The 57,671-nt window shown below is 49.9% G+C and carries 53 protein-coding genes (2 of these 53 running past the window's edge); 20 read left to right on the top strand and 33 right to left on the bottom strand.

The window, feature by feature from the left end; all coding sequences use genetic code 11:
* From LVQ76_RS05350 to LVQ76_RS05335, 4 genes are all read left to right on the top strand, one after another.
* On the top strand, positions 1-3,291 hold part of the coding region annotated (locus tag LVQ76_RS05350; RefSeq protein WP_233337885.1) for an Ig-like domain-containing protein (this coding region is incomplete at its 5' end). The annotated region extends 3,527 nt beyond the left edge of the window; 3,291 of 6,818 annotated nt are visible.
* A gap of 220 nt (positions 3,292-3,511) precedes the next feature.
* Positions 3,512-3,874: a RidA family protein gene (locus LVQ76_RS05345; protein WP_232863742.1), complete on the top strand. Its 363-nt coding sequence runs from the start codon at positions 3,512-3,514 to the stop codon at positions 3,872-3,874.
* Positions 3,875-3,887: 13 nt separating this feature from the next.
* A complete protein-coding gene (locus LVQ76_RS05340; protein WP_232903557.1) occupies positions 3,888-4,544 on the top strand; it encodes a helix-turn-helix transcriptional regulator in 657 nt (218 codons plus the stop codon).
* Complete coding sequence (locus LVQ76_RS05335) at positions 4,531-5,337, top strand: PhzF family phenazine biosynthesis protein (protein ID WP_232863740.1); 807 nt, start codon at positions 4,531-4,533, stop codon at positions 5,335-5,337. Before LVQ76_RS05340 ends, LVQ76_RS05335 begins: the two co-directional genes overlap by 14 nt.
* Before the next feature lie 135 nt (positions 5,338-5,472).
* On the opposite strand, the gene LVQ76_RS05330 is transcribed toward LVQ76_RS05335, so the two are convergent.
* The 4 genes from LVQ76_RS05330 to LVQ76_RS05315 all read right to left on the bottom strand — a co-directional run bounded on the left by LVQ76_RS05330 (position 5,473) and on the right by LVQ76_RS05315 (position 8,609).
* Positions 5,473-5,820, bottom strand: a complete 348-nt coding sequence (locus tag LVQ76_RS05330; protein ID WP_232921161.1) for a hypothetical protein — start codon at positions 5,818-5,820, stop codon at positions 5,473-5,475.
* Positions 5,821-6,227: 407 nt separating this feature from the next.
* Positions 6,228-6,455, bottom strand: a complete 228-nt coding sequence (locus LVQ76_RS05325; protein ID WP_064518918.1) for a hypothetical protein — start codon at positions 6,453-6,455, stop codon at positions 6,228-6,230.
* Positions 6,456-6,558: 103 nt separating this feature from the next.
* Positions 6,559-7,299 carry a MerR family transcriptional regulator gene (locus LVQ76_RS05320; protein WP_232921160.1) on the bottom strand — a complete coding sequence of 247 codons (741 nt, stop codon included), beginning with the start codon at positions 7,297-7,299 and terminating at the stop codon, positions 6,559-6,561.
* An 89-nt stretch (positions 7,300-7,388) separates the two neighbouring features.
* On the bottom strand, positions 7,389-8,609 hold the full coding sequence (locus tag LVQ76_RS05315) for a diguanylate phosphodiesterase (RefSeq protein ID WP_232903556.1): 1,221 nt from the start codon (positions 8,607-8,609) through the stop codon (positions 7,389-7,391).
* A gap of 347 nt (positions 8,610-8,956) precedes the next feature.
* On the opposite strand from LVQ76_RS05315, the gene ycgZ reads away from it, so the two are divergent.
* The 7 genes from ycgZ (at position 8,957) to LVQ76_RS05280 (ending at position 20,888) form a co-directional block, all read left to right on the top strand.
* Positions 8,957-9,196 carry a regulatory protein YcgZ gene (gene ycgZ / locus LVQ76_RS05310; protein WP_064518920.1) on the top strand — a complete coding sequence of 80 codons (240 nt, stop codon included), beginning with the start codon at positions 8,957-8,959 and terminating at the stop codon, positions 9,194-9,196.
* A 167-nt stretch (positions 9,197-9,363) separates the two neighbouring features.
* Positions 9,364-9,687, top strand: coding sequence for a hypothetical protein (locus LVQ76_RS05305; protein ID WP_232863735.1), 324 nt, complete (start codon positions 9,364-9,366; stop codon positions 9,685-9,687).
* 37 nt (positions 9,688-9,724) lie between these two features.
* Positions 9,725-10,003, top strand: a complete 279-nt coding sequence (locus LVQ76_RS05300; protein WP_034455564.1) for a biofilm development regulator YmgB/AriR family protein — start codon at positions 9,725-9,727, stop codon at positions 10,001-10,003.
* Positions 10,004-10,864: 861 nt separating this feature from the next.
* Positions 10,865-16,189, top strand: a complete 5,325-nt coding sequence (locus LVQ76_RS05295; RefSeq protein ID WP_232921159.1) for a peroxidase family protein — start codon at positions 10,865-10,867, stop codon at positions 16,187-16,189.
* A gap of 10 nt (positions 16,190-16,199) precedes the next feature.
* Complete coding sequence (locus tag LVQ76_RS05290; protein WP_232863733.1) at positions 16,200-17,939, top strand: type I secretion system permease/ATPase; 1,740 nt, start codon at positions 16,200-16,202, stop codon at positions 17,937-17,939.
* A complete protein-coding gene (locus LVQ76_RS05285) occupies positions 17,939-19,276 on the top strand; it encodes an HlyD family type I secretion periplasmic adaptor subunit (protein WP_232863732.1) in 1,338 nt (445 codons plus the stop codon). The genes LVQ76_RS05290 and LVQ76_RS05285 overlap by 1 nt, the downstream gene beginning before the upstream one ends.
* Positions 19,277-19,589: 313 nt before the next feature.
* Complete coding sequence (locus LVQ76_RS05280; protein ID WP_232921158.1) at positions 19,590-20,888, top strand: glycoside hydrolase family 10-like protein; 1,299 nt, start codon at positions 19,590-19,592, stop codon at positions 20,886-20,888.
* A gap of 578 nt (positions 20,889-21,466) precedes the next feature.
* On the opposite strand, the gene paaY is transcribed toward LVQ76_RS05280, so the two are convergent.
* The 13 genes from paaY to paaA form a co-directional block, all read right to left on the bottom strand.
* On the bottom strand, positions 21,467-22,063 hold the full coding sequence (gene paaY, locus LVQ76_RS05275; RefSeq protein ID WP_232921157.1) for a phenylacetic acid degradation protein PaaY: 597 nt from the start codon (positions 22,061-22,063) through the stop codon (positions 21,467-21,469).
* A gap of 9 nt (positions 22,064-22,072) precedes the next feature.
* Positions 22,073-23,005: a phenylacetic acid degradation operon negative regulatory protein PaaX gene (paaX, locus tag LVQ76_RS05270; protein ID WP_232921172.1), complete on the bottom strand. Its 933-nt coding sequence runs from the start codon at positions 23,003-23,005 to the stop codon at positions 22,073-22,075.
* 158 nt (positions 23,006-23,163) lie between these two features.
* Positions 23,164-24,480 carry a phenylacetate--CoA ligase PaaK gene (gene paaK, locus LVQ76_RS05265; RefSeq protein WP_232863729.1) on the bottom strand — a complete coding sequence of 439 codons (1,317 nt, stop codon included), beginning with the start codon at positions 24,478-24,480 and terminating at the stop codon, positions 23,164-23,166.
* 22 nt (positions 24,481-24,502) lie between these two features.
* Positions 24,503-25,711, bottom strand: coding sequence for a 3-oxoadipyl-CoA thiolase (pcaF, locus tag LVQ76_RS05260; protein ID WP_232921156.1), 1,209 nt, complete (start codon positions 25,709-25,711; stop codon positions 24,503-24,505).
* Entirely contained in the window at positions 25,708-26,133 is a 426-nt protein-coding gene (gene paaI / locus LVQ76_RS05255; RefSeq protein WP_232863727.1) for a hydroxyphenylacetyl-CoA thioesterase PaaI, read from the bottom strand. Before paaI ends, pcaF begins: the two co-directional genes overlap by 4 nt.
* A complete protein-coding gene (paaH, locus tag LVQ76_RS05250; RefSeq protein ID WP_232921155.1) occupies positions 26,123-27,607 on the bottom strand; it encodes a 3-hydroxyacyl-CoA dehydrogenase PaaH in 1,485 nt (494 codons plus the stop codon). Before paaH ends, paaI begins: the two co-directional genes overlap by 11 nt.
* Positions 27,607-28,392 carry a 2-(1,2-epoxy-1,2-dihydrophenyl)acetyl-CoA isomerase PaaG gene (paaG, locus tag LVQ76_RS05245; protein WP_232863725.1) on the bottom strand — a complete coding sequence of 262 codons (786 nt, stop codon included), beginning with the start codon at positions 28,390-28,392 and terminating at the stop codon, positions 27,607-27,609. The genes paaH and paaG overlap by 1 nt, the downstream gene beginning before the upstream one ends.
* A gap of 2 nt (positions 28,393-28,394) precedes the next feature.
* A complete protein-coding gene (paaF, locus tag LVQ76_RS05240; RefSeq protein ID WP_232863724.1) occupies positions 28,395-29,162 on the bottom strand; it encodes a 2,3-dehydroadipyl-CoA hydratase PaaF in 768 nt (255 codons plus the stop codon).
* Complete coding sequence (gene paaE / locus LVQ76_RS05235) at positions 29,162-30,229, bottom strand: 1,2-phenylacetyl-CoA epoxidase subunit PaaE (protein ID WP_232903547.1); 1,068 nt, start codon at positions 30,227-30,229, stop codon at positions 29,162-29,164. Before paaE ends, paaF begins: the two co-directional genes overlap by 1 nt.
* A gap of 7 nt (positions 30,230-30,236) precedes the next feature.
* Positions 30,237-30,737, bottom strand: coding sequence for a 1,2-phenylacetyl-CoA epoxidase subunit PaaD (gene paaD / locus LVQ76_RS05230; protein WP_232863722.1), 501 nt, complete (start codon positions 30,735-30,737; stop codon positions 30,237-30,239).
* A gap of 10 nt (positions 30,738-30,747) precedes the next feature.
* Positions 30,748-31,503, bottom strand: a complete 756-nt coding sequence (gene paaC, locus LVQ76_RS05225; RefSeq protein ID WP_232921154.1) for a 1,2-phenylacetyl-CoA epoxidase subunit PaaC — start codon at positions 31,501-31,503, stop codon at positions 30,748-30,750.
* Positions 31,504-31,511: 8 nt separating this feature from the next.
* Entirely contained in the window at positions 31,512-31,799 is a 288-nt protein-coding gene (gene paaB, locus LVQ76_RS05220; protein WP_232863720.1) for a 1,2-phenylacetyl-CoA epoxidase subunit PaaB, read from the bottom strand.
* A 55-nt stretch (positions 31,800-31,854) separates the two neighbouring features.
* On the bottom strand, positions 31,855-32,772 hold the full coding sequence (gene paaA, locus LVQ76_RS05215; RefSeq protein WP_232863719.1) for a 1,2-phenylacetyl-CoA epoxidase subunit PaaA: 918 nt from the start codon (positions 32,770-32,772) through the stop codon (positions 31,855-31,857).
* 286 nt (positions 32,773-33,058) lie between these two features.
* Between paaA and paaZ the strand changes: the two genes are divergently transcribed.
* The gene (gene paaZ, locus LVQ76_RS05210; protein WP_232921153.1) at positions 33,059-35,089 is read left to right on the top strand and encodes a phenylacetic acid degradation bifunctional protein PaaZ; all 2,031 of its coding nucleotides are present in this window, start codon (positions 33,059-33,061) and stop codon (positions 35,087-35,089) included.
* Between the two features lie 62 nt (positions 35,090-35,151).
* Here the strand turns inward: paaZ and LVQ76_RS05205 are convergent, their stop codons facing one another.
* Both LVQ76_RS05205 and LVQ76_RS05200 read right to left on the bottom strand, forming a co-directional pair.
* Positions 35,152-35,787 (bottom strand): carbonic anhydrase, encoded by a 636-nt coding sequence (locus LVQ76_RS05205; RefSeq protein ID WP_064518959.1) that lies wholly within the window; start codon positions 35,785-35,787, stop codon positions 35,152-35,154.
* A gap of 174 nt (positions 35,788-35,961) precedes the next feature.
* Complete coding sequence (locus LVQ76_RS05200) at positions 35,962-36,876, bottom strand: LysR substrate-binding domain-containing protein (protein ID WP_232921152.1); 915 nt, start codon at positions 36,874-36,876, stop codon at positions 35,962-35,964.
* A gap of 205 nt (positions 36,877-37,081) precedes the next feature.
* On the opposite strand from LVQ76_RS05200, the gene LVQ76_RS05195 reads away from it, so the two are divergent.
* Entirely contained in the window at positions 37,082-38,002 is a 921-nt protein-coding gene (locus LVQ76_RS05195) for a DMT family transporter (protein ID WP_232863716.1), read from the top strand.
* On the opposite strand, the gene LVQ76_RS05190 is transcribed toward LVQ76_RS05195, so the two are convergent.
* Positions 37,959-38,891: a LysR family transcriptional regulator gene (locus tag LVQ76_RS05190; protein WP_233337884.1), complete on the bottom strand. Its 933-nt coding sequence runs from the start codon at positions 38,889-38,891 to the stop codon at positions 37,959-37,961. The genes LVQ76_RS05195 and LVQ76_RS05190 overlap by 44 nt on opposite strands.
* A 91-nt stretch (positions 38,892-38,982) precedes the next feature.
* On the opposite strand from LVQ76_RS05190, the gene LVQ76_RS05185 reads away from it, so the two are divergent.
* Complete coding sequence (locus tag LVQ76_RS05185; RefSeq protein WP_232903541.1) at positions 38,983-40,143, top strand: amidohydrolase; 1,161 nt, start codon at positions 38,983-38,985, stop codon at positions 40,141-40,143.
* A gap of 31 nt (positions 40,144-40,174) precedes the next feature.
* Positions 40,175-40,933, top strand: coding sequence for a transporter substrate-binding domain-containing protein (locus LVQ76_RS05180; protein WP_232921151.1), 759 nt, complete (start codon positions 40,175-40,177; stop codon positions 40,931-40,933).
* A 128-nt stretch (positions 40,934-41,061) separates the two neighbouring features.
* On the opposite strand, the gene LVQ76_RS05175 is transcribed toward LVQ76_RS05180, so the two are convergent.
* The gene (locus tag LVQ76_RS05175; RefSeq protein WP_232921150.1) at positions 41,062-41,775 is read right to left on the bottom strand and encodes a DUF2846 domain-containing protein; all 714 of its coding nucleotides are present in this window, start codon (positions 41,773-41,775) and stop codon (positions 41,062-41,064) included.
* 148 nt (positions 41,776-41,923) lie between these two features.
* On the opposite strand from LVQ76_RS05175, the gene tyrP reads away from it, so the two are divergent.
* Positions 41,924-43,135 (top strand): tyrosine transporter TyrP, encoded by a 1,212-nt coding sequence (gene tyrP, locus LVQ76_RS05170; RefSeq protein ID WP_232921149.1) that lies wholly within the window; start codon positions 41,924-41,926, stop codon positions 43,133-43,135.
* Here tyrP and LVQ76_RS05165 read toward each other — a convergent pair whose 3' ends face one another.
* Positions 43,136-44,026, bottom strand: coding sequence for an ABC transporter six-transmembrane domain-containing protein (locus LVQ76_RS05165; protein ID WP_232921148.1), 891 nt, complete (start codon positions 44,024-44,026; stop codon positions 43,136-43,138).
* 95 nt (positions 44,027-44,121) lie between these two features.
* Between LVQ76_RS05165 and LVQ76_RS05160 the strand changes: the two genes are divergently transcribed.
* Entirely contained in the window at positions 44,122-44,706 is a 585-nt protein-coding gene (locus tag LVQ76_RS05160) for a TetR/AcrR family transcriptional regulator (RefSeq protein WP_232863709.1), read from the top strand.
* Here LVQ76_RS05160 and LVQ76_RS05155 read toward each other — a convergent pair.
* The 8 genes from LVQ76_RS05155 to LVQ76_RS05125 all read right to left on the bottom strand — a co-directional run bounded on the left by LVQ76_RS05155 (position 44,693) and on the right by LVQ76_RS05125 (position 52,340).
* Complete coding sequence (locus LVQ76_RS05155) at positions 44,693-45,589, bottom strand: transporter substrate-binding domain-containing protein (protein WP_232921147.1); 897 nt, start codon at positions 45,587-45,589, stop codon at positions 44,693-44,695. The genes LVQ76_RS05160 and LVQ76_RS05155 overlap by 14 nt on opposite strands.
* A gap of 9 nt (positions 45,590-45,598) precedes the next feature.
* Complete coding sequence (locus tag LVQ76_RS05150; protein ID WP_064518973.1) at positions 45,599-46,378, bottom strand: amino acid ABC transporter ATP-binding protein; 780 nt, start codon at positions 46,376-46,378, stop codon at positions 45,599-45,601.
* A complete protein-coding gene (locus LVQ76_RS05145; protein WP_154154767.1) occupies positions 46,362-47,288 on the bottom strand; it encodes an amino acid ABC transporter permease in 927 nt (308 codons plus the stop codon). The genes LVQ76_RS05150 and LVQ76_RS05145 overlap by 17 nt, the downstream gene beginning before the upstream one ends.
* A gap of 9 nt (positions 47,289-47,297) precedes the next feature.
* Positions 47,298-47,801: a GNAT family N-acetyltransferase gene (locus LVQ76_RS05140; RefSeq protein ID WP_134182543.1), complete on the bottom strand. Its 504-nt coding sequence runs from the start codon at positions 47,799-47,801 to the stop codon at positions 47,298-47,300.
* Positions 47,802-47,811: 10 nt separating this feature from the next.
* Positions 47,812-48,747, bottom strand: a complete 936-nt coding sequence (locus LVQ76_RS22450) for an ABC transporter substrate-binding protein (RefSeq protein WP_151993536.1) — start codon at positions 48,745-48,747, stop codon at positions 47,812-47,814.
* A 37-nt stretch (positions 48,748-48,784) separates the two neighbouring features.
* On the bottom strand, positions 48,785-50,095 hold the full coding sequence (locus tag LVQ76_RS22445; RefSeq protein WP_502257783.1) for an LLM class flavin-dependent oxidoreductase: 1,311 nt from the start codon (positions 50,093-50,095) through the stop codon (positions 48,785-48,787).
* Between the two features lie 63 nt (positions 50,096-50,158).
* Positions 50,159-51,295: an amidohydrolase gene (locus LVQ76_RS05130; protein WP_232921146.1), complete on the bottom strand. Its 1,137-nt coding sequence runs from the start codon at positions 51,293-51,295 to the stop codon at positions 50,159-50,161.
* 10 nt (positions 51,296-51,305) lie between these two features.
* Complete coding sequence (locus LVQ76_RS05125; protein WP_232921145.1) at positions 51,306-52,340, bottom strand: MsnO8 family LLM class oxidoreductase; 1,035 nt, start codon at positions 52,338-52,340, stop codon at positions 51,306-51,308.
* A gap of 311 nt (positions 52,341-52,651) precedes the next feature.
* Between LVQ76_RS05125 and LVQ76_RS05120 the strand changes: the two genes are divergently transcribed.
* Genes LVQ76_RS05120 through LVQ76_RS05110 form a run of 3 tightly spaced genes read left to right on the top strand, consistent with a single transcriptional unit; the run spans position 52,652 to position 54,314 of the window.
* On the top strand, positions 52,652-52,975 hold the full coding sequence (locus tag LVQ76_RS05120) for a helix-turn-helix domain-containing protein (protein WP_232921144.1): 324 nt from the start codon (positions 52,652-52,654) through the stop codon (positions 52,973-52,975).
* Positions 52,960-53,274, top strand: a complete 315-nt coding sequence (locus tag LVQ76_RS05115; RefSeq protein WP_232863702.1) for a HipA N-terminal domain-containing protein — start codon at positions 52,960-52,962, stop codon at positions 53,272-53,274. The genes LVQ76_RS05120 and LVQ76_RS05115 overlap by 16 nt, the downstream gene beginning before the upstream one ends.
* 2 nt (positions 53,275-53,276) lie before the next feature.
* On the top strand, positions 53,277-54,314 hold the full coding sequence (locus LVQ76_RS05110) for a type II toxin-antitoxin system HipA family toxin (protein ID WP_232921143.1): 1,038 nt from the start codon (positions 53,277-53,279) through the stop codon (positions 54,312-54,314).
* A 55-nt stretch (positions 54,315-54,369) separates the two neighbouring features.
* Here LVQ76_RS05110 and LVQ76_RS05105 read toward each other — a convergent pair whose 3' ends face one another.
* From LVQ76_RS05105 to tsr, 3 genes are all read right to left on the bottom strand, one after another.
* Positions 54,370-55,137, bottom strand: coding sequence for a hypothetical protein (locus tag LVQ76_RS05105; RefSeq protein ID WP_232921142.1), 768 nt, complete (start codon positions 55,135-55,137; stop codon positions 54,370-54,372).
* A complete protein-coding gene (locus LVQ76_RS05100; protein WP_232921141.1) occupies positions 55,121-57,208 on the bottom strand; it encodes a lipase family protein in 2,088 nt (695 codons plus the stop codon). Before LVQ76_RS05100 ends, LVQ76_RS05105 begins: the two co-directional genes overlap by 17 nt.
* 269 nt (positions 57,209-57,477) lie before the next feature.
* Positions 57,478-57,671: the final stretch of a methyl-accepting chemotaxis protein gene (tsr, locus tag LVQ76_RS05095; RefSeq protein WP_232921140.1), read on the bottom strand. The gene runs 1,471 nt beyond the window's last position; the window shows 194 of its 1,665 coding nt (coding positions 1,472-1,665); its start codon lies off the right edge, out of view — the gene reads right to left on this strand; its stop codon occupies positions 57,478-57,480.

Here is a 57,671-nt window from a genome sequence, read left to right as displayed (position 1 = left end):
CTTTTCAACGTGGGGACCGGGGATGCACACGCACATCCGGATATCACGTTATCAATCACTGAAACCGACCCGTTTGGGAACACCAATACTTCTGTCGACCATATTCATATTCATTTGCCGGGTGACCCGACACAACCGGGCGGCGGCGGTGGCACAACACCTCACAATACGGATGTAAATATCACCATCAGCCCCGTTGCGGGCAACGATGTGATTAACCAGCAGGAATCTCAGGCCGACCATACGATAGTTCGGGGTACGGTTTCTGGCGATGTTAATGTTGGCGACGATGTCACGCTACATATCGGAAACCATACTTACACTGGGCATGTATTTGAGCTACCGAATCTACCGGGCGAGTATGGATATGCCATTGATGTAGATACTAATGATCTGCTCAATAATCCTGATATTACAGCCACTGTAGCGGCCCATGATGACAGTAGTGTTATCGCTTCTGCGGATAAAACAATATCAGTTGATACCGATGTTAATGCCACGATTCACATCAATACCGTTGCTGGCGATGGCACGATTAATATTGCCGAATCCCACAATGGCACGACCAACGTTAGCGGTACCGTAACGGGGGATGTGAATGTCGGTGACAACGTCACTTTAATCATCAATGGTCATGAGGTGACAACGCAGGTATTCAGAGATCCTAAGACAGGTCTATTGAGTTTTAGTACCGATGTGAGTACTGACGATCTTCTTCAGGATCCCAATATTACCGCCAGCGTGACCGGGCATGATGGTGAAGGAAATTCGATTACCGTCATCGACCATCAAACCGTTGCGGTGGACACCAACGTTGATGCGACTGTCACCATCGATCCTGTTGGGCATAATAATGTTCTGAACCTGGCCGATACTCAGCAAGACCATACCGAAATCACCGGTAAGGTGAGCGGGGATGTACATCCAGGTGACCATGTCAAAGTGACGGTCAACGGCCATGAATATGACGCAGTTGTTGATAAAAATGATAACTACAGCGTCGATGTTTTAACCAGCGATCTGGAGCAGGGCGGAAAAATTACTGCTCAAGTTACCGGATATGATGATGCGGGTAACACAATCACTAAAACGGCAACTGACCATGTGACCGTTGATACCACCGCATCAGGAACCATCGATATCAATACGGTATCGGGTGACGATGTTCTTAGCCATCAGGATCTGCAATCAGCAACCACTAAGGTGAATGGCGTGGTGGGCGGAGATGCGAAGATTGGTGATGAAGTGATTATCACGGTTAACGGTCACCAATGCATCGCGCATGTAGAAGCACTGCCTAATATGAATGGCGTGCTGGGATACGTCGCCGATGTTAATACCAATGATCTGCAACAAGACCCTCACATTCATGTGCAGGTGACCGGCACCGATGCGGCAGGTAATACATTTACCGCTGATAGTGATAAAACACTGACCATTGATGATCATGCGGACGTGACCTTGCATTTCAATAATGTGTCCGGCGATAACGTGCTGAATATGGCTGAAAGCCACAACACGAAGACGACGATTAGCGGGACAGTCACAGGCGATGTACATGACGGTGACAAAGTTATTGTCCACGTTAACGGTAACGATCTTCTTGGCATTCTACATCAACAGCCAGACGGCACTTTTACCTTTAGCGTTGATGCCAATACCTCAGATCTACTTGCGGACCCGAACATCACCTATACGGTAACGGGTGTTGACCAATATGGTAATACCCTGACAATCACTGAAAACAACACCATCACCATCGATCAGGTAGCGGAAAACCATATTCACATTGGCACCATTGCCGGTGACGATAAAGTGAATATGGCAGAAGCAAGCAATTCCACCACCTCAATAACCGGCACGGTAGACGGCGATGTACATGCCGGGGATGATGTCACGCTCACTATTAATGGCCACATCTATCATGGCAAGGTTGTCGATCATAACGGTACTCTGACCTACGACATTCCGGTTGATAACAGCGTGCTACATGAAGGTGATAACACGGTCAATGTCACCGTAACGGGACAGGATGCGGCAGGTAACCCCGCAACATCTACAGATACCCACCACTTCACAGTTGATACCCAGATTCATGCGTCGATCACAATTGACAATGTGGCTGGCGACAATACCGTTAACGCGAAAGAGTCCGGGCATATTTTCGTTAAAGGTGAAGTAGGGGGCGATGCCAAACTCGGTGATGACGTAACGCTTGATGTGAATGGCCACACCGTTCATGCAAAAGTGGAGATGGTTGACGGGCATCTGGGTTATGACGCGCGTATCGATAAAGGCTGGCTGAACGAAGGCAATAACGATGTGCACGTGAGGGTGAAATCATCGGATGATGCCGGTAATACGATAACGGTTAATGGGCACCAGAATGTGGTACTTGATACCCATGCCGAAGCGACGATGACTATTGCCCCAATTGCCGGAGACAATGTCGTTAACGGGCAAGAGTCACAACATCTATTCGTTGACGGTAAAGTGGGCGGTGATGCAAAAGTAGGCGATGAGGTCAGGCTTGATGTTAACGGTCATTTCGTCGATGCGAAAGTCGAGATGATTAACGGCCATCTGGGTTACCACGTTCCTGTCGATAAAGACTGGTTACATGAAGGTGACAACACCGTGAAAGTCACTATGGGCGTGACCGATGCGGCGAATAACCACACAACGATCACCGAAAACCATCACTTCGCAGTCGACACACGAGTTGGTGTATCGGTCACTATCGATCCAGTCGCACCGCATCAAGACACTAATGGTCACAACCCTGCACATGCTCCGCTTACCGGTCAGGTCGCGAGTGATGTTCATGATGGCGATAAAGTCACTACCGTGGTCAATGAACACCATTACGGTACGCAACACCCTCAACAAGATGTGGCAGATGATAAGCCGCACCATGGTTCACACGAGCATGGCTTAAGCAATCTATTTGCTGATAGCAATGAGTCCCTTTTCTTTAATCTGCATCATGATGCGAAAGGGCATCATGGCGATGAAGCTCATCATATCTATGGCATTAAAGAGAGTGGCGATCATGGGAAAGTGGATTTGAGTGATCTTGCTCATGAGCTGCATGAAGTTAATGATATTACTCAGTATATCAAGGGCGGCGAAGGTCACGAAAAAGGGGATGCTGGCAATCATGTGGTGCACTCGCCAACGGTGGCACCTATCGTTGATGCACCACATATCCAGATTTCTCATGACTCGCATGGCTCAACAAGCTACTCGCTGGACCACTTGATTGCCAAACCAGAGCATTACTCTCAGTAATTGATTACCGCCGCCCTTAACCGGGCGGTGGATTTCATATGCAATCAAAGATATCGAAAAGAGGTGAGTTGCCGTATCAATAGCGTGACCGTTTTGCCGAGTGATTGATACATTAGTGACGCCAGTAAATTCAACAATTGTTTAAAAAACAAATTTTGTTTAATTTTAAATAAAGTCATGCTACCGTGCCACTAAACTTCCTATAGGGCTCATCTGAAGCATGTCTATTGTGCGCTATCCCACTACCAAGCCTTTTCCCTTTTCAGATGCCGTGCAGGTGAACGGGTTTATTTTTCTTTCAGGCCATGTCGCCATGAGCCCCGAAGGTGAGCCGCTGTATGGAACTGTCACCCAACAGACCGGGCATATCTTGCACTCCATCAGAGAAACCCTGGCGCGAGCGCAAACGACGCTGGAAAATATTGTGAAGGTCCAGGTTTGGTTAAGTAGCATGGATCACTTCAGCGAATTCAACGCCGCATACAGTACGTTCTTTCCGCAGGGTTTCCCCGCAAGGAGCGTCGTCACCAGCCGCCTTGCTTTCGATTTGGACGTCGAAATAGAAGTCCAGGCCGTAGCCTGATGGAGAGATTAAAATGAGAGACGAACGCGAACGCTTAATCACTATTCTGACGGCTTCTCTTGAAGCACTAAGAAGCACGCTTCCGTTGAACACCGAAGCGGTGCTGCATGATCTTACCCGCCCTGAATCGTCCGTGGTAAACATCGTTAATGGGCACGTCAGCGGCAGGAAAGTAGGAGATGCGTTATTGTCAGGCCCCGAAGATGACACAGGATTCTTAGGCTTACTTAATGCTTCGCAGCGTGTTCCAAGTCAGGTTTTCAGTGGATACATGACTACTACTCTGTCGGGCACAACGTTGAACAGCGCATCGACGATTTATTACAGTGAAGATGGCGTACCGTTAGTAGCCTTCTGTATTAACGTCGATATGGACGTGGTGTTAAAACTTAAACGCGATCTGGACTATCTACTTCACCCGGCCGCAGCGGCCGAAACGCCTGACAATCCGCTGCGAGAGATTCGGGATAAATCCCTGGATGACGTTATTTCAAAATTCAGGCCAACAGGTTCAGAAAGTAAAATCGATTTCAGGAAGCGGGTCATTTCTGAATTATATGCACAGGGCTTTTTCAAGATTAAAGGCAGCGTTAATCATGTAGCAAAAGCGCTGGGCGTTACCCGGTATACCATTTATAACTATCTGGATAAATTAAATGACAAAGCCTGACACAACAGTAATTCCTTTTTATCAGATTGATGCCTTCACCTCTCAACGTTTTGGGGGTAATCCTGCGGGCGTTTGCCCGTTAACCGAGTGGCTTTCCGACGATGTTCTGCAAGCAATCGCCACGGAGAATAACCTTTCTGAGACCGCTTTTTTTGTGGCGGTGGAGGATGGCTACCAACTTCGCTGGTGTACGCCTGCGGTCGAGGTGGATTTGTGTGGCCATGCCACACTGGCGGCGTCGTGGGTACTGTTCAACAAACTTGGCTACGAAAAAGAGACTATTCGTTTCCACACCCGTAGCGGCGTATTGACGGTGAGTAAGAAGGGAGATGAGCTCTGCATGGACTTCCCGGCTAAATCGGCCACTGAAATTGATACCCCTGACGGACTGCTGGAAGCGCTTGGCATTAAAGACGGCGTTATCGGAGTGTGGAAATCAGATGATCTCATTGTGCTGGTAGATGACAAAACTATCATCGAAGGGCTCAACCCGGACTTTAATAGACTGGCAGAATTCGATACCCGTGGTGTGATCGTAACCGCCGCTGATAACCAGTTTGATTTTGTGTCTCGCTGGTTCGGCCCGCAGGTCGGTGTTAACGAAGATCCGGTAACGGGTTCGGCACACACTTTCCTCGCTCCTTTCTGGGCGGCACGTACGGGAAAAAATGTACTGACCGCTCAGCAAGGCGGGAAGCGTAAGGGATCGTTGCGCTGTGCGGTTCGTGATGACGGGCGTGTGGAATTGCATGGTTACGCACGTATGACCATCGAAGGGGTATTCCAGTTGTAATGAGATTTATGACCGGTACTAGCGACTGCTCTCTGGTCACTTTCTGAAAGAGGGTCATAGGTGGAGTAGGGAAGTGATACTCCATGAAATTTGATTTCCTTACGGTCATCTGAGTAATGCCATATATCCACATATTTACCGATAGCGCAGCGGATACTCAATCAAATATAGAAACTTATCATATTGAAGATTGATGGGTTTTGAGGATCCCCTTGGTTCTCGCCATGTGAATATAGTTTCAAGTTCATCGCCAATCTCAAGTTGGCGATGAACATTAAATTCATAATTAATAAGCGGGCTGCCACGAGTTTGATAAACATGCTGTTGGATATCCTGGATGCGTTTCTGAGAAATCAGCTTGCCGTGATGGAACAGTTTTATTGCGCCAGCATATTTTACGTAACTCAGAAATCCGCTGTCAGCACTTCCGGTAACATTTCGTTCAATGCTCCAGTTATCATGACAGACGATGTTGTCAGCCATTACAAGTTCAGTAACGGTCAGTCATGTAGTTGCAGCCAGGGTCAGTATCAATCGTTTCATTTAAATCAGGTCTCAAAGAAAAACAACATGACGACCCGAAGTTCAGATAAAAGGCCGCAAGACATTTCAGCCGTTATGCGCACCAGGCGACAGATGAACGAACATGTTATGCAAGATAAGACCAACCACGAAACCGCTGGATTCTGCCTTACCTTATCTTGGTGCGCATAATGTATATTATGTTAAATTGAGTGTCAGGATACAAACTCACTACCATCTCAGTACTCATCAGACTAACTCACCTCATCCTTTACCAGATTCGCATGCGATTGCCCTTGGTTGAAACCAGGAAACAAAACGGAACTGAAATAGCTGACTGGCAGCCATCCACAGTTCCGTATTGCGTGCTAAAACACTTTTGATGAGTAATCGGATTTTACTTCGCTTTCTATATAAGTATTCAGGCCCCATCCAGCTCGAGCCAACTCTTTCATCTTTTCCAGATGTTCAGGTCCTGGATGGCGGAGATCATAGAGATACACGTGATTATTTTTAAAACGGACTTTGATCGAGTTGGTATCAATCTGGAAACTGACAACTTGTGAATCACCGCTTTTGTTCGCGTAATTTTCCATATTGCATCCTGTTAGCTATGCCTGAACTCTGGCGAAGTTATCTATTAACCACGTTCCGCATTTCTAGACAGGGTTGTAGCTCACGATTTGGTTATAACTCAGTTTACTGACCTGAATGAAACTTAATGGCGAACCCTTGCTTATGCCAGTGTTCCAGTTGTTCCTGTTGACGCAAGGTTAGTACCTTCCCTGTCCAGACAAAAATATGCTGGCCTGGAAATAGTTCCGGTCGAGGTGAATCCAGAGGATCGGCCAGCACATCAGGACGCCAGCCATGCTGTGAAAGACGCCAGGCCTCGAGCCAAAGACGGGTCCTGTCCTCGCTTTCCCAGCCGATCAGTAATGTGTCCTTACCTTCTTTGCTTCTAGAGTCAGCGAGACGCTGGATTACGTACTCAATCAGCAATCCATCAAGAAGGCTAATCATTGCCCTTGCGGTATTTTTATCAAGGCCAAGACACTGACGTACCGGGATAAAAACATGGTCTATGAGGGTATCAACAGCAAATACTTGACCTAAATCTGCAATTTTTGTACGGAGTTTTGCGGGTTGTACAAGGCGCAGTACAGTCATCACTTCTTCCTGCTGTGACCGCCATGCTTCATGGTCATGAGTCGTCGTCTGATTCGCTTCCAGCAGTGCTTTAACCTTCCCTACGGACACACCACTTTTTATCAGGCGTTTAATCTCTTCAATGCGCAGGATATCTTCGTCATCAAACTGGCGGTGTCCGCCTTCACTGCGTTGCGGCTTGAATAATCCATAACGGCGTTGCCACGCACGCAGCGTGACAGGGTTGATTGCGCATCGTTCGGCAACTTCACCGATACTGTATAAGGTCATTAATCCCTCGTTGTGAGCTTAAAACGTCCATGTTGAAACTAACGACTCCGTGCTGGTTGTACAACCTTTTTTACATTGTACAACCTGAATTAGAGATCTGCTTTCCTTTCAGGCCAGGCTACGGCAGATATGCCACTGAGTTGGGCACAGGCAAATAAGTTGCCCTGAAAATGCGAGATTCCGGCTGATTCCAGCCACATCCACTCCTCAGCCTTCTCCACTCCAACCGCCGAAATGGATATCTCAAGCGATGCACAGCATTTGATAATGGCCTGAATAATTGCCTGCCGTGGGCCACTTTTATGGACATCCTTAATCAGCGCGCGGTTAATTTTAATTCTGTCTGGCTGAAACTGTGACAGCAGCAAAAGCCCACCAAATCCGGCGCCAAAGTGGTCTATCGCTACGCTAATCCCTGCTGCTTTGAGTTGTCTGATTCCATCGGTGAACTCGTCAATGCGCGATATCACCTCGCTCTCAGTAAACTCTACGGTTACTTGCTCTGGAACAAGTCCATTTGTCTGAATTTCTTTTAACAAGAATTCAACCGCATCAGGAATCATCACCAGCGTCATTGGCAACAAATTAACCGAAACAGACTGCTCGCCAAGTTTGAGCGCACTCGCCATCGCAAAGGCGACTTTTTTGCTATTGAGATCCGCTTCGTAAAGTGTCTTACCGCTTAATCCTGCAAAATAGGTGGCTGTGGAATCTCCGCTCGGGGTGCGTAGCAAAGCTTCAATGGACAAGATTTTCTGAGCAAACGGGTCAACCATAGGCTGAAAAGCGAAACTACAATCTGCCGTGTTATCAGCAACAACCGCTTCGGTATGAACCCCTTTTTTGTCCGGGATAAACACCCAGGAGTCCGCTGGCGGAATTTCAAAATAGTTTTCTTTTTCAGTGGCTTCAACAAATGTACGCAAAAACTTAAGCGCGCGATCGTTGTAGAATAGCTGGTACTTCGAGGTCCCTTTATCCAGCACAGCCTGTAGCACTTCATCCCTGTCGTACTCTCTTAAATCAAAGAGTTCCATCCCCGTCTTTCCAAACCGCCGCGCGGGCGCGTAATCACAAAGCAGCTCAACAATGTTGTAGTGGCGATTATCCTGGCAAATATGTTGGTAAATACTTAAAACGCTCTCTTCCGGGCCTTCAATCATCTGAAAGAAATGCGTGCCGTTGAACAGCAGTATGCCAGTCACGTCGGCCTGGTCATTTTTAACATTTGCAGCGGCAACCATATCTGTAACCGATTGAAACGGTACGTTTTTACAGATATGACTGCGGTAAATGATGGTTGTAAGCATGCTGTGTCCAATAGAAAGCTGTTTAGGCATTTACAGTAGCAGATGATTTGCCAAACCACCCACTTAAAATACATTAAAATTAATAACTTATTAACAATAAATGAACATGTGTACGCATGAACTCGCATGTTTTTGGTCATTGCGGAGGTCATGAAATGCTTAACCTATACAGTAAACGTTGCAGACCCAAACTACTTATCACGCTAACTAATTGAAATTAAATGTATAGCATTTAATGCTTAAGCTTTTAAGAAAAATCCTTACACTTTTTTATGTACAACTTTTTAATCATTGTATAACTTTATTTGTACATATTACTAAATACTGCATATTTACAGGAGTGACTGATGCAACAGAACAACTACGTACCCGATACAGCTAACGCTATCACCCGATATTTCTCCAAAGCAGCCCTGCCTTCTCAGCAGGAAACGCTTGGGCAAATAGTGGTGGAGATCCTGAGCGACGGACGCAGTTTGAACCGCAAAGCAATCTGTACAAAATTGTTACGTCGGGTTGAAGAAGCATCAGGTCCTGAAGAAGAGAGTCACTACCACACTTTGATTGGCCTGCTTTTTGACCGTTAAGTTCAAACGGCTATAGCGCAAATTACTGGCTTTTTAGATCAACACTTGCGGGAGCATTATTTCGGGCAATATAGAAAGCCTGGCAACCTTCAGCTGACCTCCTGAGCGAGGGCTGATTTCAAGCCACATTTCGGTAACGAAACACGGTGGCAAGAAGAGACGCAGTTATGAGCAGAAGTAAAAGAGAGCAACAAATCGATCAACTGATTGGAGAAGCAGTTTTATCAATCCTTTACGATAACGGACCCATCAGTACCCGGTCCCTGATTGAAAGACTGCAAACAATGGAAGCCTCAGAAAGAGATGCACAGAGGCGAAATGTGATAGCGGATGTCATTGCCGATATCAGTCACCAACGCCTGGGCATTTCTCGACGTACTTCAGTTTCGGCTCAACAGCAGTGGGACATGGAGAGCCCGATAAAACATAAAAACAAGGCATATCCGTTATTCGACGATAGCCCTGATCCTGGCAGCAGTAAAAAACACTGACTGCCCTACACACTCAACTTACTCATGGTGAAAGTAAATGACCCAGATGACGCTTCATAAATCAGAAATTTATGCCACCCTGCCAAACACAGCTTTGACCGCATATTTTCGTAACGCTGGCGACATGCTGGCTGATGAGGCCGTATTACTCGGAGCGGTAATACGCAGCATTCTTGCTACTGATGGACATTTAACTAATAAAGCCATAATTCAGCGTTTGATTGAGGCTATTGAATCCACTGATGATGTCGTCACCATCGACATCGTGCGTAAAACCCTTGAGATTGTTGTTGACCATACTTTTGATGATATTTAATCGTGCAGCAATAGTATCAATTTTCCATTTCTTGAATGCTCGACTTCAGAAAATAGAAAAGTACGCTGTCATCCCTACTCCGGGATGACAGCAAAATCAGCATGCTAATTGCACAGTGTTATTACGTAATGAAAATACCTGACCATCAATATAGTGATATTAATGATTTTTATAAAAGTGGTAGCATGAATACTTAGCCGACATAGAATCGAAACGTAAAGAAATGAAAATATCACCTATCATTATTAATGATGAGATTTTTTATCATTTGACTGTTTTTGGCAAAAGGCTAAACGTCTAAGTCATGGTTGCAGTGTTTAAAGATGAGACTTATCAATATATTATATTACCCACCCTCACCTAACCCCGTAAGAAAAACTTGCTACCCACCCCCATCACATGAAGAAAATAACGTATTGTGATTACTGTTTATCAGAATTGTTTCAACTTTTATTTTTTCTCATAAAAAAGCATGAGAGAAGTAACGCAAAGAAAAACCATAGTTATGAATATAACAAAAGTGTCATATAGGGTAAAAACCTCAGCCATCCAGATGAATCATTAATATTTAAAACTCTCCGCCTTGAATGCACCTGCAAATTCAATAAACTGAGGCTGCCTGTAACTTAATTAAAGTTATCTTTGCAAGCGAGGAAATAAACTTATTCAGCTAACTATTTCCACAGGGAGAATAACTCTTATAAGGTAGCCAATATTTTAATTACATAAAAAAGGACCTTGGTTGCGACATTGCAACTCGATAACTCATTTCAATACACACGGTTCATTCTCCTGCCTTTTTTGAAAAAGACGGGACGAGTGATGATAGCTAGTTCAAGGTAAAGATAGGGGTAATTATTTATGGCCTCACAATATGACTTTACTGTCACGCTGCACGATCTTGCTTTTATTCTCAAGCAGATAAAGATATCTGAAGCAGCGACAAACCCAGATGGAAGTGTCAATGGCGATGCACTTCGAGATTTAGTTTCCAGTCCGTTATTACCCTACGGTATCCGTACCGTAGATGGCTCGTGGAATAACCTTCTTCCGGGTCAGGAGCTATACGGTTCAGCCGATCAAAACATGCCAAGACTAACCGAGTTGAACTGGCAGGATGCAGATGCCATGACCAGTTATACCCAACTCGGTGGCACGGTCGTTGATGCCGACCCGCGTATTATCAGTAACTTGATATCGGACCAAACCGCGTCCAACCCGGCTGCGGTCGAAGCGCATAACGGGTTACAAGATGCCCCTGGAGGAGGAACCACATCGGCAAATGGAAGCTTGTCGATTCCTAACCTGTCTCCGGATGTGGGTTTATCCCCTGCTTTCAATGGCTGGATGACACTATTCGGGCAGTTCTTTGACCACGGCCTGGATTTAATTCCAAAGGAGGGAAACGGCATTGTATTCATTCCGCTGCAACCTGATGACCCCCTATATGTAGAAGGGTCGCCCACTAACTTCATGGTATTAACCAGGGCAAAGGTTGATGCTAACCATGAAACTGTCAACCTCACCACCCCCTTCATCGATCAAAACCAAACCTATACCTCCCACCCTTCACATCAGATTTTCATCCGCGAATACGTCATGATTGATGGTAAACCTGAACCTACCGGCAATTTATTAGGTGGTGCGAACGGTGGGCTGGCAACCTGGGCTGATGTCAAAAACCAGGCTGAAACCATGCTCGGAATCAAACTCACCGATCAGGACGTGTTTAATGTTCCGCTGCTGGCCACTGACCGTTACGGCAACTTGATCTTAAGTGAAAATGGCAAAGTGCAGATCGTTACCACTTCCGGGCTGGTTGAAGCGAATGGTGATTTCCTACCCCCAGGAACGTTGCGCACCGGGCATGCTTTCCTGGACGACATTGCCCATACTGCTGCACCAAAAGCAGGATTGTTGGCCGATGACGATGATGTGATTGGTGGCGTTCAGGTCGCCGGAACCTACGATGACGAATTGCTCGACCGCCACTTCATCACCGGTGATGGACGTGGCAACGAAAATATCGGTTTAACCGCAGTGCATGCCGTCTTCCACAGCGAGCATAACCGCCTGGTGGAAGAGTATAAAACCACCCTGCTGGCAACCGGTGATATCGATCTTATCAACCAATGGCTGATGCCAGCGCACCAGATAACTGAGCTTCCAGCCGATACCAGCACCCTGGTCTGGAATGGTGAGTATTTATTCCAGGCAGGTCGTTTCACCACGGAGATGCAGTATCAGCACCTGGTCTTCGAAGAGTTTGCCCGCACCCTACAGCCTGCTGTTGACCCGTTTGTCTTCTCCAATACGGCAGACATTAACCCGCTGATTTTTGCTGAGTTCGCACACGTGGTTTACCGTTTTGGCCACTCTATGCTGACAGAAACCGTAGCGCGTACCGATATCGATATGCAAAACGGTGACATTGGCCTGATTGAAGCGTTCCTGAATCCGGTCGCCTTTAATGAAATTAACGGTGGTACGGTTTCCGATGAACAAGCAATTGGCGCGATTGTTCGCGGTATGACACGGCAAGTCGGTAACGAAATTGATGAATTTATTACCGATGCGCTGCGCAATAACCTTATCGGGTTACCGCTTGATTTAGGTGCTCTTAACATTGCTCGTGGCCGTGATACGGCAATGCCAACACTGAACCAGGCCCGTGAGCAGTTCTTCGAACTTAGCGGCAACAGTGAGCTGCGCCCTTATACCAGTTGGGCCGACTTCACTACATACCTGAAAAACCCGGCCTCCATCATCAACTTTATGGCCGCCTACGGCCAGCATGAGTTGATTCTTGGCGCAACCACCATTGAAGGCAAACGCGATGCGGTGAACTTCCTGCTGTTTGGCGATGGCACTTCCCAACCGCCTGCCGATGCGATGGATTTCTTCAACAGTACCGGCGCGTGGGCCACTAAAGAGTCTGGCCTGAACATGGTCGACTTCTGGATTGGTGGGCTTGCTGAGCGGAAGAACGAGTTTGGTGGGATGCTGGGTTCTACCTTCAACTTTGTCTTTGAAACGCAAATGGAAATGCTGCAAGACGGCGACCGCTTCTACTATCTGAGCCGAGCTCAGGGTCTGAACATGCTCAACGAGCTGGAAGCCAACTCATTCTCCGCGCTGGTTATGCGCAACAGCGACCTTGGGGAAAATGGTTCATCTCACCTGCCCGCTAACCTATTCCAGACTCCAGACCATATTTTCGAAGTGAACCGGGCTCTGCAAACAGAAGCTGACCCAACGTGGGGTAACCCATTAAAAGATCTCTTATCGCCTTTGCTGACACGGCGCGCTGCCACTCAGGATGTCAACGGCGATGGCGCAGCTGACGGCGCTTACCTTAAATACACTGGCGATGGGCATGTGGTGCTCGGTGGTTCTGCTGGTAACGATACGTTAATCGGCGGTAAAGGCATCGACAGCCTGTGGGGCGATGGTGGCGATGACCGCCTTGATGGTGGCGACGAAGCGGATGTGGTTCACGGTGGTGATGGTAATGACATTATTACCGACACCGGCACGCCAGTTGGCGATGCAGACTTCCTGCACGGCGACGCAGGTCATGATGTCATCTTCTCCGGTAACGGTAACGATCTGGTATTCGGCGGCAGCGGCAGTGATTTTGTGGTGGTTGGCGAAGATGCCCAGGAAGTCTTTGCTGGCCGGGACAATGACTTTGTTCTGGGTGGCTCCGGTGCTGATGCTCTGCTCGGTAACGAAGGCGATGACTGGCTGGAAGGTGGTGACGGGTTTGACTCACTGACGGGTGAAAACTCCGAGCTGTTCTTCAACAGTACGATCGTTGGCCACGATGTGCTTAACGGCCAGGGTAATGATACGGACTACGATGGCGAAGCTGGCGACGACATCATGGTTCAGGGCCAGGGGATTCAGCGCAACAATGGCATGGCCGGTTTCGACTGGGCAATCCATAAAGGCGATCCGCATGGTGCTAATTCCGACCTCGGTATTCCAATTTTCGTTAACCAACAAGAGTTTATCCTGCGGGATCGCTTCGATTTGGTTGAGGGGTTATCGGGCTGGAAACACAACGACGTGTTAGTTGGCACCGAACAACCTCTCGGGACTGCACCGGTTCTGGGCACCCCGCTCTCCAACAATCTTACCCAGGAAGGTGCTGACAGGATTAGCGGTCTGCAGGCCATTCTCGGTGTTGCACACTCCGCGGACCCTAATGCAGTGTTGGTTAACCCCGATGATGGCAGTGATATTTTGCTCGGCGGTGGTGGCAGCGACCGCATAACCGGTAAAGCGGGCAACGATATTATTGATGGCGACTCGTGGTTGAACGTGCGAATTGCCGTCAGCGGAATGCCGGGCATCACCAGTGCAGACAGCATGAACGAACTGAAATCTTACATGCTGGCAGGCACCTTAAAACCGCATCAACTCTCGATAGTGCGTGAGATCTTGCGTGAGGGTAATGGCTCTGAAACCGACGTTGCGGTGTACCGCGATGTCAGTAGCAACTATGCCTTTACCCGTATGCCAGATGGTAGCCTCCGGGTTGACCATGCTACCCCCGACGCCGCATTGAATTTTGATGACGGCGTTGACCGCCTGCTGAACATCGAAAAAGTGGAGTTTGGCAACGGTGAACAGTTGTGGGTAACAGCGCAACAGGCTACAGGCAATCTCACCATTGATAACCCAACACCAGAAGTTGGCGACCTCCTGCGAGTCAACCTGGCGAATCTGCAGGATGGGAACGGTATTGCGGCTAACGCAGCTATCACGCTGACATGGCAGGCATTTACCAATGGCCAATGGCGTGATCAGGCCGTTGGTGAGGAGTTCAGAGTCCCTGGCGCTATTTTGGGTGCTCCACTGCGTGTGGTGGCCAGTTTCAATGACCGTATGGGAGATGCTGAAACCCTGGTTTCGGCTCAAACCCAGGCCGTTATGGTGCGCGACCAACCGACTACCGGTGCTCCGGTGATTAATGACCTGACACCGACCGAAAGCGTCACGCTTACTGCTGTTGTCTCCGGTATTGCTGATGCGGACGGTTTGACCGGCGGTAACTTTAATTATCAATGGAGAATGAGCACTGCGACCGGGTTTGTGAATATTGTTGGCGCCACAGCGGCAACCTTCACTCCGGCTCAGGCGATGGTTGGCAGGACTCTGCAAGTGGTGGTGACAGTCACAGATGATGAAGGAAACGCCCCTGTTGTCCTCACATCTGCCGCTACACAGCCGGTTGGCGATCTTATTATTGGATCTAACGCTGGTAACACTCTAATCGGCACCGCCTGGAGTGACATCCTGCGTGGTGAAGGCGGCAATGATACCCTGCTTGGACGTGCGGGTGACGATTTGTTGGTTGGTGGTGCAGGCAACGACAGCCTGTCAGGTGAAGCGGGACAAGATATCTTGCAAGGGGATGCTGGCAACGATGATCTCGATGGTGGTCTGGGGGCAGATAGCATGGCCGGCGGTGCCGGAAATGATACCTATATCGTTGATAACGCGGGCGACATCGTTATCGAAGGTCTTAATGCCGGAACAGATATTGTCCGAACCAACCTCGCAAGCTACGACTTGACCGATAACATCGAAGAACTGGTGTTTACCGGCCAGGGCAGCTTCATCGGTACCGGGAATGCTATTGCCAACACCATTACTGGCGGCAACGGGAATGACTTTTTGTTTGGAATGGGAGGCAATGACCAATTAACCGGAGGGCTGGGGAATGACTTCCTTGATGGTGGCGATGGTGCCGATAACCTCCAGGGTGGGATTGGCAACGACGTGATGATTGGTGGAGCAGGTGCTGATGTTCTTTCTGGCAGCATAGGCAACGATATCCTCAACGGCCAGGCGGGTAATGACACCATGGACGGTGGCACAGGTAATGACATCTTCGCCTTCAGCGCAAGCTTTGGACAAGACCGCATCACTGGTTTTGATAGTAACGCCGTTGGCGGGCAGGACTACCTCGATTTAAGTTTGTTAGGTATTACTTCGGGTAGTTTTAACGGCAATGTCGCGATTACAGGAAACAACGGTAATACCGTCGTTACCGTTGGTGCTGATGTCATTACTTTAGTCGGGGTGAACTCAACCAGCGTTAATATTGGTGATTTCATTCTCGAATTACCATCAACCTTTGCCGCTAATAATGGCAATAACTCACTGATTGCGTAAGGAGAAGACTATGTCGCGCCAGCATACGCCAACAGAACTGAAGAGTGCATTAAAGGGGACTAAACCGACCTTTATAATGTTATTGTTTTTTAGTTGTGTAATTAACATGCTTATGCTGGCGCCGGCAATATATATGCTGCAGGTCTATGACCGTGTTTTGGTCAGTAAAAACACGACGACTTTATTGATGTTGACGTTACTTATTGTCGGTATATACATCGTTATTGCGATGATTGAATCGGCCCGTTCAAGCGTTATGATCAGGCTTGGCAATCGGCTCGATGTCAAAATGAATAAGTTAGTTTTTAATGCTGCATTTAAACGAAAAGTTGCTACAGGCGATAGTAACCCTGCCCAGGCGTTAGCCGAGTTGGACCAAATTCGTCAGTTTCTTTCCGGTAGTAGTTTATTTGCGCTGCTGGATATCCCCTGGACACCGGTATATTTATTTATTGCCTTTCTTGTCCACCCACTGTTGGGATACCTCTCTTTGGGAGGCATAACAATATTATTTATCCTGACCCTGGTTTCGGAATTTTCGACTAAACGCCCTATTCAGCAAGCACATGCGTTAACCATCAATAACGCCAGCAAACTCAATAAGCAATTACAAAACTCCGACACTATAGAAGCGATGGGAATGCTTTCCACCCTAAAACTCCACTGGGGGGAACAGCATGACAAAGTGTTGGTATTACAAACGCAGATTGCCGATAAAACAGCCGGGTTAAACAGTTTAAGCCGCTTTGTGCGTGTGCTGCTGCAATCTATTGCGCTGGGAGCCGGGGCTTTACTGGTGATCGGAGGCCAAATTACCCCAGGGCTGATGATTGCCGCTTCTATCATTCTAGGGCGCGTACTTAACCCGGTAGAACAAATCATCGGAAGCTGGAAGCAGTTTGTACAATTTCGTAGCGCATGGCATCAGATATCAACACTGCTGAAGGAGTATCCGGTGCCCAAAGAGGTCCTGACCCTGCCACGCCCTAAAGGAAATATTAGTGTTGAAAGTGTTTTTGCCGCAGCACCAGGCCAACATGCTCCACTGCTACGTAATATCTCATTTCAACTCGAGAAAGGTGAAGTGCTGGGTATTATTGGCCCTTCGGCCTCAGGGAAAACCTCACTAGCGAAGTTACTGGTCGGCGTCTGGAAACCTTTATCCGGTAAAGTTCGCCTTGACGGCGCAGATATTTGCCAGTGGGATAAAGAGTTGCTTGGTCCATCCATCGGTTATCTCCCACAAGATGTTGAATTATTCGACGGCAGCATCGCGCAAAATATTGCCCGTTTTGCTGAAAACGATAGCGAACTTATCGTCGCTGCCGCAACTTTGGCTGGCGTGCATGACATGATCCTACGTCTCCCCCAAGGCTACGACACGCCTCTGGGTGCAGGCGGACACCAGTTGTCAGGTGGGCAACGGCAACGAGTTGGGTTGGCGCGTGCGGTCTATAACAATCCTGCATTCATCGTGCTGGATGAGCCAAATGCCAACCTGGATGATGCCGGTGAGTTTGCCCTCGTCAAAGCGATAAATACGCTGCGCACCCAAGGCCAAACCACCGTCATTATCTCGCACCGGCCGACGCTGCTTGGCGTGGTCAATAAAGTCTTACTGCTCAATGACGGAGCCATGCAAGAGTTCGGCACCCGCGACCAGGTTTTTGCCAATCTACGGCAGGCCAATATATTAAAACCGGTAGCGGCCTCCTCTCCATCAAGTACTGAACAGCAACGAGAGGCCTGATGATGAAAAAGAATAATAAAGACGCGCAAACCCCCGGTTCCGGCAGCGTTGATACCAATATATGGCCTCCAATACTGCGAGGGATCATCGTTATAACACTTGGCGTTGGTGGTTTCTTATTATGGGCGGTACAGGCTCCTTTAGATGCTGGTGTGGTGGCTGACGGGACGGTGACAGTTTCAAGCCACCGTAAAACTATTCAGCATTTAAGCGGTGGGCGAGTCACCGATATCTTTATTAAAGAAGGCGACCTGGTTAAAAAAAACCAGGTGTTAGTACGGCTGGATAAAATGCAACTTGGCATGCGTTACAGCACGTTAAATGCACAATATATGTCAGCAAAAAGTATTGAAGACCGTTTGCTGGCAGAACGAGGCGGCCTGGAAACCATTGCTTTTGATAATACATTGACACAAAAATTTGCTGATAATAAACGCCTGATTGAGGTCAGAAATCTGCAAGAAAAGTTATTCGATACACGCAGAAAAAATATCCAGGATGAATTATCAATGATTCAGGAGACGCTTGATGGCCTTATTGAGCAGACTAACAATCTAAATAAAATAAAGGGCTATCGTGACCACCAGTTCAGCCTGATTAACAGAGAGTTAGGTGCCATAAGAGCGCTAAGTGAAAAAAACTATTACCCTAAAGCACAATTGCTGGTGCTTGAGCGCGAAGCTGCTGAAATATCCGGTAGCGTTTCAGAAGATATTCTGAATATCGCAAAATTAAAGTCACAGCAAAATGAACTGAAGATCAAAGCGTATCAGGTACGTCATCAATATCTGCGGGAAGTAGAATCAGAGCTTACGGAAAAGCAAAAAGAAGTCTCCATGCTTGAAGATGAGTTAGTTTCGACTCGGCATGAACTGGATAATACGGAAATTCGTTCACCTATTGATGGCATCGTTCTGGATGTAAAAGTCAGTACTGTGGGCGGCATTATTCAGCCAGGAGAACATTTAATGGATATTGTTGCCGCCGGGCAACCTCTGCAAATAGATGCAAAAATACCGGTACACGCCATTGATAAACTGGTTCCCGGGTTGACGGTTGATGTGCTGTTCCCTGCCCTTAACCATGCTTTATTACCGTCAGTTCCTGCTCGCGTGTTAACTATTTCGGCTGACCGTTTAATCGATGAGGCCACACAGCAGCCCTATTACCTGGCAGAAGTTCAGGTCTCTACAGAAGGTGTGCGTTTGTTGGGCGACTACAAAATTAAAGCGGGCATGCCGGCAAGTGTGACGATTAAAACCGGAGAGCGAACATTCTTGAGCTATCTGTTCAAGCCATTAATTGCTCGTCTGGAACTGGCGTTCAAGGAGTACTGATGCCATCCTATTTAAGGCGAGTGGCCATAGTGCCACTCGCTACTATTTTTTCTTCTATATATACCCGTCGCCCTTCAAAATGCAGGGGTGTTGGCTACACTCACTCACCCGAATCACTTACTTCAGTAAGCTCATCGGGATTTGTTCGTTTGCCGCCTACCTGCATCTCGAAGTTTCTCGGGTATAGTCTTCCCGATGCTAATTAACATAATCTACATCATTGACTTAAATGCGAATCAGAAGAGAATATTCGTTCCTGACTATGTGCCGAAAAATGGAGTCTACCATCAGCCGCTCTCGTAGCTTTCCGCTTATGACAAGAAAAGTGAAAACGTCAGGCGCCTTTGTTATCGCCGCTATGTTACTTGCCAGCTGTTCTTCAAAACCACCGGTCTCACTCGTGACCCCAGTGACTAAACAGACGCATCCGGCATCGCCTTCGCAAAATAAAGAACCAGTACGAGGCGTATGGCTCGCAACCGTATCTCGTCTTGATTGGCCCCCTGTTGCATCAGTAAATCCCAACAACGCTTCCACTCGCGTTAGCCAGCAACAGCAAGCGCTAAAAAACAAATTAGATAACCTGAAAAGTCTTGGAATAAATACCGTATTTTTCCAGATCAAACCCGATGCCACAGCGCTTTGGCAATCAAAAATTTTGCCATGGTCAGATGTACTGACGGGAAAAATTGGTGAAGACCCAGGTTACGACCCACTGCAATTTATGCTCGATGAAGCGCACAAGCGCGGTATAAAAGTTCACGCCTGGCTTAACCCTTACCGTGTTTCCACAAATACCAAACCGTCGACCGTTGCAGAACTCAACAACACTTTGTCGGACCAGCCACCGAGCGTGTTCGTGCTGCATCGTGACTGGATTCGTACATCAGGCGATCGTTATGTCTTAGATCCTGGGATTCCGGAAGTTCGTGACTGGATTACCAGCGTCGTTGCTGAAGTGGTATCGCGTTACGACGTTGATGGCGTGCAGTTTGATGACTACTTCTATACAGAATCTCCAGGGTCCTTCATCAACGACAACCCGACATTCCAAAAATATGGCCAGGGATTTGATTCAAAAGCGGACTGGCGTCGGCACAACACGCAGCAATTAATTGAACAAGTTTCTCGTACTATCAAACAGTTAAAGCCGGGTGTTGAATTTGGTGTGAGCCCTGCTGGCGTATGGCGTAACCGTTCATTTGATCCGGCTGGTTCCGATACCAGAGGCGCAGCGGCATATGATGAATCTTTTGCTGATACACGAAAGTGGGTGCAACAGGGCCTATTGGATTACATCGCCCCGCAGTTGTACTGGCCTTTCGCGCGAGATGCCGCCCGGTATGATGTGCTCGCAAAATGGTGGGCCGACGTGGTGAAACCAACAAACACGCGGCTCTATATTGGCGTTGCGCTCTACAAAGTCGGCGAACCGTCCAGGAAAGAGCCGGACTGGACTGTAAATGGTGGTGTGCCCGAGCTGAAAAAACAGCTCGATCTGAACGAATCTTTGCCACAAATCAGCGGCACTATTTTGTTCAGAGAGAATAATCTTAACCAGCCACAGACCAGAGAAGCCGTTAGCTACCTTAAAAACCGCTGGGGCAGTTAATATCTACTATATAACCTATTGAATAAAATGGGTTTGTTTTAAAATGGCGTCGCTACGTGAATTCTGCTGTTTTGGCAGTACATCGGTGCAGCAGAATTCACGTAAATGCATCTAAAATTGGGCTTCATTTATTCCCAACATGAGACAGCGTTGCCCATCTCTTTTGTATCCTCGCTATGGTTAAAAAACGCCAATCGAAATAGTCTTATTTTGTTCAGCGGTTAGCATATCAATTCAGCCGTATTAATTTTTTTAATTATGCTATGAATATTAATTGAGCAATATTGAGGATAATGTGAAGGGGATGAAATTGAGTTTTATCTGGTTGTTCCAGTTTTATATCCAACGATAATCACTGGTAATGTTAATAGTGAGAAACGGTATCAATCATGAAAAAATTTGCATTAATTATCAGTAGCATAGTAATTGTTATGAGCCTGTCTGGCTGTATTTACAGAGATGGAGGCCATCACCACGGCTGGCATCATCACCATTATCGCTAATTAAAAATAAACCCCGGAATAATCCGAGGCTATTTATTTAACCGTTAGGGAAGTGACTACACTTCCCTATTATTCTTAATTGTTGGGTTTTACACTGTAACCCGCACCAACCGTTTTTTCGTGACGGTTTGGCTCAACTTCGCGCAGCGGTTCAACCTGGTGCATCGTTTGCTGGCAGCGGATTACCAGATCCTGATACTCACGTGTTCCCTGCTTTTTCCACTCAATCTCATCCGCTCGCAACTCGCGAACCACTTTTGCCGGACTGCCGAGGATCATCTGGTTGGCGCCAAACTCGGCCCGTGCTTTAACAAAAGCGGCAGCGCCGACAATACTGTTCTCACCGATCTGCGCCCCATCAAGGATCACCGCATTCATGCCGACCAGCGCATTTTTGCCAATTAAGCAGCCGTGCAGAATTGCACCGTGGCCGATATGCCCGTCTTCTTCAACCACTGTGTCCTGTTCGGGGAAACCGTGCATCACACAGTTATCTTGTACATTCGCCCCATCTTTGACGATGATGCGCCCAAAATCGCCACGTAAACTGGCATTCGGGCCGATATACACGCGATGGCCAAGAATCACATCACCAATCAGCACCGCCGTTGGATGTACGTAGCTATCTTCAGGTACCACGGGGATGAGTCCATCAATTTGATATACGGGCATAATTTCTCCTTACGGCTTCAGGCTGAGTCCACCAAAACGCTGGAAATAACCGCTTCCCGGCTGTGGCAAGTCTCCTACTGAGGTTTCACCATGTTCGCTAACAAAAGCCAGTGCCCCTGGTGCAACACGCTGATAAATGTTGATACACAGCTGGCGGGCGCTTTGCCCCAGCCAGTGCGGCGGCAGTAATTCATCAGGAAGCAATGGGTCTTTCAGCACGACGCGGCGGTAGAAATGGATAAGCAAAAGTTGAATCTGGAAGCAACGTAGCGGTGTAAGTTCGCTTGCATCTGCCTCACGCAATAACGGCAACAACGGGCGAAACGAGTTTATAAACTCGCCATAACGCTCGTTTTTATCGGTGAGTAACCAGCACTCTTCCACGCGGGCTTTGAGTGCGGTTTTGGAAGTTTGAAGCGGTGAACTGGCTTCAAAACAGATAACGTTATCCGCCACACCGGCTTCATGCAGTAGATTTTGTACATCGGCAAGATTTTGCGAAGGCGATGCCATCAGACTTGGGGCCAGTGTGCCAAACCCTTGCCAGATAAGCTGATTTTTCACTTGTTGCAGCGTGCTTTTTTCAAGCCCTTCAGAGAGCAAAAGCAGCCACTTACCGTCCCATTCAGGTTGCCCCGCACGGTAGATTTTCGCTTCCGCCCGGCGAGTCATGCGCTGGCCCATTTCTGTCAGGCGATAAAAACTACGCCGCCCTACGCGCTCCACATCCAGCCAGCCCTCTTTATTAAGTCTGAACAGTGAAGTACGGACAAAACGCTCACCAAAACCCAGCGACTCAAGCATTGTGGCAAGGCTTCCGAGCCAGATTTCACCGCCGCGATGCGCCAGCGCATCACCGTATAAAGAGACGATCAGTGACGTTCCGCTTATAGGAACGGCACTGACCGCCTGCTCTATAAACTGTTCCAGTTTGTTGTTCATCATCTTCCAGAAATTCCGTGTTTAAAGCTCATTACCAAAAACATAGCATAAGAAAGATAATAAAAATCATGTCACTAACAATGTGATTCACATTTTTGTATTTATAGTTTTTTATGGAGTGCATGGCGGATAAGCACTGTGCCACCCGCCATTGTCTGTTATTGGTTCGCAGCCTGGCGTAAATCACAAACGCGAGTCGCTTTTCCTTCCGAACGAGGCAAACTGCCGCAATTCACAATGCTGATATCGGTTGAAATCCCCACCATCGACTTAATTTGGTGGCGCAACTGGTGGCATACGGAACAACGCTGTTCATGGCTTAAATGCAAACTGCTCTCTTTGAGCTCAACTTTCACTGCAAGCGTATCGAGATGGCCATCGCGATGCACTTCCAATTGGTAATGTGGTGCCAGGTGCTCGAACTTCACGATTTCCTCTTCCAACTGCGATGGGAACACATTCACACCACGGATGATAAGCATGTCGTCTGAGCGCCCGGTGATGCGGTCCATGCGTCGCATGGTTCGGGCTGTTCCTGGCAGTAAACGCGTCAGGTCGCGAGTACGATAACGAATCACCGGCAGCGCTTCTTTGGTCAGCGTAGTGAACAGCAACTCGCCCTGCTCGCCATCGTCGAGCACAGCACCGCTTATCGGGTTAACGATTTCTGGGTAGAAATGATCTTCCCAGATTGTCGGCCCGTCGGTGGTTTCCAGGCACTCCATCGCCACGCCCGGGCCCATCACTTCTGACAGACCGTAAATATCCAGCGCGGTAATACCGAGGCGGCGTTCAATTTCCCGGCGCATCGCATGGGTCCAAGGTTCTGCGCCAAATACACCGACGCGCAGCGAACAATCGCGGGCATCGCCCCCCATCTGGCGCTCCAGCTCTTCAATCAGGTTCAGGCACCATGATGGCGTGACCATAATCATGTCGGGGCGAAAATCGCGGATCAGTTGCGCCTGCTTCTCAGTTTGCCCACCGGACATCGGAATAACGGTCGCCCCGAGGCGCTCAGCGCCATAATGCGCGCCCAGCCCGCCGGTAAATAGCCCGTAACCATAAGCGATATGAATTTTATCTTTCGGCGTACCGCCAGCCGCACGTAGCGAACGGGCGACAATATCGGCCCAGGTATCAATATCTTTCTGTGTGTAGCCGACTACCGTAGGTTTCCCGGTAGTGCCGGATGAGGCATGAATACGTACAACCTGCTCCATTGGCACAGCGAAAGTGTCGAATGGATAGTTGTCGCGCAGATCTTGTTTAGTCGTGTAGGGAAAAAGCCGAATGTCTTTCAGCTCTTTAAAATCATCAGGATGCACACCCACCGCATCAAATTTGCGTTTGTACATCGGCACATTGTTATAAGCGTGATTAAGAGTCCATTTCATTCGCTGCGTTTGTAAAGCCTGCAGCTCATCAACTGACGCGGTTTCAATCGGTTCCAGCTTTGTAGTAGAGGTTATCATTATAGGATACTCGCAGGGTTGATTAGCTCACACGCTCAAGGATCAGGGCAATGCCCTGGCCAACACCGATACACATCGTACACAGGGCATAGCGCCCTTTGCGGCGATGAAGTTCGTGGCTGGCGGCAAGCGCCAGTCGGGCTCCACTCATACCTAACGGATGGCCTAACGCAATCGCACCGCCGTTGGGGTTAACATGTGGGGCGTCGTCAGGCAGCCCTAACTGTCGTAATACCCCCAAAGCTTGCGCGGCAAAGGCCTCGTTCAGTTCGATAACATCCATATCGTTGATGGAAAGCCCTGCGAGCTCCAGCACCTTGCGGGTTGCGGGAACTGGCCCAAGGCCCATCAATCGCGGCTCAACGCCTGCGGTCGCCATCGCCACAATGCGTGTTTTCGGCGTTAAACCGTGGCGCTGTGCAGCGGACGCACTGGCGATAATCAGCGCGGCGGCACCGTCGTTAACACCGGATGCATTCCCTGCCGTAATCACGCCGTTTTGGCGAAATGGCGCTTTCAGTTCATTCAGTTGTTGCAGCGTTGTTTCCGGGCGCGGATGTTCGTCTTCGCGAATCTCAGTCACCACACCTTTTTTACCCTTGAGCTGCACAGGCACAATTTCCTGCGCCAGAATGCCATTTTCGCGAGCGAGCTGTGCACGTTGCTGGCTGCGCCATGCAAAAGCATCTTGATCGTCGCGGCTTATATTTAACAACTCCGCTACATTCTCTGCCGTTTCTGGCATGCTGTCAGTACCAAAGTGTTCAGCCATGAGCGGGTTCACAAAACGCCAGCCAATCGTGGTATCGAACATTTGCGCCTGGCGCTGAAACGGTGTGTTGGCCTTGCCCATCACGAATGGGGCGCGTGACATCGACTCCACGCCGCCGGCAATCATCAGTTCGGCATCACCCGCTTTAATGGCACGCGCCGCCATGCCTAACGCATCCAGGCCGGAGCCGCATAACCGGTTAATCGTGGTACCGGAAATAGCCTGTGGCAGCCCGGCGAGGAGTGTCGCCATTCGCGCCACGTTACGGTTATCTTCCCCTGCCTGGTTGGCGCAGCCGAGAATCACATCGTCTACTGCATTCCAGTCAAGGTTCGGATAACGAGCCATCAGTTCTTTAAGCGGGATCGCGGCAAGATCATCGGCACGAACTGACGAGAGTGCGCCGCCGTAACGGCCAATGGGCGTGCGTACCCCGTCACAGATAAAGGCATCTTTCATAATTTGGCTCCGGATAATGTTGTGCCAATACGGTGCGAACGCCCGCGAAACAGGGCGATTGTTTTCTCATCCTGATTGATAATTTCAATGTCGTAGACGCCGGTTTGTTTCCCCTGAGTACGCACCTGAGCTGTCGCCGTCAGCACATCACCTGCTTTTCCAGGTCGAACGAAATCGATACTGCAACCGGAAGCCACAGCTGCCAGACCCTGACTGTTGCAGGCATAGGCAAACGCAGTATCAGCCAGCGTAAAAAGTTGTCCGCCATGACAGGTTTTGTGGCCGTTAAGCATCGCGTCGGTGATGGTCATCGTCAGGCGTGCAAACCCTTCGCCCATTTCCTGAATCTCAATTTCCATCTGCTGCGCACAGTTGTCGCGAGCGTACATTTCCCGGGCATTCGCCCATGCATTAGTGCTCATGTTGTGTCTCCAGAAGTGTGCGTTGGCGCAGCAGTGACGTTGGGCGGTAACGTTCCTCGCCGTAATGTTGTTGCAGATTTTCCAGCAGGCGCAGCACCTGTTGCCAGCCGAGTTCAGCCCCCCACGTAAGCGGGCCGTGAGGATAATTCACCCCAAGGCGCATCGCGGTGTCGATATCCTCTTCACTGGCGACACCCTTTTGTGCAGCATCGGTCGCTTCGTTTGCCAGCATCGCTACAGTGCGCCAGACCAACATTCCAGGATAATCACTGATTATCAGTACCTGTTTGCCCTGCTGCTGGAAGAAATGAACCGCTTTGGCGGTCTGTTGCACGGTGTTACTGGCTGCGGCGGCCAGCACAATCAATGGCGAGCGCTGCCAATCATTAACCAGGTCAAGCAGCACTACCGGGCGCTGCAAGCGTTTAGCCAGTTGAGTCGCTGTTTCGCCTTGCGTTACCTGCACCAGAACATCGTCCAGTTCAAGATAAGAATCAGTGACACTGTCACTAGAATGATGATTGTTCAGCCATGCTGCGTAACCATGGCGCCGGATGTCCTGTGCACATGACTCAGCGGTTTCTACGGGCTGGTAAGGTAATGATTCGTTGAGTGGCCAACTGTAAACCCCCTGCCCAGTTTTCTTGCCAAGGCGCTTACCAAATACCAGCTCCTGCTGGATAAGCGACGGTAAAAAGCGGCGCTCTTGCCAGAAACCGTTGAACACCGAACAGGTCACGGCAAAGTTCACGTCCTGGCCAATCAAATCAGTTAACGCCAGCGGCCCCATCGGAAACCCGCCGCAGTCGCGCAGCGCCGCATCAATCACGCCAGCCGGAGCCACCTGTTCCTCCAGTGCGCGCCAGGCCTCTGCATAAAATGGGCGCGCCACGCGGTTAACGATAAACCCAGGTGTTGAGTGGCAACGCACCGGTTGTTTCCCCCAGCGCAATGCCAGCTCAGTCAGGCTCTCCAGCACCGCCGGCGCGGTTTCCAGTCCACTCACCACTTCCACCAGTTTCATTACTGGTGCCGGGTTAAAGAAATGCAGCCCTGCCACGCGTTGTGGTTGTGGAATGCCACTGGCAATCGCAGTAATGGAAATCGACGATGTATTGCTGGCAAAAATCGCCTCTGCTGAACAGAACTCTGCTAGCTCTTTGAAGATTGCCTGTTTGATGTCGATTTGTTCGGCTGCGGCCTCAATGACCAGCGCCGCATCCGCCAGTTCACTGATGCTTTGTGCGGCGTTTAAACGGCTTTCAACGTCATGCTTTTCGGACGCCGTCAGTTTGCCCTTAGCCATACGGGCACTCAGTGCTGTGGCAATTGCGTCAATGGCACGCGCCGCTGCGCCGGGTTGAATATCGTAAATTCTGACCTGATGCCCAGCCTGAGCGGCAACCTGCGCAATGCCAGCCCCCATGGTGCCGCCGCCAATCACGGCAATAATTGATTGTGGTGTCAGCATCATCATTTCCCCTTAAACACCGGTGTGCGTTTAGCCAGAAATGCCGACACCCCTTCGCGGTAATCTTCGCTACGCCCGGCCAGGCGCTGGTAATCGCGCTCCAGATCCAACTGCTGCGAGAGCGTATTTGTTTCGGAAGCGTTCAGTGCCTTCTTCACCAGTCCCAGACCAAAGGTTGGCTGGCTGGCAAAATGCACGGCGAGCTGGCGAGCGGTATCGTTGAGTGCTTCATCATCAACTACTTGCCAGATCATGCCCCACTGCAAGGCTAGCTCGGCGCTAAGTTTGTCACCCAGTAACGCCAGCCCCATGGCCCGCGCACGTCCGGCAAGGCGCGGCAAATACCAGGTACCGCCGCAATCAGGAACGAGGCCTAATTTGCTAAAAGACATAATGAAGTTTGCCGAACGTGCAGCAATCACCATATCGCAGCCCAGTGCAAGCGTTGCCCCGGCCCCCGCGGCGACACCGTTTACCGCGGCAATAACCGGTTTTGGTAATGCGGCCAGGCGCTTAATCAGCGGGTTGTAGAAATTCTCAACCGAAGTGCCTAAATCTGGTGCAGCTCCGCTTGGGTCAACATTGCGGTCATTGAGATCTTGTCCGGCACAAAACGCACGGCCCGCGCCAGTTATCAGCAGGCAGCGAATGGTGTCGTCACGTTCGACTTGCGTCAGCACATCGGCAAGCTGGCGGTGCATTTCGTCATTAAAACTGTTCAGGCGCTCCGGGCGGTTTAAAATCAGTGTCATCACGCCGTTTTGCACATCGCTAACAATGAATGTCATGGTTATCGTCCTTTAAACGCAGCGGGTCGTTTTTCGAGGAATGCAGCAATGCCTTCCTGGCGGTCTTCGGTGGCTGCAAGCAGCGTGAAAAGCTGCCGTTCGTGAGTTAAGCCCTGGCTGAGTGACAGTTCATGTGCCTGGCGCAACGCCGTTTTCGCCGCCTGTAATGCCAGCGGCGCATGTTGTGCGATGCGGGCCGCCAGCTTCTCGCTGTATTCAAGCGTTAACGCCGCAGGGCAGATATCTGCAACCAGTCCGGCTTGTAGCGCCTGCTGCGCGGTGATGGTTTCGCCCGTCAACACCATTTTGTAGGCCAGCGCTTTGCCGACACTACGAATCAAACGTTGCGTGCCACCCGCACCAGGCATAATGCCGAGGGTGATTTCCGGTAGGCCAAAGCGTGCGTTGTCACCCGCGATTACGATGTCGCACAACATCGCCAACTCGCACCCTGCGCCTAGTGCATAACCATTTACAGTTGCGAGTAACGGCTTGTTAAAACGTTCGATACGCGCCCAAAGCTGTGGCCTTGGATCGTTAAGCGTGGCGGGCATATCACGGCTCGCCATCTCCTTTAAGTCAGCACCGGCAGCAAAAAAACGCTCGTTGCCGGAAATAACCACCGTGCCAATACTTTCGTCGTTTTGAGCACTTTCCAGTGACAGGGCAATTTGCTCGAGCAGTGAGTTGTTTAACGCATTACGCGCCTGCGGACGGTTTAACGTCAGCGTCAGTACGCGCCCGTTCAGGCTAACCAATAGTTCGCTCATCACAGCCCCTGCGCATCAAAGTCGAGCACCACGTCGTCACCTTTCGGCAGCGCCTGGCAACTAAGGATGTAACCCGCCGCCAGTTGATCTGGCTCGAGACTGTAATTGACACCCATCTCCACCTCTCCGCTCACCACTTTGCAACGGCAGGTGGCGCACACCCCGCCTTTGCAGGCGTATGGCAAATCCGCGCCCTGGCGCAAAGCCGCGTCGAGAATGCTTTCGTCATGGGAGTCGAGGGTGATTTTGCGGTCGCGTCCGTCCTGGCGAATCGTTACCATTTTACCTGCCGCCAGTTCACGGCGGCGCAAGCTCGGTGTAGAGCCTGGTGTGTTGAAGTGCTCGATAAAAATGTTTTCAGCCGCGACGCCCATCTCCAGCAGTGCCGCTTCAGTTTCTTGCATCATGCTTTGCGGGCCGCAAATAAAGGTACGGTTAAAGCCCTTTAAATTGAGCAAGTTGTCGCCCAGTGCTTTGATTTTTGCGCCGTCTAATCGCCCGCTGAGCAGCTCACTTTCCTGCACTTCCTGGCTGAACAGGTAGATCAGTTGCAAGCGTTGTGGATAACGGTCTTTCAAGTCGGCAAGCGCCTGGCGGAACATCATGCTGCGGCTACTGCGATTACCGTAAACCAGAGTCACGCGGCTATTCGTTTCGGTGGCAAGCGTGGCTGTGACAATCGCCAACATTGGCGTAATGCCGGAGCCGACTGCCAGCGCCAGATAATTACCCTCTGTTTCAGGCTGCGGCTGGTAGCCGAATGTTCCCTGTGGGATCATCACGTCCATCGCCATACCAGCCACCAAATCGCTCACCGCATATTGCGAAAAGCGCCCGCCGTCGATGGCTTTGACCGCCACACAGATTTCGCTGGGTTGCTCAGCGCGACAAATGGAATAACAGCGGCGTAACTCCTCGCCACCGAGGCGAGTTTTTAGGGTCAAATGCTGGCCAGGTTTGAAAGTAAAGTGCGTCTGTAACTCCCCTGGCACTTCAAAAGTGATGGCCACCGCTTCAGGAGTTTCCTGCTCAATGCGCGCCACCTTTAGCGAATGAAACGTTGTCATGGCTACCTCAAATACATTTAAAGTAATCAAAGGGTTCGCGGCAGCTGTCGCAGCGGTATAACGCTTTGCAGGCCGTGGAACCGAATTCGCTGATAAGCGAGGTGTGCAAACTGCCGCAGCGTGGACAAACCACGTCACCACTCACGGATGATGCGTGGCAAGCATGGCCCTGCGGTGGACTGATGCCATATTCACGCAGCCGCGTTTTGGCTGATGGCGTCATCCAGTCGGTCGTCCATGCTGGATGAAGCACCTGCTCGATGTGCACCGGGCGCAGCTGCGCGTCTTCCATCGCTTCATGAATTGCCGCCAGCAAAAAATCGGTTGCCGGGCAGCCGGAATACGTTGGCGTGAAACCGATGTGCCACCCGTCATCACGGTGGTGAACGCTGCGCACCATGCCCAGATCGGTGATAGTCAGCACCGGGATTTCCGGGTCGCTGATCTGCCCAAGGATGCGCCATACATCGCGGGTCTGCGCCGGTTCAACCACATCGAGAATTTGCATGTTTACCTCATTACCATTGCTGATTGGGGTATGCGCGTTGCAGGTACTGCATTTCTGCCAGCAGCGGGCCAAGATGCTCGGTATGAAGCCCCTGTTTGCCGCCGGTGCGATATTGCGCTTCTTGTGGCTTGACCAGTGCTGCATCCCTTAATCCGCCAAACACTTCTTCTTCCCACGCGGCTTTCAGCGTGCGTGGGTCAACGCCTATTCCCTGCTGTGCCAGCTCGATTTCCAGCTCATCGGCATGAAACATTTCGCCGCTAAAGCGCCACAGTTTGTTGAGCGCCTGCTGAATTTTTTGCTGAGAAACTTCAGTGCCGTTGCCCAGACGCACTAACCAACCACGGCTAAAGCGCAGGTGGTATCGCACCTCTTTGATGGCTTTCGCGGCAATTGCAGCCAGTTGGCGGTCGCGGCTTTGTGCCAGTTGGCTGAACAGTTCGACATGCCAGGCATCCAGCAGATACTGGCGTACCAGGGTGTCGGCAAAATCCCCATTCGGCTGTTCTGCCAGTAGTAAATTGTGGAACTCACGCTCATCGCGGCCAAAAGCCAGTTTGTCTTCATCAAACTGGTCGCCCTGAAGTTCGGCGGCGTAAGTCAGGAAATTGCGCGCCTGGCCGAGTAAATCCAGGCCGATGTTCGCCAGCGCGAGATCAATCTCCAGTTCTGGTGCATGCCCACACCAGGCACTTAGTCTCTGTGCCAGCACCAGGCTAGTGTCGCCAAGACGCAAGGTATAAGTGGTTAACGGGGAATTAGTCATGTCACGCCTCACATGTGCTCGATGCCATCAGGGATGGCGTAGAATGTTGGGTGGCGATAAATCTTTGTTTCAGCAGGGTCAAAGAAGGCGCCGCGCTCTTCGGGTTGTGAGGCGATGATTTCGCTCGCTTTTACCACCCAGATTGAGCAGCCTTCGGCTCTACGTGTGTAGGCGTCACGGGCGTTTTCCAGCGCCATTTGTTGGTCTGCGGCATGCAGGCTACCGACGTGGCGGTGCGATAATCCTTGTTTGCTGCGAATAAACACTTCGTATAATGGCCAGTGAACATTGCTCATAAATTGATCCTTCATATCTGATGTAAATGATGAATGACGCTAGCGCTTATCCACCCTACAAATTCTGTTTTTCTGCGTACGCCAGCGCCGCTTCACGAACCCATGCACCCTCTTCCCACGCTTTGCGCTTGGCGCTCAAACGCTCTTCGTTGCACAACCCGCGCCCGGCAATCACTTCGTTAAATTCATGCCAGTCGATTTCGCCGAATTCGTAATGCCCGGTGGCTTCGTTGAACGTAAGATCGCTATCCGGTACTGTCATGCCGAGCATTTCCACTTGCGGCACGGTGTTGTCGACAAAGCGTTGGCGCAGTTCATCATTGCCAAATCGTTTAATTTTCCATGCAAGGCTTTGGGCGCTGTTCGGGGAGTTGTCGTCGTTTGGACCAAACATCATCAATGCAGGCCACCAGAAACGGTTGATCGCGTCTTGCAACATCTGGCGCTGCTCTTCGCTACCCTGTGCCAGCACCATGCAGGCTTCAAAACCCTGGCGTTGATGGAAGCTCTCTTCTTTGCAGATCTTCACCATGGCGCGGGCATACGGGCCGTATGACGTGCGGCACAGTGCCACCTGATTTACGATCGCCGCGCCATCAACCAGCCAGCCAATCACACCGATATCGGCCCAGTTCAGCGTCGGGTAGTTAAAGATGGATGAGTATTTCATCTTGCCGTCGAGCATCTTCTGGTAGATGTCTTCTCGCGCGCAGCCCAGTGTTTCCGCCGCGCTGTAGAGATAAAGCCCGTGTCCGGCTTCGTCCTGCACTTTTGCCAGCAGAATTGCTTTGCGTTTCAGGCTCGGTGCGCGAGTCAGCCAGTTACCTTCCGGCAGCATGCCGACAATCTCAGAATGGGCGTGCTGCCCAATCTGTCGAATCAGCGTCTTGCGATATTCATCCGGCATCCAGTCCTGGGGTTCAATCGCGACTTCCTGTGCGATTCGCTCATCAAAACGGCGTAGTTCTGTCACGGCATCACCCTTTATGATTCAAAATTAATTAACTAAATACGGTTTTGTGAATCACTTGATGAGTTAAAGTTACAGATAAGTTAGACAAAACAGCAAAAATTACACGTATGCTTTGTGAGCGTTATCACGATAAATTTTCACAAACTCTTATTATTCAAATGAATGTGATTTCAGTGGCAACGACCACTAATCACATTGTTAATAAATTATTAAATTACACCTTGCTTTTTATGATTCACAAATCAAACATTAGTGTCATTAAACGTAATGCTTAACGAGGTGTTTGATGCAACAGTTAACAAGTTATCTGGCAGGCAATTGGGTGATGGGCCACGGCAAAGAACGTACGATAAATCATGCAATTAATGGCGAAGCTTTGTATCAAGTCACAAGCGAAGGGCTGGATATGGCACAGGCACGCCATTTTGCTATCGAGTCTGGAGGTGCTGCATTACGCGCCCTGACCTTTGTGCAACGTGCGGCGATGTTGAAAGCGGTGGCAAAACACCTGTTGGCAAACAAAGAAACGTTTTATGAAGTTTCTGCACAGACAGGTGCGACCCGCGCTGACAGCTGGGTTGATATCGAAGGCGGTATAGGCACCCTTTTCGCCTATGCCGGTATGGGAAACCGTGAACTGCCTGACGATGTGCTGTGGCCAGAAGATGAGATGATCCCGCTTTCTAAACAAGGTGGGTTTGCCGCCCGCCATGTGCTGACATCGAAATCCGGCGTGGCGTTGCACATCAACGCGTTTAACTTCCCTTGTTGGGGCATGTTAGAAAAACTGGCTCCGACCTGGCTTGCCGGAATGCCAGCCATTATCAAACCGGGTACCGCCAGTGCACAATTGACCCAGATAATGGTGAAATCCATCGTCGATTCTGGACTAGTACCGGAAGGTTCAATCAGCCTTATCTGCGGTGGCGTAGGTAATCTGTTTGAACTGCTTGATGAGCAGGATGTTGTGACCTTTACCGGCTCCGCCAGCACCGGACAAAAGTTACGTTGTCATTCAAATATTGTTGCCCGCTCTGTACCTTTCACCATGGAAGCCGACTCGCTTAACTGCTGCGTGCTGGGCGAAGACGTGACACCAGAACATCCTGAGTTCGCGTTGTTTATCCGTGAAGTGGTGCGTGAAATGACAGCCAAGGCCGGGCAAAAATGTACCGCGATCCGCCGTGTTATCGTCCCACAGGTTCAGTTGGAAAATGTTATTCAGGCGCTGAAAGCCAAACTAGAGAAGATCCAACCCGGCGATCCTGCGCAGGAAGGCGTGAAAATGGGCGCACTGGTTAGTCTTGAGCAGCGTGACGATGTGCAAAGCAAAGTGAATCAGTTGGTTGCCGCTGGTTGTCAGATTGTGATCGGTGGCAAAGCGGATAACTCTCGTCCCGGCGCCTTCTTCCCGCCAACGTTATTGCTATGCCAGCATCCAGGTGAAACGCCAGCGGTGCATGAACTCGAAGCGTTCGGCCCAGTTGCTACCGTGATGCCTTATCACAATTCAGAACACGCGATGGCGCTGGCACGTGCAGGCCAGGGTAGCCTTGCGGGAACGCTGGTCACGGCGAGTGGCGATATTGCGCGCCAGTTTGTTCTGGGGGCCGCCCGCGCTCACGGGCGCATTCAGGTGCTAAACCAAGAGTCATCCGTGGAATCTACAGGTCACGGATCGCCGCTGCCGATGCTGGTTCATGGCGGCCCTGGTCGCGCTGGTGGTGGCGAAGAGCTTGGTGGCCTGCGAGCAGTGAAACATTACATGCAGCGCACGGCGATTCAGGGCAGCCCATCAATGCTGGCGGCGGTAAGCAAACAGTGGAGTTACGGCGCGGCGGTGCATGAAAGCCCGGTTCACCCTTTCCGTAAGCATTTCGACGAACTGGAAATCGGTGAGAGTTTACTGACCGCGCGCCGGACCATCACAGAGGCTGATATTGTCAACTTCGCCAATCTGAGTGGCGATCATTTTTATGCTCACGTCGATAAAATTGGTGCGGCCGAGTCGTTCTTTGGCGAGCGTGTAGCACATGGCTACTTTGTGGTATCAGCTGCAGCGGGCCTTTTTGTTGACCCTGGTGTCGGGCCCGTAATTGCCAACTACGGTATGGAAAACCTGCGCTTTATCGAACCGGTGAAAATTGGCGACACTCTGCAAGTGCGGCTGACGTGCAAGCGCAAAACTGCCAAACCGCAAAAGAATGCGGAAGACAGACCGGTTGGTGTGGTGGAGTGGGCAGTTGAAGTGCTGAACCAGGATAAACAATCCGTGGCGCTCTATTCCATTCTGACGCTGGTTGCGCGTAGGGTTTAGCGGACCAACTGAAAACTTCCGCCCGGTTATTGCCCGTGGCGGAATTATTCATAAATGGCTAATTAAGACGCCGTTACACCAGGATTGTCTGATAACGAGATGAATTTCCCGCATTTGCTATCGAAAGCTTCAATACATCCCGATTCAATATCATAAACCCAGCCGTGAAGCGTGATGTTGCCCTTCGCAAGCGCTAACGCAACACAAGGGTGAGTACGTAAATTCCCCAGTTGAGCGATCACGTTTTGGTGCACCATGCCGTCCACGCGAGATTGGGTTGAGCTATGCTCTTCAGCTTCGTTAATGGCTTTTGCAGCATCTGCATAACGTAACCAATGGGCAACGGCTGGCATATGGTCAAGACACTGGCAGTTGGCGACAGCTGTCATTGCTCCACAGTCCGAATGCCCGCAAACCACGATGTCACGAACGCCAAGCGCCATCACCGCATATTCAACTGAAGCTGAAACACCACCAGGCTCAGGCCCGAACGGTGGCACAATATTACCCGCGTTTCGAATGACAAACAGTTCACCCGGTTCACGCTGTGTCACTAATTCAGGAACCAGTCGGCTGTCAGAACAGGAAATAAAAAGTGTTTTAGGATTTTGATTTGATGCGAGTTTTTTGAAGAGTTTGGAACGTTGCGGAAATGCTTCTTTCTGAAACCTCAAAAAACCGTCAATAACGTCTTTCATCGTAAGCCCTATATATCTTTTGTGCCGATATGATGCCACGCTGATAATGGCAGATCAATTAACTGTCATACGATATATATATCCACATATTTATTGTTATTATATTTCACCCTTCTTTTCATGTTGCTTTATATCCGCTTGATTCGAATAATCTGCATTAGTTCCAGGTCACTATCATGTCTCCTCACCCAACCGCGTTATCACCCTGCGCAAATAAGTCAGCATTGCTGTTGCCGTTTCGCTCAGGGAGGATTCAGCAAGCGTTACCGCGCCAACATCCATGTAGGTGGTGCTGTCGGCAATGCTGCGGCGCATCACGCGTAACCCTTCGAGCGACCACGGGCGGTAAACCAGATCCGACAATATCGTCACACCCTTTCCTTTTGCGACCAGACTGCGCACCGTTTCGAACGATGTGGTGGTGAAAGAGATATTTGGGCTGCCACCACGTGTGCGCCAGTGATCTTTAATCAAGTCAGGATATTCATCAGTATCCAGCAGCAAGAATGGCTGGTTTTCGATATCTGCCAGATGAATGACGGACTGGTTCAATAGCGGGTGGCCTTGTGCGGCCCAAAGTCGACGTGGTGAACGAATAAATATTTCTGTTTTCAGGGCGTTGTCGTGCGCAATATTTGAGGTTAACAGCAGCGAGAAATCAATATCCTTACGTTTTAATGATTCGGTTAATTCCTGTGGATTCTCCTCAATGAAATTAATCGTCATTAATGGGAAGTGCTGTTCAACTTCAAGAATAATCGCCGGAAGCAAATAAGCGGAAAGCGTTTTGGCAATGCCAATATTCACTGTGCCTTGTTCCAGTTGCGGTTGGTGTAGCAAATCGTCGATGGCAAGCTGGCTATCATTAATAATCTTACGGGCGTAATGCAGGAAGCGCTCACCTGCGGCGGTGAGTTCAATACCTTTTGGCTGGCGCAAAAACAGCTGGTTGTTTAACGAGGCTTCGAGGTTGCGCATGGCGACCGTCATCGACGACTGCGAGATATTACAGCGCGATGCCGCTTTGGAAACTTGCTGTGTTTGCGCAAGCGCGATGAAAAACTCAAGCTGCCGCAGTGTGAATCTCATAGTTTTAAACTATACCTCGCCATGAAAAAGATGAATTAGATTTGATTGTCTCACAACCCTACCATGGTCCTAAGAAAGCCAATGATTCAAGCAAAAACAGGTGTCAAACCACTAGTTTCACGCAGTCTTTATCAGCTGCGTGAAATCGCCTATATGAATTGAATCTATAGCTGAGTGTATTAAACCATTTTCTGGAACTCAAATTATGCCGTATTTACTGTTAAGCCTTGCCGCCTGTTTCTGGGGTGGAAACTACGTTGTGGGCCACGAACTGGTCGCGCAGGTTGACCCCATTGTGCTGTCGGAGGCCCGCTGGATGCTCACTGCCCTGTTGCTCATCAGCCTCTATTTCCGGCAGATAAGAGCGCAATGGCAGGCGATGGTTGAGGCAAAATACACGGTGTTTTTCCTCGCTTTATGCGGGCAAGTGTTATTCCCGGTGACGCTATATATCGGCCTGCAATACACCTCATCATTAAATGCAGCGATATATTTATCCACCACGCCTGCATTAGTGTTGTTGATTAATAATTTTATTTTCAAAGAGGATATTTCACGACGCAATATTTATGGCGTGGTGCTTAGCTCTTTGGGTGTGATCTATCTGGTGATGCAAGGCGACCTTCTGCATATGGATACGCTTAAAAACCTCAATCGTGGCGACGTGTGGACCATGGGTTCGGCTGTCAGCTGGGCCTTGTACTGCGCGTTCTTGCGCCTCAAACCCAAACAGGTTGGTGGGAATGCATTTGTTGCGGTAAGTGCCGCGATTGGCGCAATAGTGCTGCTACCGGTGTTATCACTCTATTCGGCGGCCCACTATGCATCTGAGATTAATGCCTACTTTAATTCAGGCTTCTTATTAGGGCTGGGTTACCTGGTTATTTTCCCGTCATGGCTGTCATATTTGTTGTGGAATAAAGGTATTCAGGCCATTGGGGCGACGCGTGGTGAAGTTTATTCGCACCTTATTCCACTCAGCGGTGGCGTGTTTAGTGTGCTGTTTCTCAATGTACCGTTACACGGTTTTCATCTCGTTAGCGCGTTGCTTATCACGCTGGGAATTGCACTTTGCTCGATGGCTACAAAGCAGAAGCTTTTAGCTCCTGACCCATACAGTCGATAAAATATTCGTAAGCCGGAGTCAGTACCTGGTCTTTTCGCAGCATAAAACCAAAGGTGATATCGGGTAGTTGCCTCTGAATATTGAGCGGTACTAATTTGCCTTGCCCTGAGCGAGCGTGCAGCAAAAAATCTGGCCAGATGCTGACGGTGTTAGCATCCTGCGCCAGTGCGGAATAAAGCCCCCAGGAGGTGCAAATATTCACCTGCTCAGGTTCCTGTACGTTTTGCTCCCCCACCAGTTCTTGCCAGAACGGTTGCCAGCTTTCCCGTGTGTGGCTGCACAGCCACTGCGCTTCAGAGAGTTGATTCAGGTTTGTGGCGTTGACCAGCGGGTCGTCTTCCGCCACCGCCAGAATTTGTGGCCAGTGCTGCAAAGCAATCAGGCGAAACTCAGCAATCGGGTCGGTTTGCGCCACAAATGCCAGGCACAAGTCAAAATCGCCATTGCGTAATCCATCAATGATTTGCCCAGGCATGCCTTCGTGAACGTTAACTCTGGCCTGCGGGAAGCGTAAGCGAAAGCGACGCAAAGCCTCGTAAACCGGAACGGTTGCCGAAAGCAAAGAGACACCAATATTCAAACTGGCATGGGATTGCGCTTTCATGGCGGCAATTTCATGTTCTGCGCGGCTGATTTCTGTCATTACGGTGCGCGCGTAACGAAGTAGCGTGTTGCCATATGCAGTGAAACGCACGCCAGCTCCACTGCGCACCAGTAACTGCACACCTAATCTGGATTCGAGTTCTTTGATACTGCGCGTTACGCCCGGTTGAGATAACCCCAACTCACCAGCGGCACCGATCAGCGTTCCGTGTCGGGCAACTGCCACTAAGATCCGCAATTGAGATGTTTTGATAAACCCTCCACTATAACTGTTTGTTATAGGCATAAGAAACTGGAAATTGACCAATGATTTCAGTCTCTTCTAGCATCATAAAGCCGGCCGTTTTGCGAACTCAGTATAATAGAGGGCTTTATAAGTGGTGAACAATAACCTTGATTTGACGGTAAATATTGCTGAGTTAGTAGCACTACGCCGTGATTTACATGCCCATCCCGAAATTGCTTTTGAAGAAACTCGCACCAGTGAACGTGTCGCAAATTGCCTGCAGCAATGGGGAATCACCCATTGGCGCAATATTGGCGGCACGGGTGTTGTTGGCGTGGTGGAAGGCGAGCGCGGCCAGGGGCGCACTATCGCTCTACGAGCGGATATGGATGCGCTGCCGATGGAAGAAGAAGGCAATCCGGAATATCGCTCAACTCATGCGGGCGCTTTTCATGGCTGTGGGCATGACGGGCACACCGCCATGTTGTTAGGTGCGGCGCAGTGGTTTAGCCAAAACCGCGATTTTGCCGGGAAAGTGGTGTTCTTGTTCCAACCTGCGGAAGAAAACGGCGGTGGCGCACTAGCGATGCTGGAGGCTGGTGCTGAAACGCAGTTTGACTGGGATGAAATTTACGGGCTGCACAATGCCCCACACTTTGCGCCAGGGACTTTTGGCGTGCTGGATGGCGCAATGCTCGCCTCATGTGACGATGTGTTGATAAGCATCGATGGCGTGGGTGGGCACGGTTCCGCACCAGAGCTAACTCGCGACCCGGTGATTGCCGCAGCACAACTGGTCTGCGCATTACAAACGGTAGTCAGTCGCACCATCTCTCCTTCAGAAATGTCGGTGCTGAGTATCGGTAGCATGCATGCCGGTAGCACGCCGAACGTGATCCCAGCCCATGCAACACTTGCTGGCACCTTGCGCACCTTTAACGAGGCGGTGCGCGCCCAGGCAAAACGCCGTATTGAGGCAATTTGCGAAGGGGTGGCCAAAACCTGCGAATGCGCGATTAGCGTTGGTTTTGCCAATGGCTCACCGGCAACCGTTAACCATCCGGCCGAGGCCGAGGCCGCAGCAAAAAGTGCCGAAAAGGTGTTTGGCAAAGACAATGTTTTACGCAGTTTCCCGCCAATGAACGGTTCTGAAGATTTCTCAGAGTTTTTGTTACGCAGGCCAGGTGCTTACGTGCTGCTCGGCCAGGGCGGCGTTTTTTGCCATCACCCAGAATACGATTTTAACGACGATGTACTGCCGCTGGGCGTGCGCTATTTCATTACCCTCGCCCTTGACCGCCTTTGTGCATAACAGCGCTAACTGACTATCACCGGAGTAAAAGATGAACAAATACGTTGCAGGAGTTTGTGGGTTGCTGGCATTGACGGTCTGCCAGTCCGTTCAGGCGCAAACATTACGTTTTGGTACCGACCCCACTTATCCACCTTATGAATCGAAAAAGCCTGACGGCAGTTTGGTTGGCCTGGATATTGCGATTGGTAATGAGATCTGCAAAACCGCAGGCGTCACCTGCCAGTGGGTGGAGTCCGGTTTTGATGGCTTAATTCCGGGGCTGAAAGCCAAAAAATTCGATGCGGTTATCTCCTCGATGGCCCCGAATGCACAACGCCTGAAAGTTATCGACTTCAGCCAGACATTGTATGAAGACGACAGCCGTTTAATTTCTGCCAAAAGTGCACCACTGAAGCCTGAGGCAACATCATTGAGTGGTAAAAATGTTGGCGTATTACAGGGCTCAGTGCAGGCGAAATATGCTGATGCGAAATGGCGTTCGCAAGGTGCCAACGTGACAGAGTACCCGGATCAGCAGTCGATTTACGGCGATTTAGCCAATGGCCGACTGGATGCGACCTTTGTCATTGCCACCTCAGGGCAGTCTGCATTTCTCGACCAACCCATTGGCAAAGAGTACGCCTTCTCTGGTGAGCCAGTGAAAGACCCGATGCTTTCAGCCAATAGCGCCATCGGTGTGCGCAAAGGTGATGATCAGACGCTGAAACTCATCAATGATGCTCTCACTAAAATGATGCAGGACGGCACTGTTGCCCGGCTGGAAAAAGAGTATCTTGGCAAGCATTAATCTTTGGCTGCCTCAGTTAGTGTTGAGGCAGCGTTTTATTTTACTGTTTGAGTTATCGGCGTGAATTCTGAAGACTGAGACAATCATTCAGTACGGCAAAATTCACGCATCCAAAGGGGCATTTCTATTTAGTTATCGCAGTGACCTTGCTGGGCCAGTTTCACTTCCGGTTTGGAAACTACGCGCTTACCTTCGGTTTCAGAAGATTCGCTCAAACCTGCGCCACCGACAAAAGCCCCCATCTTGATATATTGTCTGATGAAGTAGTTTTTTCCTGCTTGCATGAATAACGACAAATCATTTGGAGAGAATTCGGACTCAGTAGAAATTTTGTGCGTCTGGTTACCTGTTACCTGCGTATAGAAGAACGTTCTGTCCGCGGTTTCACCCACACATTTCCCATCGACATACACATCTTTTTTAAGCGATTTACCCGCAAAGCTATCGCGATAAATATATAGCCCAGCTTTATCTTGCTCTGGAGCAGGGAATGCTTTGGCATTAATAGATTCTTGCTCTGGAGCCAAAGGGACGCTTGCACAACCACTGAGAAGTAAGGCGGCTAAAACAGAGGCAGAGAGAAATAAATTTTTAGTTTTCATTTGCACAAATCCTTTTATATAAGCTGTATGTTTTTTATTTATTGCACGCAAAAAGCCACAAGTATCTGAAAGACACTTATTTACGCTTGAGAATTTAAGACGGAATAATGTCGCCAATAATAAATAAAACGTCAAGCAATCAATGGGATAAACACCAATAATGGTAGGGTATGTATCTGACCGTTCCTTAACTACAATTTCCCCAAGAATCTTCCCGGTACAATAAATAAAGACTCGCATCCACTACCGGTCTGAATAATATGAGCACCAACAAAATATCGTAAACATAAAATTACACCTCATGTAACCCTCATTTGACGGAGTCGTAACAATCCCTTACCCTGCGCGGCATAATCTCGTTATTACAAGCGTAAATTCAGAGGCAAGCGTGAAGAATCGCACTCTTGGCAGTATCTTTATCGTCGCCGGTACCACTATTGGCGCAGGAATGTTGGCAATGCCGCTGGCTTCAGCAGGTGTTGGGTTTGGAGTGACTTTCCTGTTGCTCATCGGTTTGTGGGGGTTGATGTGTTACACAGCACTGCTTCTGGTCGAAGTTTATCAACACGTTTCCGCAGACACCGGGCTTGGCACCCTTGCCCGTCGCTACCTTGGACGGCCGGGGCAATGGCTTACCGGCTTTAGCATGCTGTTCCTGATGTATGCGCTGACGGCGGCGTATATCAGCGGTGCGGGCGAATTGTTATCGGCAAGCCTGAGCCAGTGGTTTTCTACTAACATTTCGGTCACCACTGGGGTTTTGCTGTTCACGATTGTTGCCGGGGGCATTGTTTGCATCGGTACCCATATGGTGGATATGTTCAACCGCGTGTTGTTTAGCGCCAAGGTAATCATGTTGGTGGTGATGCTGGGGCTGATGATGCCGCACATCCATCACACTAATTTACTGACATTGCCGCTGGAGAAAGGCCTCGCGCTTTCAGCCATTCCTGTGATCTTCACTTCGTTTGGTTTCCACGGCAGCGTGCCGAGTATTGTTAGTTACCTTGATGGCAACCTGCGCAAATTGCGTTGGGTGTTTATCATTGGCAGCGCAATCCCGTTAGTTGCCTATATCTTCTGGCAAGTTGCCACGCTGGGTGCGATTGATTCAGGCGTGTTTAGCGGGCTGTTAGCCAACCATTCAGGGCTGAATGGTTTATTGCAGGCGGTTCGTGAAGTAGTGGCCTCGCCGCACGTCGAATTGGCGGTGCATCTGTTTGCGGATCTGGCGCTGGCAACTTCATTCCTGGGAGTGTCGTTAGGGTTGTTTGATTACCTGAGCGACCTGTTCAACCGTAAACGTAATGCATCGGGCCGTGCGCAAACAGGTTTGATGACGTTTGTGCCGCCGTTGGTTTTCGCCCTGTTCTACCCGCAAGGGTTTGTGATGGCGCTGGGTTATGCTGGTGTTGCTCTGGCAATACTGGCGCTAATCATCCCGTCACTTTTGGTCTGGAAAAGTCGCCAGACTCAAAACGAGCCTGGCTACCGTGTTGCTGGCGGCAAACCGCTGCTGATTCTGGTGTTTGCCTGCGGTATCGCCGTGATTGTGATTCAGGCGTTGATTGCATCCGGCGCGTTGCCGGAAGTGGGTTAATTACACAAGCCCTGTGTTGACGCGTTTGCCTATCTCTTTAAGCTGCGAGTACTTCTCAAGCAGAGATGGGCCATCATCAAGGCTCATGGCAAACATCCACATGTAGGTCATGACAGAGTAAATATGCCCGGCGTTCCCGACACCTTTCACGGTCATAAGCCAAATGGTCATCGCGAACAGGAACGCTGCAGCAATACCAATAGATAAATAGCCGTATGCCTCCCGGTCGGACAAACGAATACGCACACGCGCCAAAAAGTTGTAATGCTTGTTCAGTGTGTTTTCACTGGCTGTGCCGACAAAACCCACCTCTTTTTCCAGCCTGTCGTTGAGTTTCTCATACAACATTTCGTTCTTGCGCGTATAGCTCGGCAGAAACATCGCGAAGAATATCAACACGCCAAAACAAGCGACACCTGCCCAAAACTCGATAGTCAGCAACATAATCACTGCGCCTATAATTGAAGCGACAGAGGTAATCAGTAGCGGCAGGTGTGTTTCGAAGAAATTGACAAATTCACGTGACAACGTCACGCGAGCGGCGATGGTCGAATGACTATGATCATCCTCGCGCTGTGCAAGGATCACCGGTACGGCAAGACCGGCATAGATTCTGGCAAATGTCCGGGTATCCATGCTGCGGCGTGCAGCGCCTATCGCCCACATCACAAAGACCACCAGCGCATACAGCAATGCATGCAGCGGTTGGCCTTTAATGATGGCGTTGATGGCAAAGCCCGCCATCAGCGGATAAAGCAGGTAGATAATATTTTCGGCGACCACCAGCATCAGCGTCAAAACGAGCTTTTTTCTGTGGAGTCTGGCGAGTTTTTTTAAGGTGTTTAATGCACCGCGCGAGGGTTTAAGTTGAGCGGTTTGTAAGGTTTCCATGACTTTAATTTCTTAGATTGTTATCCTTGAGCGGTTGCTCAACGAATGAAAAGAGTCTATTTGAGCACTTGCTCAAAGTCAACGAAGGTACTGTGATGAAAGAAAAAGCGACTGTTCTAAAAGAGAATATTCTTGATGCGGCGATTGCCCTGTTCACCGAAAAGGGCGTAGAAAAGGTCACCACGCGTGAGCTTACGGAGCAAGTTGGCATCGCCCGTAGCCACATTTATCACTACTTCCCGGACTGGCAGACACTGTGCATCGAGGCGTTTTCGCGCTTTATGTACGCGGATCTGGAAACCTTTACCCAAAAGAGCCGCGCGCTGCCGCCGGAGCAAGGTTTATCCGTTTTTATCGAAGACTATTTACCCGACCGCGCGGATGCCGTTTGGGAGTTGTACAGTTCGCTGTGGCGACTGGCGGTGCATAACAAGGTGTATGCCGATTTTGCGCTGGCGTTAACCGAAAAGTGGGATGCGTTGCTGGCGAGTATTATTCATGACGGCATCGAAAGCGGCGTTTTCCGCCAGACGGATGTTTTGCGTGTCACCCGCCAGCTTGGCGCATTGCTGAACGGGTATTCGGATCAACTGATTATCGACAGCGCGCCGCTCGCCAGAGAGCAGGCGCTGGAGGATATTCACGGGTTTATTGAGCAGGTACTGCTTAGGGATAAGTAATGCCCGGCGGGTTAATCTCAGACACCGCAACTTCTTCGCCCTTTTCTCCCCAACGGTCGAGAACCCGCTGATATTCGCCACGTTTCACCGCGCCATCCAGCGTGGCCTGTAGCGCATAAACCAGACCATTACCCTTTTTGGTAGTCGTGGCGACATACGCTTTTTTAGGCCCAAGCCCCACAACACGCGTTTTCCCGGTTAATGCCGCTTTGTAGGCGGCGACACTTTGCGGGCCAAACGTTGCATCTGCACGTCCCGCCTGAATATACAAATTGCCGGAAGCGTCATCCGTCAGGTAAATAGGCTGCGCAGGTTTACGCCCGTCACGTTCGTTTTGTTCATTCCAGCCCAGGAGGATTTTTTCCTGATTGGTTCCAGAACCCAAAATAATACGCAGGCCGGAAACATCTGCTGGCCCGGCAATCTTTTGAATTGGGCTGTCTGATTTCACCGAAAATGCCAGCGAATCGACACGATAGGTCGCAAAATCAAACTTGGTTTTACGCTGCTCGGTTACCGCAATATTCACCAGTGCCACATCGTAGCGACCGGATGTAATGCCAAGCGGCCAGTCTTCCCAGGCGGTAGGCACCAGTTTGAGCTTCAGCCCTAAACTATCGGCCAGCAAACGTGCAATATCAGGATCGCTGCCGATCCTTGTGCGGTTATCACTCGCCAGCATCGCCAGCGGTGGCGAATTTAGTGCTGAAATGGCGACTGTAAGCGTACCCGGCTCAACAAATTTATAGCCCTGAGGAATTTTACTGATAGCCACCGGGTCTTTAGCCGTATGTATCGGCACTTCATTAGCTTTAAGATCGAGACTTCCCTGTGCAAAGCTCGCCGAACTCACTATCAACAGCGCCAGTGGGACAAATTTCATAATTGCTCCTTAGAGAACTTTTGATAAAAACTGACGCGTTCGCGAATGTTGTGGATGGTTAAGCACTTCGTCGCTGCTGCCTTGTTCAACGATTTTCCCGTCGACCATAAACACCACGTTATCCGCCACTTCCCGGGCAAAACCGATTTCATGCGTCACCACCACCAGCGTGGTGCCGGAACGGGCCAGTTTTTTAATCACGTCTAACACTTCGCCCACCAGCTCCGGATCGAGTGCGGACGTAGGTTCATCAAACAGCATCACGCGTGGACGCAGTGCCAGCGCTCGCGCAATGGCGATACGTTGTTGCTGCCCACCGGAAAGATGGCGCGACCAGGCATCGGCTTTATTACGCAGCCCCACCACATCAAGCAGTTGATAGGCTTGTTCAATCGCCGCTTTTCGGCTCAGCTGTTTATGAGCAATCGGTGCCTCAATCAGGTTTTCCAGCACCGTGAGATGCGGGAACAAATTAAAGTTTTGAAACACATAGCCGACGTTAATGCGCTGACGCAGGATCTCTTTTTCTTTGAGTTCATACAGTTTGTCGCCAGCCTGACGATAGCCAATGTAATCACCATCTATCTGGATGAAACCCTCATCTACACGTTCAAGATGATTAATCGCCCGCAGCAAGGTGGATTTACCGGAACCTGACGGCCCAAGTATCACCGTGACCGACCCTGGTTCCAGTTCCAGTGAGACGTTATCCAGCGCTTTATGGCGGCCAAAATATTTACTCACACCGGTAATCGAAATTTGGCCAGTCTGGTTATGGGATTGGTACATGGGCGGCCTCCTGAGTCTGCAGCACCGGTTGATGTGACGGATTACGAGCGGGAGTTTGTTGATTAATCGCCGAGCGGCGCTCACTACGTGCCAGCCAACGTTCGACCAGATGTTGAATCAGCGACAGTACGCTGGTGATAACCAGATACCAGACCGCCCCCACCATTAGCAGTGGGATCACTTCCTGAGTGCGGTTGTAGATCATCTGAATGGTGTAGAACAGCTCAGGCATCGCCAACACGTAAACCATCGCTGTGCCTTTAGCGAGACTGATAATTTCATTAAAACCTGAAGGCAAGATGGTGCGCAGCGCCTGCGGTAGAATAATACGCAGCGTACGTCGCCATGCGGGTAACCCTAATGCCGCTGCCGCTTCATATTGGCCGTGATCCACGCCAAGGAAACCACCGCGAATAATCTCGGCTGTATAGGCACTTTGCACTAACGTCAGCCCAACCACGGCGGTAGAAAACTGCCCCAGCACGTTTATCGTTTGGTAACTTCCCCACTGAATTTGGGTAAACGGAATACCAATCGAGAGCGTGTCGTACAGATAGGAGAAGTTATAGAGAATAATCAGCACCACGATCAGTGGCAGTGAACGAAACAGCCAGATATAGCTCCACGCAAGGCTATTTAGCAGCCACGAAGATGAAAGCCGTGCCAGCGCCAACATTCCGCCAATCACGACACTCAGCACAGTCCCTATTAGCGTCAGCAGTAAAGTTTGCGCCAGTCCTTCAAGAATCACCGGGTCAAAGAACCAGCGGGCAAAGACGCTCCACTCCCAGCGGGGGTTAAATGCAACCGACTGGATAACCACAGCCAGCACAAACAGAGCGATAATTGCACCGAGTGTTCTGAGTGGATAGCGCGCAGGAACCACTTTTATCGTTGATGGGGTATGCATAAGTATTCCTCAGGCCGTTTTGCTCAGACGAGCCAACTCTTTTGTAAAACGTAAGCGGCCGTCGAACGGAGCCACACTGTATTCTTCCCGGTTACGGTGAATATCAAACTGCGGTTGGTAGCCAAGACTCAGATAAAGTTTCACCGCTTCTGGCTGGCGAAAACCGGTAGTCAGATAGATATGGCGATAACCGGCAACCTGCGCCCGACTTTCCAGTTCACGCATCACACGCTGAGCAAGCCCTTGTTGGCGTAATGCAGGATGCGTCCAGATACGTTTAACTTCGGCTGTCTGTTCGTCGAATGGCTTATAAGCGCCTGTGGCAATAATTTCCCCGTCACGCTCCAGAACAATAAACAGGCCCTGCGGTGCCAGGTACCATTCGGTAAGTTCGACTTCGGCATCACGGGAAAAATAGTCCCCGTATCGCGCTTCATATTCGCCAAATAACCCAGCAATGATCGGCTGTAGCTCTGGCGCCTCAGGTGAAACATCACGAAATTGTTCACGCATGTTCTGCTCCTTAATCGCCAAGACCGGCTGGGTTAACTTCTGATGAAGGGATTTGCTCTACACCTTCTCCCCAGCGATTCAGTACTTTGTGGTAATCACCATTTTTGATGACGCCATTAAGCGCGGTTTGTACCGGTTCCACGAGTCCACTGCCTTTCTTCAACGTTACGGCGATATGCGCAGCTTTCGGCCAGCCGCCATCAACCACGCCAACTAATTGGGTTTTCTGCGTGAGTGCGGCCTTCCAGGCTCCCGTTACATTGGGGCCAAAGAACGCATCGGCGCGGCCGGACTGCAATGCCAGCGTTTGTGCCGCATCGTCTTTGGTATAAACCGGGGTGAAAGGTTTAAGCCCTTTCTTCAGGTTCTCTTCATTCCATGCCAGCAAAATAGATTCCTGGTTGGTTCCCGAGCCGACAATAATGCGCAGCCCGGCAATATCCTCTGCTTTCTCAATCTTTTTGATTGGGCTGTTGGCTTTCACGTAGAAACCCAGTGAATCTTTACGGTAGGTGGCGAAGTCAAATTTCTGTTTGCGCTCTTTGGTCACGGTAATATTGCTGATTGCCGCATCGTATTTCCCCGATGCCACACCCAATGGCCAGTCTTCCCAGGATGTGGGTACAACGTTGAGCTCAAGTCCTAAGCTGTCAGCCACCAGACGGGCAATATCGACTTCGCTGCCGAGCAACGTTTTGTTGTCTTCAGCAAACACGGTCAGTGGTGGTGAGTTCAGCGCTGCAACTGCCACGGTGAATTTACCGGGAACCGCAAAATGATGATCTTTTGGCAGCTGTGCCACAGCCGATGGATTCACGGCCGTGTTAATCGGCGTTTTATTGGCTTCGAGGCTGACGCCAGTGCCGTTAATGGTGACCTCTTGCGCCAGAGTTTGTGCCGAAGAAAGTGCCAGAGCGATAGCAAGGATTAGCGATATTTTTTGCATAGCAGGTTCTCTTTTTTATTGTGATGTTTGGTGTTTGTTACGAAAACTGATTTACGGGTTCTGCCAGGCCCAAACTTTCGCGCAGCGTGGTGCCGGGATACTCCTTGCGGAACAACCCGCGTGCTTGCAGAACCGGGACCACTTCATCGACAAAGCGTGGGAAGGTATCTGGTGTACCGCCCTGAATAATGAAACCGTCGGCGGCATAGCTTTCAAACCACTGCTGCAACCCATCTGCCACCTGCTGTGCCGTCCCGGAAAAACGTGGGCGCGGTGATGCGGCTTCAAGTGCCACCTGGCGTAGCGTCAGATTGCGAGTGTGAGCATTACGTTTGATTTCATCTGTAGTACTGCGGAAGCTGTTCTGCCCCAGGTCTCCGAGATCCGGGAACGGCTCATCAAGCGGATACTGGCTAAAATCGTGGTGCTCAAAGTAGCGGCCGAGGTAATTCAGAGCATCGTTAATTGAGACCAGTGCGGCGGTCGTTTGATACTGGTTCTCCACATCGTCAGCATCTTTGCCAACAATCACGCTCACACCCTGGAATATGTGCAGGTCTTCATGACGGCGGCCATGAGTTTCCAGCTGTTGTTTAACATCCCGATAGAAATGTTGCGCTTCTTCAAGGGTTTCATGATGGGTGAAAATAGCATCTGCATGGCGGGCGGCTAATTTCTTGCCGTCGTCTGATGCGCCAGCCTGGAATACAATCGGACGCCCTTGCGGCGTGCGGGAAATATTTAATGGACCTGCTACCTGGAAGAAATCTCCGCGATGATCCAGGGTATGTAACTTATTGGGGTCAAAGAATTGCCCACTGGCTTTATCACGGATAAATGCATCTTCTTCCCAGGAATCCCACAGCCCTTTGACCACATCCAGATATTCATCAGCAATGCGATACCGCAGCGCATGTTCCGGATGTTTTTCACGGGAGAAGTTCTTCGCCGAGCCTTCCAGTGGCGATGTCACCACGTTCCAGCCCGCACGCCCTTTACTCAAATGGTCAAGGCTTGCAAACTGGCGAGCGACGGTAAAGGGTTCACTGTAGGAGGTAGACAGTGTGCCAACCAACCCCAAATGCGAAGTGACGCTGGCTAATGCTGACAGCACAGTTAATGGCTCAAATCTATTCAGGAAGTGAGGGATCGACTTTTCGTTAATATATAAACCGTCTGCGACAAATAAAAAATCCAGCTTGCCCGCTTCTGCTTTTAACGCCGTCTCTTTCACAAATTCAAAACTAATGCTGGCATCAGCAATAGCTGCCGGGTGACGCCATGCCGACATATTTCCTGATGCGCCATGTAAGATTGTTCCAAGACGCAGTTGTCGATTATTTGACATATGTACCCCTATATTTTGGCCGCACGCATCCCGGGGAGTGATACCCCTGCAAATGAGCAATAGTTAATTTTTTAGTAATGCCTGTTCGGCAAGTGTCGCGAAATATCGCGCCGCATTCTCAATTAATGCCTCATCCGGATTAAACGCCGAATGATGTAAACCATAAGGGCTGGCGCTACCAATACTGACAAACGCACCGGGAATGGTTTGCAGATAAACAGCAAAGTCTTCGCCACCCATATGCAGTTCGGAGGTTTGTGTGTTGTAACCCACGCTTTCTGCGACCTGCATAGAAAATGCCGCCCATTTCTCATCGTTGATTAACGTCACCGGCCCGTTAAACCACTCCACATCGATATGTGCGCCAAATGCACTGGCTAAGCCGGAAGCAATTTCGCGGATGCGTTTCTCGACCTGTTTTTGAATATCGCCACGATGCGTGCGCACCGTTCCTTCAAGCTCAACGTTTTCAGGTAGTACATTCCAGGTATTACCTCCCTGTATGCGTGTCACACTTACGACCACTGAATCCAGCGTATCGATATCGCGACTGGCGATAGTTTGCAGTGCGATAACCAGCTGGCTTGCCAACACAATAGGGTCGTGGCCTTCATGTGGGCGAGCGGCATGCGCACCTTTCCCTTTCACCCGCAAAACAAAGCGATCGACATTGGCATAGAATGCGCCGCCTCTGGTGGCAAAGGTGCCGACAGGTAAACCGGGTTCGTTATGCATTCCAAAAATGGCTGAGACATTTTCCAGCGCACCGGCCTTAATCAATGCCTTTGCGCCGGTAAAATTTTCTTCCGCCGGTTGAAACAGCAAGCGAACGCGACCCGCCAATTGGTCTTCACGCTCCTTAAGTAACAAGGCTGCGCCGAGGATCACGCTGCTGTGAACATCATGCCCGCAGGCATGCATCACGCCGTCATGTTGTGAGCTAAAAGAGACGCCGCTGGTTTCATGAATAGGCAGTGCATCAATATCAGCACGCAGCGCAATCACCTTATCGCCGTGCCCTACTTCAGCCACCACACCAGTGGCTAGTGTGTACGGCAACAGACGCAGCCCTGCGGATTCCAGCCAGTGCCTTATACGAGCGGTAGTTGCCACTTCCTCGCCGGACAGTTCAGGGTTTTGGTGGAGCTCACGTCGCCAGTCGATAAGCTGTTGTTCGAATGTCTGTGGGGCAAATGTCATTGTCATCCCCTTACCAGGCTTCATGCTGTGCAGTAAAGGAGGTGGCAAAATCAGACACGGGTTTCTCGGTCGTTTTACCTGCCAACAAACGCAGCGACTGCAAACGTGCTGTCGGGTCGGCAATTGGGGTATCAATAATAAATTCGTCGATGCCAAACTGCTGGCTTAATGCCGCAAGCCCGGCTTGAACTACCTCGGCGGTGCCTTTAAGCAGCGAGGGTTCGCGGCGTTCGATTTTTTTGATGGCGCTGCCCGCCTGGCGAGAAAATGCGTGTGCCTGCTCTTCACTGGCGACACTAACGCGTTGGTTGTTTTCAAGCTCAACGCTCCAGATTTCAACCAGACTTGCCAGTGCGTCAGCAGTATCCGCATCCGCTGCCACAATCACCTGCACCGCCACCTGCGTATCGCGCTGACTTTTGCTGCGCCAGGCGTTAAGAACGTCGCGCATTAGGGTTTTATCGCCATTCAGATGGGCGGCGTAGACGAAATTCCAGTTAAGATTTGCGGCAAGTTCTGCGCTCTCAAGGCTTGCACCCAGCAAGAAACGCTCAGCGCTTTGTGCAGGAACGGGTGTTGCACGTAAGGTTTCCTCGTCATCCTGCGCTGCTGGTAATGAGAGCCAGTTATCAAGCTGAGTAAGTTTTTCCGCGAACGACTCTTTATCTTGCCCGGCACGTTGCAATGCTTGCGTGGAAAGCGGCAACCCACCCGGCGCTTTACCTACACCGAGATCCACACGGCCCGGAGCAAGACTTGCTAATAAATTGAAGTTTTCCGCCACTTTATAAGGGCTGTAATGTTGCAACATCACCCCGCCGGAGCCGACACGAATGCGGCTGGTTTGCCCAACAATCCAGGCAATAAGCAACTCAGGAGACGGACTTGCCAGACGGGAAGTGTTGTGGTGCTCGGCAATCCAGAAACGGTGATAACCCCAGTCTTCGGCCTGTTGAGCCAGATGTAACGTGTGCTTCAGAGCGTCGCCAGGAGTGCCATCCTTTGCGACCGGACTTTTATCCAGCAGGCTGATTCGATAAGACATGCGACAAACTCGTATTGTTTAACATGCCTTAATTAATAAGGTTTTCACCAACACGAGTGAAACAATTAATTTACATTTAGTTAGCCAAAAACTGGATAAGCCCGTACTTTGCAATTGGAAAGCTCATATTTGGTCTGTATTTGTATTTTTCAATCATAAAAAGACCTTTTATGACACCTTTGGTTGACAATGGTCCATAAATGACCCATTTTTATTATTAATTTATCAAAAAGACCATTTATGATACTTTTCATAAATTATGGCTCATAAAAAACCTATTCATTCTAAAAATATCAATATAAGGGTCATATATGAACTATGACAATTCAACGCTCGAAGCCAAACTGCATACCATGAGCGAATTATTGAGTGACGTTAAAAAAGCGGTGGCGTTGCGAGCACAAGAATCTGACCTGACGCTAACCGAGCAGACCATTACTGAGTCTGAGCAGTTGGGGCAACAACTAAACCAACGTCGCAAAGAGTTGGACATCGATTTGGCAACCCTTGAGCTGCAAACGGGTGTATCGGGATCAACGTTGAAGCGCCTGTTTAAAGATCCCGACCAGGTCAAATTCGGTACCGTGTTGCGAGTTGCTGACGCATTAGGAGTGAAGCTGTGCGCCGCCGTGTAGAAGTGTGGCTATACGGTGAACCTGTGGGTGAACTGCGCCAGGACGATGACGGTTTTGCGTTTAGCTACTATGCCGACTATATCGGGCCGCCGCTCTCCTTAAGTTTACCGGTGCGTGTCGGCCACTTTCACAGCCGAACACTACCGCCCTTTTTTGCATCATTAGCACCGGAAGGTTGGTTGAAAATGCGTTACAGCCAACTGCAACAACGCGATGAGCATGATCTACTCGGTATGCTGATTGATAACGGCAAAAACCTGATTGGCGCAGTACAGCTGGTCAACACCCAGGAGGATTAACAATGCGCTGCCACATTCTTTTAACTCCGTTGGTACAGGCCAAAGAGCAGGCGTCAGGTTATTCGAACAAAGGCCTCAAGCACCTGACCAGCTCCGGTAAGGTCAACCCGCAGCTGAGTTTTACGCGCAGTGAATTTATTCACGAATTGCCAAAAGCCCAGCGCGGAATGAGTATTTCCGGGTATCAGCCGAAACTGCAAATGGTGGTACGCGATGGCGAGTTTGCGGTGGTAGAGCATCAGGGTGAATACATACTCAAACCCTCTCCGGCCGAATTCCCTCATCTGGCGGAAAACGAACACGCCACAATGACGCTCATGTCGCGACTGGGGTTTGACGTACCGCCGCATGGACTAGTGAGTTTTGCGCCCGAAGGAAGTGATACCGAGCGTGAGTTGGCCTTTGTTATCCGCCGCTTTGACCGGGATATGATAACCGGGGTGGCTATTCACCAGGAACAACTTGATGCGGCGATGAATGTTGGTGAAAAGTACGGCAAAACCGGCAGTGACGGAAAGCAATATGTCAGTTATCAGCAACTGGCTGCGTTCCTGACCCAGCATGTTAACAGCAACCTCGCCTTTAAAATCGACTTGTTCCGCCGTATCGCCTATGCCTATTTGCTGGGTAATAACGATATGCATCTGCGCAATTTCGGGTTGATGCACCCGAGAGTTGGCGAACCAACGCTATCCCCGGTTTATGACTTTGTCTCTGTTGCACCCTATCCGGCTATTTTTAGTTCCGGATTTATGGCGCTGCCCCTGCTTATCTGTGAAGAAGGCGACCGGGAGTTAGCGCCGGGTTTCAAAACGGCATATGGAGAATATCTGGGAATGGATTTCCGGGAGCTTGGGTTAGGAATGGGCTTAACCGAGAAGCTTATTGTGAAACTGCTGAACGATTTGCAAAAAGAGAGCCGGGTTGTGGAGTCGGTATATCGTGATTCGTTTATGCCAGAAGCGGACGTAGAAATCACGTTGCGTTGTTATCGCCAGCGGTTAGACCGGTTGATGCGGCTGGATGAGGTGGAGTTGTGAAAAAATTACGACTAAAAGGATCTCGTGAAGATCCTTTTAGTTTGGTGATGTCCGGTCATTTCATTGATAGCAGCTTTTCGTAATCGGGATAAATATGCGAGATCTGTTCACTGCTACCATCCGGGTAAGTAGCGGTTAATTTTCCAGGGCGTATCAACGGGGGATTCAATGTGACTATTTTATTGAATCGAACGACTGGCTCTATATTGATATTTTGGGTGTTTTTTAGTTTAAATCTTCGACGCCATTGCTCATATCCCGTATTACCACCAAATAGTTTCAAACTGGTCGTGTTATCAATATGATGACTAACCATAGGAAAAAAAATAGTCCTTAACTCAATATTCCCATTAGTTTCTTTTGCCTTTCCGGTACCGTAGCCGTCGCTGAACCCATAATCATCAAAATCAAAAATATAATTGGTCTCAATGACCTCTTTTCCTTTCAACAGAGGGTTATCGTCAGCAATCTGAAAACTGACCTTAATCGAATTAAGCTGCCACTGGCATGGGCCACCGCCATCAATAGCGATACGTTGTTGCCGTTTATCACTGTTTCCTTTCGCTGGAAATGCCTGTTTGAAACCGTTATACCCGCGAATTTCATACGCTTCGTTACTCGAGTTATACCTTTTGCTCTTACACCGCTCCGAACGGTAAAGCATCTGCATCGGCAACAGCGTGATACCCTCAGGAACTTCGACTGCAACCGTCACACGACGTGCATTTTCCGGCAGTGACAGCGTTTGATCCGTCTTCTCATAGCATGACGAAAGCAGTAGCAAAGCAGGCAGCAACAAAGTGTTTTTATCTTGAAAATTCAACTTCTTCCTCCGTTACAGCAGCGAAACGGTTCAGTGCATTCTGACCCGTTTCCATTGATCGGGTTCGATTAAGCGTCACAGGCAGCATATTCTGGAGATCCATAAATTGCTGGTTTCGCTGTATTTCATCCTGATTAGCATGTGCAGACGCACTACCTTCTATTTCCTGGCTGAACTGCGCCCGCCTCTCTTTTCTGTTCATCGGAAGATCCGGATTTGCCAGTTCCAGCACTTGGTTATGAATATAAGGCAGATAACGGTGCGCCATTGAATGGCTGAAAGGATTGCTGATAAGTCCGTCCAGCGAGGGATTGGTATTCCTCGGAAAAGTGCTTTTCAGGCTAACCCGATCCAGACACTGAATAAACTTAGCCTGGTGCTCGCCACTCGCGTTCAGACACTCATCGTTAAGTGACGGCACCAGGAAGAGTTTCACCGACCGTTTATTACAGTAACTCACGATGCCCGGGGCCGGGTTATCATTGCCGCCTCCGCCTATCCACGGAGCTTTCTGGGAACGTAATTTCATCACGCACTGCTGCGCCTGGAAAAATATCACCGTATTACCGTGATGCCAGTACGGGTCTTTCTTTTCCGTTAAGCCCATCGACTGAAATGTCAGATCGCGAACAGCCACTCCTAACCCGACAGCTGTCGTGACCGACCAGTCAAACCCCAATTTGTTACCCAGTGCTCCCCATTTCTCGTAGAACACATTATCGAGATCGGCATCTGGTGGGATTTGAGTAACTGAGTCATTGTCATTGACGTGGCGGTAGTGCGTTACAGCATTCAGGCCCAGAACCGCTGTGCGAGTAAAGGTGCGCGGCATTCCATAGGTGTATAGGAACGGGTGATTTTCTTTCATTTCAGCGGCATAGGTCAGTGCCAGCGCACCACCTAAGCTATGTCCGCAGATGAAGAGAGTTTTCCTTGCTCCTAATGCTGTTTTGACAGCATCTAATTCGTTTCTAAACTTCTGCTTCGCTAACTCATAAGCTTCCAAAAAACCGCCATGGATATGACCTACACCACCCAACTCTGGCAGGCATTTTTTGGGTGCAAAAGAGATGTCCGTTAGTCCGTTCAGCAAACTGTCCGTGCCGCACCACGCAACGATAACGTGCTTGTTGCATTCTACTGTAAACAAGCGCGTATCGCCCTCCGGCTGCTCGCTTTCAGTGGTACTCAAATAGACTGCTGGAAGATAGCGATCCCGAAATGGCACATCCAATGCCAGCGTGTGATATGAGGACGGATATTCAGCAAACTGCGGGATGGCAGACAGATCCTGGCACTTCTTTTCAAAGAAGTAAGCGACCGTTTTATTCTCTTTTTCAGCCGAGTAGGCAAGATCGGCCATAATGCCAAGATTAAGCCCGTTGGCAAGGTCATACTCTTTGGTGTCATGCAGCGCCAGCACCCACGCTCGGAACGGGCAGATTTCAATAACGTATCGCTGTTCGAACTCTTTGCATGAAATCTCAGTGCCCTTTAGCACCCGCCCTTGCGGAAAATGAAACTCAGGCGGTTCCGTCTCATTCCAGTCTTCGATTAGAGGCACCCGATCGCAAAGGGCGCCGATGGTCACGTAATGGTGTTTATGCCCTGCCGCTTCGGCTTTCTCCTGCACGTCAGTGCGCCAGCTTTTATCGCGAGTTTCTCGGCGAAAAGCATTTTTGCTTACCGGTTGGCTGTTGGGGTTGCGACGCAGTGCCAGCGGCCTTTGTTCCATCTCGTCGGCAAGCGGCTGAGCTGAAACTTTCACATCAACCGTTATCCAGTACAGACCGTCGAACCTGACCAGCCCCTGATTGTCAGTTACACCAGCAGGAGGATTCGGTGGGGGGGTGGGATTGAATTCGTAGCCAGTTTTGCCCCACATAGCTACCTCTTGTGCTGATGCCAGCGGGCGGTACTCCAGCCAAACATTTAACCCAGTAACAGGCGTGTTGTTCTCATCAACAAACTGGAGCTCAAGCCAGTATTTGTGAGATTCCCCGCGACAGTAAACGACTTTTCCTTTGGGGGTTACGCTTGTTACGGTGGTGTTGTCACCAATGATCTCCATATCAATTCCCTTCCCTTTGAGTGGGTATGTGTAGTGACCATACCTCCAAAGTCTATTTCATAGCCGTTAGCGGATACTAAAAAATGCATTATTTTGTTAAATTAAGAATATAACTCATTGAGATTGCAGCTTTTGCTAAAGAAGGTGAGGAAGTGCGCAGTTTTTCCAACAGTAGTTCGATTGTTTATACCAGACGTAGAATTTGTGGGCTTTTTATTGTGATAAATTGATGAAGGGTGGATACACTCATCCACCCTACGTCTAACAAATCAGAACGTTTCCCAATTCTCGTTTGAATCGCTCACCGGGGCTTTGCGATTTTGTACAGGAGTGAGAGTCAGCTTCGGCTCAACGCTACGGGGTTCTTTTTTGGTTTCCTGGCCAATACGGAACACGGCAACAGCCTGAGTCAGACGGCTTGCCTGATCTTCAAGAGCCGAAGCAGCAGCGGCAGATTCCTCAA

The sequence above is a fragment of the Buttiauxella cochleicola genome (assembly GCF_021283185.1).
GTDB classification, from domain to species: Bacteria; Pseudomonadota; Gammaproteobacteria; order Enterobacterales; family Enterobacteriaceae; genus Buttiauxella; species Buttiauxella massiliensis.
Note: the sequence above shows the minus strand (reverse complement) of the source record. Positions and strands in the feature narration are given on the sequence as shown.

Coding starts and splice junctions, on each gene's coding strand:
- LVQ76_RS05290 (WP_232863733.1), top strand. CDS start 16,200: ATGTCGCGCCAGCATACGCCAACAGAACTGAAGAGTGCATTAAAGGGG.
- LVQ76_RS05205 (WP_064518959.1), bottom strand. CDS start 35,787: ATGAAAGACGTTATTGACGGTTTTTTGAGGTTTCAGAAAGAAGCATTT.
- paaH (WP_232921155.1), bottom strand. CDS start 27,607: ATGATGCTGACACCACAATCAATTATTGCCGTGATTGGCGGCGGCACC.
- LVQ76_RS05150 (WP_064518973.1), bottom strand. CDS start 46,378: ATGTACCAATCCCATAACCAGACTGGCCAAATTTCGATTACCGGTGTG.
- LVQ76_RS05200 (WP_232921152.1), bottom strand. CDS start 36,876: ATGAGATTCACACTGCGGCAGCTTGAGTTTTTCATCGCGCTTGCGCAA.
- LVQ76_RS22445 (WP_502257783.1), bottom strand. CDS start 50,095: ATGTCAAATAATCGACAACTGCGTCTTGGAACAATCTTACATGGCGCA.
- paaE (WP_232903547.1), bottom strand. CDS start 30,229: ATGACAACGTTTCATTCGCTAAAGGTGGCGCGCATTGAGCAGGAAACT.
- LVQ76_RS05320 (WP_232921160.1), bottom strand. CDS start 7,299: ATGACCTTATACAGTATCGGTGAAGTTGCCGAACGATGCGCAATCAAC.
- paaB (WP_232863720.1), bottom strand. CDS start 31,799: ATGAGCAATGTTCACTGGCCATTATACGAAGTGTTTATTCGCAGCAAA.
- paaZ (WP_232921153.1), top strand. CDS start 33,059: ATGCAACAGTTAACAAGTTATCTGGCAGGCAATTGGGTGATGGGCCAC.
- LVQ76_RS05160 (WP_232863709.1), top strand. CDS start 44,122: ATGAAAGAAAAAGCGACTGTTCTAAAAGAGAATATTCTTGATGCGGCG.
- ycgZ (WP_064518920.1), top strand. CDS start 8,957: ATGCAACAGAACAACTACGTACCCGATACAGCTAACGCTATCACCCGA.
- LVQ76_RS05330 (WP_232921161.1), bottom strand. CDS start 5,820: ATGGCTGACAACATCGTCTGTCATGATAACTGGAGCATTGAACGAAAT.
- LVQ76_RS05300 (WP_034455564.1), top strand. CDS start 9,725: ATGACCCAGATGACGCTTCATAAATCAGAAATTTATGCCACCCTGCCA.
- LVQ76_RS05345 (WP_232863742.1), top strand. CDS start 3,512: ATGTCTATTGTGCGCTATCCCACTACCAAGCCTTTTCCCTTTTCAGAT.
- LVQ76_RS05120 (WP_232921144.1), top strand. CDS start 52,652: ATGAACTATGACAATTCAACGCTCGAAGCCAAACTGCATACCATGAGC.
- LVQ76_RS05110 (WP_232921143.1), top strand. CDS start 53,277: ATGCGCTGCCACATTCTTTTAACTCCGTTGGTACAGGCCAAAGAGCAG.
- LVQ76_RS22450 (WP_151993536.1), bottom strand. CDS start 48,747: ATGCAAAAAATATCGCTAATCCTTGCTATCGCTCTGGCACTTTCTTCG.
- paaF (WP_232863724.1), bottom strand. CDS start 29,162: ATGAGCGAACTATTGGTTAGCCTGAACGGGCGCGTACTGACGCTGACG.
- LVQ76_RS05335 (WP_232863740.1), top strand. CDS start 4,531: ATGACAAAGCCTGACACAACAGTAATTCCTTTTTATCAGATTGATGCC.
- paaC (WP_232921154.1), bottom strand. CDS start 31,503: ATGACTAATTCCCCGTTAACCACTTATACCTTGCGTCTTGGCGACACT.
- LVQ76_RS05315 (WP_232903556.1), bottom strand. CDS start 8,609: ATGCTTACAACCATCATTTACCGCAGTCATATCTGTAAAAACGTACCG.
- pcaF (WP_232921156.1), bottom strand. CDS start 25,711: ATGAAAGATGCCTTTATCTGTGACGGGGTACGCACGCCCATTGGCCGT.
- LVQ76_RS05280 (WP_232921158.1), top strand. CDS start 19,590: ATGACAAGAAAAGTGAAAACGTCAGGCGCCTTTGTTATCGCCGCTATG.
- LVQ76_RS05155 (WP_232921147.1), bottom strand. CDS start 45,589: ATGAAATTTGTCCCACTGGCGCTGTTGATAGTGAGTTCGGCGAGCTTT.
- LVQ76_RS05145 (WP_154154767.1), bottom strand. CDS start 47,288: ATGCATACCCCATCAACGATAAAAGTGGTTCCTGCGCGCTATCCACTC.
- LVQ76_RS05140 (WP_134182543.1), bottom strand. CDS start 47,801: ATGCGTGAACAATTTCGTGATGTTTCACCTGAGGCGCCAGAGCTACAG.
- LVQ76_RS05295 (WP_232921159.1), top strand. CDS start 10,865: ATGGCCTCACAATATGACTTTACTGTCACGCTGCACGATCTTGCTTTT.
- LVQ76_RS05165 (WP_232921148.1), bottom strand. CDS start 44,026: ATGGAAACCTTACAAACCGCTCAACTTAAACCCTCGCGCGGTGCATTA.
- LVQ76_RS05305 (WP_232863735.1), top strand. CDS start 9,364: ATGAGCAGAAGTAAAAGAGAGCAACAAATCGATCAACTGATTGGAGAA.
- LVQ76_RS05190 (WP_233337884.1), bottom strand. CDS start 38,891: ATGCCTATAACAAACAGTTATAGTGGAGGGTTTATCAAAACATCTCAA.
- paaI (WP_232863727.1), bottom strand. CDS start 26,133: ATGAGCACTAATGCATGGGCGAATGCCCGGGAAATGTACGCTCGCGAC.
- LVQ76_RS05100 (WP_232921141.1), bottom strand. CDS start 57,208: ATGGAGATCATTGGTGACAACACCACCGTAACAAGCGTAACCCCCAAA.
- paaK (WP_232863729.1), bottom strand. CDS start 24,480: ATGATAACCTCTACTACAAAGCTGGAACCGATTGAAACCGCGTCAGTT.
- LVQ76_RS05195 (WP_232863716.1), top strand. CDS start 37,082: ATGCCGTATTTACTGTTAAGCCTTGCCGCCTGTTTCTGGGGTGGAAAC.
- LVQ76_RS05130 (WP_232921146.1), bottom strand. CDS start 51,295: ATGACATTTGCCCCACAGACATTCGAACAACAGCTTATCGACTGGCGA.
- paaY (WP_232921157.1), bottom strand. CDS start 22,063: ATGCCCGTATATCAAATTGATGGACTCATCCCCGTGGTACCTGAAGAT.
- LVQ76_RS05340 (WP_232903557.1), top strand. CDS start 3,888: ATGAGAGACGAACGCGAACGCTTAATCACTATTCTGACGGCTTCTCTT.
- LVQ76_RS05180 (WP_232921151.1), top strand. CDS start 40,175: ATGAACAAATACGTTGCAGGAGTTTGTGGGTTGCTGGCATTGACGGTC.
- LVQ76_RS05285 (WP_232863732.1), top strand. CDS start 17,939: ATGATGAAAAAGAATAATAAAGACGCGCAAACCCCCGGTTCCGGCAGC.
- LVQ76_RS05325 (WP_064518918.1), bottom strand. CDS start 6,455: ATGGAAAATTACGCGAACAAAAGCGGTGATTCACAAGTTGTCAGTTTC.
- paaG (WP_232863725.1), bottom strand. CDS start 28,392: ATGACATTCATTGTTAGCGATGTGCAAAACGGCGTGATGACACTGATT.
- paaX (WP_232921172.1), bottom strand. CDS start 23,005: ATGAACAACAAACTGGAACAGTTTATAGAGCAGGCGGTCAGTGCCGTT.
- LVQ76_RS05125 (WP_232921145.1), bottom strand. CDS start 52,340: ATGTCTTATCGAATCAGCCTGCTGGATAAAAGTCCGGTCGCAAAGGAT.
- LVQ76_RS05175 (WP_232921150.1), bottom strand. CDS start 41,775: ATGCGAGTCTTTATTTATTGTACCGGGAAGATTCTTGGGGAAATTGTA.
- paaD (WP_232863722.1), bottom strand. CDS start 30,737: ATGCAAATTCTCGATGTGGTTGAACCGGCGCAGACCCGCGATGTATGG.